This is a genomic window from Phaeobacter sp. QD34_24 (assembly GCF_028890115.1).
Lineage (GTDB): Bacteria > Pseudomonadota > Alphaproteobacteria > Rhodobacterales > Rhodobacteraceae > Phycobacter.
Window position 1 is genome coordinate 54,812 of the sequence record NZ_JARCJD010000012.1, and the last position, 55,908, is coordinate 110,719.

The window sequence follows — 55,908 nt, forward strand, 5'->3', positions numbered from 1 at the left end:
ATGCGGATGAAACACTTCTGTCCCTGGCCAAGATGCTGGAAAACGCCCAGACCCTGGTCGATCAGACCGAAGGTCTGGTCAAGGATTTCGACGCCATGCACACCATCCCGCATAACCTGCGGGTGATTGCTTCCCGGATCGAACCCGCCGGCGGGCCGGTTACCGTCCTGTCGCAGAACTATGGCGCCATGTCGCGCCAGATGTCGGATTGGTTCGCAGCCCATGTGATGGGCGAAAACAGCACCTTTGCGACGATCAAATCCACCGTCAACACCAGCCTGATGGTGCAATGCATCACCCGCATGCTGCTGGAATGCGACGACCAGCTCACCAAGGAACGGCGCGCCATCGAAGGGGTCGATATGGCGCATGAACGTGCGACATTGAAGCAGATCGTGACCGATCAGCTGGAGCGCAAACGCAAGGGCCAGGAAGACGTCAACCAGGAAGCCGACCGCATCATGCATGCCTGCCAGGTCATGCATCGTCAGTTCCTCGGCCTCAGCTCGACCCGGGTTCTGTGCAAGATCGAGAGCGCCCGCCTGCCCGAATCGGGGGAAACCCTGTCGGACATCATCGATCAGCTGGGGGTCTTCCAGCGCCGAATCTCCGAGCGGCTGGAGCAGATCGAAAAACTGTCCGGCGATATCCGCATCCACGACAGGTGATCCGGCACCGGATCGCAACCGATCACAAGGGTAAGTTTACGACATGGGCGCTCTCTTCGGCGGGGAGCGCCCAAATCCGTTGCCAACCGCAGTGGCGCTTGCGATACCAGCCTCATGGAAACGTTTCTTTATCAGGCTTCGATCTACCTCGCTGCCGCTGTCATCGCGGTGCCGATCGCCGCACGGCTGGGCCTGGGATCCGTCCTTGGCTATCTGGCCGCCGGCATTCTGATCGGCCCGGTCTTCGGGCTGGTCGGGTCAGAGACCCAGAACCTGCAGCATTTCGCCGAATTCGGCGTGGTGATGATGCTGTTCCTGATCGGGCTGGAGCTGGAACCGCGCGCGCTTTGGGCGATGCGTCACAAGCTGTTGGGCCTTGGCGGTTTGCAGATCCTGTTCAGCACCCTGGCGCTGATGGGCGCGGCCATGGCCGCCGGGGAACCCTGGCAGGTGAGCCTTGCCGTCGGCCTGGCGCTGTCGCTCTCCTCCACCGCGATCGTGCTGCAAACCCTGTCGGAAAAGGGCCTGATGCAGACCGGCGGCGGGCGGGCGTCCTTCTCGGTGCTGCTGACCCAGGATATCGCGGTGATCCCGATCCTGGCCTTCCTGCCGCTGCTGGCCACCGGCATCGGCCCCCATATCGGCAGCGACGGGTCGATCCAGCGCGGAGAAAGCGCAGGCCATGGCGCCGGCCATGCCTCGCTGTCGCTGGTCGAAGGCATGCCCGGCTGGGCGGTGACCCTGATCACCATCGGCGCGGTCGCCTTCATCATCCTGGCTGGCATCTACCTGACGCGGCCGCTGTTTCGCTTCATCCACGCCTCCAACCTGCGCGAAATGTACACGGCCCTGGCGCTCTTGATCGTGGTCGGGATCTCCTTCCTGATGACGCTGGTGGGTCTCTCGCCCGCGCTTGGGGCCTTTCTCGCGGGGGTGGTCCTGGCCAACTCGGAATTCCGGCACGAGATGGAAAGCGATCTGAACCCCTTCAAGGGGCTGTTACTGGGTCTGTTCTTCATCACCGTCGGCGCCGGCATCAACTACCGTCTGTTCCTGGCAAGCCCCGGCGACCTGATCGGGCTGGCACTGCTTGTCATCGTCGCCAAGGGGCTGGTGCTGTTCTTCGTCGGACGCGCCTTCGGGCTGCGCAAGCGGGCGCAGTGGCTGTTCACCCTGGGACTGGCGCAGGCGGGGGAGTTCGGCTTCGTGCTGCTGGCCTTCTCGACCCAGCTCAATGTGATCCCTCCGGCCCTGTCGGAGAAACTTCTGCTGATCATCGCCCTGTCGATGCTGATCACCCCGCTGCTGTTCATCATCTATGACCTGCTGTCAAAACGCCTGACCGAGGCGCGCGCCGATCACGAGCCGGACGAAATCGACGAAGAAGGTCCGGTGATCATCGCCGGGATCGGCCGGTTCGGCCAGATCGTGAACCGGCTGGTGCGGGCCAGCGGCTTCAAGACGGTGCTGTTGGACAATGACATGGAGGCGGTCCAGTTGATGCGCCGCTTTGGCGTCAAAAGCTTCCTGGGCGATCCCACCCGGCCCGAGCTGCTGAAGGCTGCCGGGATTGCCAAGGCCAAGATCCTGGTGGTTGCCCTCGATGACCCCGAGAACACGGTGAAACTGGTGCAATATGTGCGCCGCAACTACCCGGACATCCACATCATCGCCCGCGCCTATGATCGCCACCACGTCTTTGAACTGTATCAGGCGGGCGCCAATGACATCGTGCGCGAGATGTTCGACAGCTCCCTGCGCGCCGGGCGCTATGTGCTGGAGCGCATCGGGCTCAGCGAATATGAGGCGGCCCAGGCCGAACAGACCTTTTACGCCCATGACCGTCTGACCATCCGCGAGCTGGCCAAGCAATGGATCCCCGGCACCCCCGCCAGCGAGAACCCCGCCTATATCAAACGGGCCCGGGAGCTGGAGAAGGATCTGGAGACCGCCCTGCTGGAGCTGGCAGAGCAGAAGGAGAAGAAATCCTCCTGATCCGGGCGCGGCGCGTTCAGCCCTCTGCCACGCCCGCTTCGGCAAAGGTCGCCATGCCGCTGTGGCAGGCAATGGCGCCCTTCAGGATCTGGATCGCCAGCGCCGCACCGGAACCTTCCCCCAGCCGCAGGCCAAGGGTCAGCAGCGGCTCTTTGCCCAGCTTGTCCAGCAGCGCGAAATGGGCGGCCTCGGCCCCCTTGTGACCCGCCACCGCATGATCCAGCGCTCCCGGCGCCGTCTGCTGCAGACAGGCCGCGGCCGCACAGCAGATAAAGCCATCCAGGATCACCGGAATACGCAGCACCCGGGCAGCGGCAATCGCACCGGCCATGGCGGCGATCTCGCGCCCGCCCAGGCGCATCAGCGCATCCAGCCCATCCTTGATGTCCCCGCCATGGAACGCCACGCCCTGCCCCACCACACGGGCCTTGTTGGCAAGCCCGGCATCATCGACCCCGGTGCCGCGCCCGGTCCACTCTGCGGCCTCGCCCCCGAACAGGGCACAGGCCAGCGCCGCCGCCGCGGTGGTGTTGCCGATGCCCATCTCGCCCACCACCAGAAGATCGGCCTGTGGGTCCACCGCGGTCCAGCCGGTTTGCAGCGCCTGCAGCAGCTCTGCCGCGCTCATCGCCGGGGCCTTGGTGAAATCCTCGGTCGGGCGGTCCAGATCCAGCGCATGCACATCCATCCGCGCGCCAGCAAGCTTGGCAAGCTGGTTGATCGCAGCGCCGCCATGTTCGAAGTTCAGCACCATCTGCGCGGTCACCTCTGCCGGGAAGGCCGAAACCCCCTGCGCCGTCACCCCGTGGTTGCCCGCAAAGATGATCACCTGCGGCGCCTTGATCTCGGGACGGTCGCTGCCGCGCCAGCCCGCGTACCAGATCGCCAGGTCTTCGAGCCGTCCCAAGGCCCCCGGCGGCTTGGTCAACTGGCCATTGCGGTCCTCTGCTCCGGCCCGGGCAGCGCCATCGGCGGCGGGCGCCGCGCTCAACTGGGCGCGAAAGTCATCAAGAGAAGATATCTGGGACAGCATGGATCAGCCTCGTTGCAACGTGTTACGGGACACGGGTAAAGCGGTTGGGTACTGTTTAACCGCTCGCCCCCCTGCTGCAAGCCCCGCAAGAGACCCGCCCATGCGAAAACCCGACATCCGCGCCATAGATCCTGTTCTGGCTCTGGTGCTCTTGACCCGGCTTCCCCTGCCACGCCTGGGCGCGCAGACATTCGATCGGCAATCGGCGGCTGTCTGGGCCTTTGCACTGGCGGGCTGCGCCGCCGCCCTGCCCGCCTGCCTGCTGGCTGTATTGGCTCTGCACCTCGGCCTGCCCGCGCCAATCACCGCCGGGCTGGTCCTCGCGGTACAGATCCTGTTGACCGGCGCCATGCATGAAGACGGGCTGGCCGATACAGCCGACGGGCTTTGGGGCGGCTTTGATCCTGCGCGTCGGCTGGAGATCATGAAGGACAGCCAGATCGGCACCTATGGGGTGTTGGCGCTGATCCTGGCGCTTGGTCTGCGCTGGACCGCAGTGACGGCCCTGTTGGACAGTACGGAGCCCTGGTCGCTCCTGGCGCTGGCAGCACTCAGCCGGGCCATGATGCCACTTCTGATGCACGGCCTGCCCAATGCCCGTCAGACGGGTCTGTCCCATGGTGTCGGGCGTCCGGCGCTGTTTCCGGTCGTTCTCGGGCTTGTCGTGGCGCTTGGCATTGCGGCTGTCCCGCTGGACCTGCCGGTGCTGCTTGCCATCTGTCTTGCCATGATCGCGACGACGGCAGCCATTGGCATAATTGCCCGCGCCAAGATCGGCGGGCAGACCGGAGACATCCTGGGCGCGACCCAACAGCTTTGCGAGATCTCTGGCCTGCTGGTGTTGCTGGTTCTGTGACGATCTAGTCCACGCCGCCGGTCAAAATCTTCAACTGTTCACCACAGTGTTTGCAATGGACCGCATCAATGTCGTGACGCATCAGGCCACAGGTCGGGCAGGTATAGCGCACCTTCTGCGGCTGAAAGATCGCCTGCGCCAGTCGCACGAACAGCGCCACCCCGACGACCATCACGAAGACCGAGAACATCTTGCCGGCAGGCGAGGCCATGGTGATATCGCCAAACCCCGTGGTGGTGAGCGTTGCCACGGTAAAATACAGCGCATCGATATAGGGCGACTGGGTTTGGGTTTCATCGATGAAGAAGATCAGCACCGCCATGGTGGTGGCAAAGATGAAGACGAACAGGTTGATCCCCGCCAGCAGCGCATCCTCGTTGCGCCGGAAAAAGGTGCTGTCACGGCGCAGGTCGCGCAACAGGTGGTAGGAATGGATCAGCCGCAGCGCCCGCAGGATGCGCAAGAAGGCCAGGCTGCCCGCGAACAAGGGGTCCAGCAGCAGGGTGACGATCACCACCAGATCCGCCAGCGTGTAGATCTGCCAGAAGAAGGCCTTGCGGTCCTTGGCGATCCAGAGCCGCGCCGCCAGATCCAACCCGATGATCACCCCCAGGATCTGGCTGATCGTATTCAAGAGCAGGCCATGGGCGACATGGGCGGTGGCTATGAAAAACAGGATGGTCAGCGCATCGAAAAGGATGACGCCATAGCGAAAGCGGACGGCGCCCTTGGATGCGCCCTCGTATAGAAGGGCCGTGCGTTTTTTCAGATCCTGCATGGGATGGCCTTTTGCGGGCAGGCGCAAAGCGCCAAGAAGAAAGGCCGCGCCAAGCGGCACGGCCCATGGTCATTCAATCCAGGCGCAGCCTCAGGCAGCGCGGGAGGTCAGAACCTCGTCAACCTGCTTGGCGGCAGAGATTTCGTCGCCATCGGCCACGGCTGCCACTTCACGGGTCAGGCGTTCCAGCGCGGCTTCATAAAGCTGGCGCTCGGAATAGCTCTGCTCGCGCTGATCATCGGTGCGGTGCAGGTCGCGCACCACTTCGGCGATGGCGATCAGATCGCCCGAGTTGATCTTCTGTTCGTATTCCTGGGCGCGACGCGACCACATGGCGCGCTTGACCTTGGCCTTGCCCTTGAGCGTCTTCATGGCCTGGTTGATCACGTCGGGCGAGCTGAGCGAGCGCATGCCCACCTCAACCGCCTTGTTGGTCGGCACCCGCAGGGTCATCTTGTCCTTTTCAAAGGTGATCACGAAAAGCTCCAGCGCAAAGCCGGCCACTTCCTGCTCCTCGATCGAGATGATCTGTCCAACACCATGGGCCGGATACACCACGTAATCATTGGGGCGGAATTCGAGCTTCTTCGATTTGGTCATACAGGTCTTTCCTTGCACTTCGCCGGACGGCATGTCCGGCACTACAACGACAAAAACACCACAGGCAGATCACGCCTCGCGATCCGCACTTGCGCGTTTGGTCACAGAAAAACTGCCCAAGGTGCACAAGAACGAATCCGGCAGGTCAGGCACATTTCTCTCTTCTGGTATTACGCAGCAATTGTACCACAAAATCCGGAGGGTCGGAAGGAGCCCGCCCAAACAGCAAAAAACCTGTGCAGGCACCAGCAATTTAAGGCATTTCAGCCAATGGCACGCCCTTGGATCAGGTCGTGACGGTCCCCCTTGCCAGCGGCAAAGCGAATCGCATCAGGGCAAAAGCCCGACGGACCTTAGCCGCCTTCGCCGGGCGCTTCGGAGAAGTATTTCTCCAGCTTGCCGGTCTCGCCATCACGCTCTTCGGCGTCCGGAAGCGGGTCTTTCTTGGAGACGATAACCGGCCACATCTCGGAGTATTTGCGGTTGAATTCCACCCATTTGTCCATGTCCGGCTCGGTATCGGGACGGATGGCATCGGCAGGGCATTCGGGTTCGCAAACACCACAGTCGATGCATTCATCCGGATGGATCACCAGGGTGTTCTCGCCCTCGTAGAAACAATCCACCGGGCAGACCTCGACACAATCAGTGTATTTGCAGGCGATGCAGTTGTCCGTAACGACATAGGTCATGAGGCCGGGTTCCGTTTGCTGTTTGACGTCTAGCTAATTCAGCGCGGCGATATCTTCAAGGTGTCAATAGATGTCGTGCCCACGGGTAAGATCAAGCGCCCTGCGGGATTTCTTATCAGGGCGCCCCTTTCCCTCGAAGCGGGGGTTGGCCGGAACACTGTCCTGCTTTTCGGTCATGTCATGGTAAAGCGCCTGGGCCTCGGGCGCGGGGCCGCGGCGCTCGCCGATGGCTTCGACCCGGACGACCCTGATCTGCCGCCCCTGGGGGAAGGTCAGAACATCACCTGGGGTGACGTTCTGAGCCGGTTTCGAGATCTTGCCGGAGTTGAGCCGCACATGACCTGCAGAGACCTGTTTCGCGGCCAGGCTGCGGGTCTTGAAGAACCGCGCATGCCATAGCCACTTGTCGATACGGATCTTGGCGGTGCCGCCCTCCATCGCGGATCAGTCGCCCTGTTTCAGCCCCATCAGCGCCGCGGCGAAGGGGTTGTCGGGATCGATCTGCTTTTCCTTCTTGGGCGGGCGGGCCGAGTAGGTCTTGCTGCCCTGCTGCTGAGGACGTCCGCCCTTCTTGCCGCCGGGCTTGCCGGGGCCGCCCTTGGCACCACGGGGCTTGCCCTTGCCGCCTGCGCCGCCACCTGCACCGCCACGGGCGTCCTGCCCACGGCGCTGGCCACGGTTTCCGCCCTGCTGACGGGCACGACCGCCCCAGGTGAAGGTGTAAAAGACCTCGACCTCGGGGGCATCAACTGCCACATCGGCGGCTTCGCCGGTCGGGGTCTCGTTTTCGGCAACTTCGGCAACGGCTTCTGTGGCTTCGGCTTCGGGAGCCGTTTCGGCAACCGGTGCAACACCTTCGTCCGGGATGGCTGCCGCTTCGGGCACCACATCGGCCGGAGCCGCCTCCCCTTCAGCCGCCGGAGCGGCAGCGGGCGTATTCTCGGCTTCAGCGGCGGCATCCATCACCGGCTGGCCTTCAGCAGGCGTGCCAGTCTCGGCCACGACTGCATCCACCGGCTTCACCTTTTCCCGCTCGCCCTTCTCGGCGCGGTAGCCAAGGCCCTGCATCAGATCGGCAAATTGTTCCAGCGTCATGCCGGTGATCGACAGCATGTCGGGCTTGGCCTCGAAACCACCGCGGCTGTCTTCGGCGCGCAGCATATCGGCCAGGCGCTCCAGCATATCGACGCGGATCATCCGCTCGCCTGCGGCGCGGTAGCCGGACATGGTGTCATAGCCTTCGGGCGCATCCTTGATGGTCGGCACGGTGACCAGACCCGGCGGCGGCGCCTCGGGGAAGTCCTGCAAGCCATTTGCCAGCGACCACAGCACCAGACGCAGGCGCGTCGGGGCGGGTTTCAGCAGCAACGGCATGAAAATGGTGAACTGGCCGAAGCGCAGACCGTGTTTGCGCAGCGCACCGCGCGCGTCCTGGTCCAGGTCCTTGACCTCCTGCGCGACGCTGTGACGCGGCAGAAGACCCAGCGCTTCGACCATGCGGAAGGCGAAACCACGGGCCAGGCCGTTCAGCTCTTCGTCCTTCTGCAGATTGATCAGCGGCTCAAACAGCGCCTGGATCTTGCGGCTGATGAAATGCTGCAGGCGGCGTTCGACCTTCTGCGCGACCTCTGCGCCTGCGGCATCATCCACGAAGACCTGTACACCCGGCGTGAGCGGATCCGCTCCGGCAACCAATTTGCCCACCGCGCTGTCGCCCCACATGAGGCCGCCCTGTTCGGTAAAATCAATTTCGGTATCGGGTGCGTTGTAGAACCGGTCCGCCCGCAGATGAAAATGCGGCACCAGCGCCTGCATGGAGGCGGATTTCAGCGCCTTTGCCTCGGCGCCCTCTGCCCCCTTGTCAGGCGAGAACCGGAATCCTTCGAGCCGTCCGACGAATTCGCCCTCGACGGTCACTTCACCCTTGTCATTCACTTCGGCCAAAAGGGCCTCCTTCTGTTTGAGCCGGCGCAAAAGCACGGATGTGCGCCGGTCCACAAATTTTTCAGTCAGCCGCTCGTGCAGTGCGTCCGACAACCTGTCTTCTACAGCGCGCGTTTGCTCACGCCAATGACTTTCATCATGTAGCCAGCCTTTCCTCTGGGCCACATAGGTCCAAGTGCGGATAAATGCCAATCGTTTTGACAGAACATCGATATTTCCGTCTGTCCGATCGATCCTTTTGATCTGTCGCGCCATCCAATCGTCGGGGACAACGCCGCCGCCATGCAGGTGATCGAAAATCCCCCGCAAAAGTGCGGCATGTTCACTGTGGCTGATGCCGCGGAAGTCGGGGATTCGGCAGACATCCCACAACAGCCGCACCGAGGGCGCATTGGTGGTACGCGCCAGGATCTCGGGATCCTGCGACAGCGCCTTCAGGGCCAACAGGTCGTCCGCCTCGCGCGCCTTGATCAGCACCTCATCCTGCGGGCTGACCTCCAGCGAGCGGACCAGCGCCTCCACCGTGCCGAACTGCAGCGCGGAAGAGCGCCAGTTGAGTTTCTTCAGCGGCGTGAAGCGATGTTCCATGATCGCCTGGGCCGTTCCTTCGTCCAAGGGCCGAGCATCGCCGGTCACCCCGAACGAGCCGTGGCTCATGCCCCGCCCGGCGCGGCCCGCGATCTGGGCCAGCTCGTTTGGCGCCAGCGGGCGCATCCGGCGCCCATCGAATTTGCTGGTGGAGGCGAAGGCCACATGATCGATATCGAGGTTCAGCCCCATGCCGATGGCATCCGTCGCCACCAGATAGTCGACCTCACCGTTCTGATAGAGCTCAACCTGCGCATTGCGCGTGCGCGGGCTGAGCGCCCCCATCACCACGGCGGCTCCGCCCTTCTGGCGGCGGATTAGCTCGGCAATGGCATAGACGTTGTCGACGGAAAAGCCGACGATGGCGGTGCGCGGCGGCATCCGGCTGATCTTCTTCGATCCGGCATAGACCAGATCCGACATCCGTTCGCGGCGCACGAATTCCACCCCCGGCACCAAGGCCTGGATCGGCCCGCGCATGGTATCGGCGCCCAAGAACAGCGTCTCATGGGTGCCGCGCGCGCGCAGCAACCGGTCGGTAAAGACATGGCCCCGTTCAGGGTCAGCACAGAGCTGGATCTCGTCCACGGCCAGGAAATCGCAGCCCATACCTTCGGGCATCGCCTCCACCGTGCAGATCCAGTACTGAGCGCGCGGCGGCACGATACGTTCCTCGCCGGTGACCAGCGCCACCACCGACGGCCCGCGTGCCGCGACAACCTTGTCATAGACCTCGCGCGCAAGCAGCCGCAGCGGAAAGCCCATGATGCCGGTGCGATAGCCCAGCATCCTGTCGATTGCGTAATGGGTTTTGCCTGTGTTGGTTGGACCGAGAACGGCCACCACCCGTGATGCGTTTGCCATTTGAGCCACCCCGGCGGGCCTATAGTTCCTTGCCCTCGACCAGGGGCGCCAATCGGTCGAGCGCCTTGGTTACTTCCTCGTGGTTCGGATGTATAGCCTTGGCGCGCAAATAGGCCTGATAGGCGGTTTCGGGATCGCGAAACTGTTCAAACAGCGTGCCCAGCGCAAAGATCGCATCGTAATCATTGGGATTGAGCGCCAATGCGCGCTCCAGATCGGCCACCGAAGGCCCATATAGCTCTGCCACGAAATAGGCGCGGGCCCGCTCGTACCAGCCGCGCGCAAACCCCGGCGCATGATCGGTGAGCGCGGTCAGATGTTCGATCGCGGCGGCAGTATCGCCCCGCTCCAACGCCTGCACGCCGCGCGCCAGCATCAGATCCATCGCGGGCGAGCCGCTCTTGCGCCAAAGCGCCTGCAACTCACGATCGATGGCGCTGGCATCCACTGGATCGGCATCTGCCAGTTCCATCAGCAAGTCCGCCTCATCCGGCGGCGACTGCACCTGCGCAAATCCGCTGACAGGCAGGGAAAACGTGACTGTCAGCGCCGTTGCCGCCACGATAGCTTTGAGGTTCGGAACATTTGCAATCATGATGCTTCAATGTAACCCAAGGCAGCGTATTTTCCAGTGGCGTAGACGAAAGCTTCACACAAAAATGCGATGCCCCTGCAAATGAGCGAGGAAAGACAGATGAGCGACACCCTGACACAAGCCGCCGAAGCGCTGAACGAAAAGCTGGAAGCAGGCGGATTTGACGGCAGCGCCAAGTTCGCGATCGAGGACATGGGCGCAATCGTGCTGGACAGCGACGGCGTGCGCGTCAGCGACGAAGAGGCCGACGTCACCATGTCGGCAGACGCCGAGACCTTCCAGGCGATCCTCTCGGGTGAATTGAACCCCACCGCCGCCTTCATGTCCGGCAAGCTGACCATTGATGGCGACATGGGCACCGCGATGAAACTGGCCTCGGTCCTGGCCTGACTGCACTAGGAGACCTGCCGATGGAGCTGACCCCCGCCCCCTATTTCCGCGATATTGCCGAGGGACCGGAGGGCGGCGTGGCCCATTGGGTGACTTGCGAAGATGGCCTGCGCATCCGCGTGGGCCATTGGCTGCCGCAAGGACTGCCGTTTGATGCGATCAAGGGCACCGTCCTGATCTTTCCGGGGCGTACGGAATACATCGAGAAATACGGCCCCTCCGCTGTTGACCTGGGCAAACGCGGTTTTGCCGCCCTGGCGGTGGACTGGCGCGGTCAGGGGCTGGCCGACCGCATGCTGGACGACCGGCTGCTCGGTCATGTCGATCACTTCCCCGATTTCCAGCGCGATGTGCGCGCCACGGTGAAGCTGGCCGAAGCGCTGGATCTGCCGCAACCCTGGTTCCTGCTGGCGCATTCCATGGGCGGCGCCATCGGTTTGCGCGCCCTGATCGAAGGGCTGCCGGTCAAGGCCTGCGCCTTTACCGGGCCGATGTGGGGCATCCAGATTCCCGCCGCAATGCGCCCCGTCGCGCGCATTCTGGGCACGCTGGCGCCGATCCTCGGCTTCAGCTCCATGCGCGCGCCCACCACCACCAAGGGCCACTACGTGCAGACCGCGCCCTACGAGGGCAACACGCTCACCAATGATGCGGATATGTACCGTTTCATGCAGGAACAGCTGGAGGCCGAGCCGGACCTGACCCTTGGTGGCCCCACCGTGCATTGGCTCAGCGAAAGCCTGCAGGAATGCGCGCGCCTGGCCGCGCTGCCCTCGCCCGCACTGCCCTGTGTCACCTTCCTCGGCAGTGACGAGCAGATCGTCAACGCAGAAGCCATCCATAACCGCATGCGCCGCTGGCCGGGCGGCGAACTGGATCTGGTTCAGGGTGCCCAGCACGAGGTGGTGATGGAAGGCCCCGCCATCCGCCGACACACATTCGACCGCATGTGCGCCCTGTTTGTACAATACCGTGGCTGATGCGGTACCGCTCGGCTGATCGCTTGTGATCCCGCGCGCCCCTGCTTAGATGTTTGGCAAATGGTGCAGCCCCGCTGCGCCCCTTCTTCTCACATGACCCTTCAAGGAGGCCCCATGTTCCAACTCCCCTTCCCCCTTCGCGATGCCAATGCAGGCTCTGGTCCCGATAGCCTCGGCAATCTGCCCGAGTGGGATCTGAGCGATCTTTACACGGCGGTCGACGCCCCCGAACTGGCCCGCGATCTGGACTGGCTGGAGCAGGAATGCAGCGCATTTGCCGCCGATTACGAAGGCAAGCTGGCGGATCTTGACGCCGCTGGCCTGCTGGACTGCGTGTTGCGCAACGAGAAGATCAACGCCATCGCGGGCCGCGTCATGTCCTATGCGGGCCTGCGTTATTACCAGCTGACCACCGATGCCGAGCGCGCCAAGTTCCTGTCGGACTGCCAGGAAAAGGTCACCGTCTTCACCACGCCGCTGGTCTTCTTCACGCTGGAGATCAACCGGATCGAGGACGACAAGCTGAAGGCGCTTTTTGCCGAAAACGCCGATCTGGCCCGCTATGAACCGGTCTTCCGCCGCATCCGCGCCATGAAGCCCTACCAACTGTCCGATGAGCTGGAGAAGTTCCTGCACGACCTGGGTGTCGTCGGCGATGCCTGGGAAAAGCTGTTCGATGAAACCATCGCAGGCCTCAGCTTCACCGTGGAGGGTGAAGAGCTGAACATCGAAGGCACGCTCAATTTCCTCACCGACCCGGACCGCAGCAAACGCGAAGCCGCCGCGCGCGAACTCGCCCGCGTCTTTGCCGAGAACATCAAGGTCTTTGCCCGCGTGCACAACACCCAGGCCAAGGAAAAGGAAATCGTGGACCGCTGGCGCGGCATGCCCTCGGCGCAGATGGGACGGCACCTATCCAACGACGTAGAGCCCGAGGTGGTCGAGGCGCTGCGCGAAGCCGTGGTCGCCGCCTACCCCAAGCTGTCGCACCGCTATTATGAGCTGAAGCGCAAGTGGCTGGGGCTGGACCGCATGCAGGTCTGGGACCGCAACGCACCCCTGCCGATGGAAGTCACCCGCACCGTCGGCTGGGACGAGGCCCGCGACATCGTGATGGAGGCCTATGGCGCCTTTGATCCGCGCATGGCGGATCTGGCCGATCCCTTCTTCAACAAGGGCTGGATCGACGCTGGCGTGAAACCCGGCAAGGCGCCGGGCGCCTTTGCCCACCCCACCGTTACCGCAGTGCACCCCTACGTGATGCTGAACTACTTGGGCAAACCGCGCGATGTGATGACGCTGGCGCATGAGCTGGGGCACGGCGTCCATCAGGTGCTGGCCGCCGGTCAGGGCGAGATGCTCTCCTCCACCCCGCTGACGCTGGCGGAAACCGCGTCCGTCTTTGGCGAGATGCTGACCTTCCGCAAGATGCTGGAAAAGGCCAAGGACAAGAACGAGCGTCGCGTGCTGCTGGCGGGCAAGGTTGAGGACATGATCAACACGGTCGTGCGCCAGATCGCCTTCTATGATTTCGAGTGCAAGCTGCACGAGGCGCGCCGTGGCGGAGAGCTGACGCCCGATGACATCAATGCGCTCTGGATGTCGGTGCAGGCCGAATCCCTGGGCGAAGCCTTTGATTTCATGGAAGGCTATGAAACCTTCTGGGCCTATATCCCGCATTTCGTCCACTCGCCCTTCTACGTCTACGCCTATGCCTTCGGCGACGGGTTGGTGAACGCGCTCTACTCGGTCTACGAGGAAAACCCCGAAGGCTTCCAGGAGAAGTATTTCGACATGCTGAAGGCCGGCGGTTCAAAACACCACAAGGAGCTTTTGGCGCCCTTTGGCCTTGATGCCTCGGACCCCAAGTTCTGGGACAAGGGCCTGTCGATGATCTCCGGCATGATCGACGAGCTGGAGGCGATGGAGGATTGATCCTTCACCCCCGGCAGGCGCGTCGCCTGCCCCTGTACTGACAGCACTTGCCTGGCCATTCCCCTTTGGCCAGGCTTTTCTTTGCGCCAACATCCGGCGCATGGGCCATCCAGCAAAGCGCTCGGCCGCTGGCGCCCCTTTCGGATGCGGATCTTGGGACGTTTTCCTCCTTCGCCCCCGGCTGGCCACCATCCCGTCCCGATTTCGCGAGAGTGCGTTGTGCGAAACGCCCGGCTGGCTTAAACCTGTGGCAACCAATGACCTCAGGGAGAGAGACAGATGACCGACGCGCCCAGCTACGGTTTTGACACATTGCAGATTCACGCCGGTGCACGGCCCGATCCGGCCACCGGTGCCCGTCAGACCCCGATTTACCAGACCACATCCTATGTATTCCGCGATGCGGATCACGCCGCAGCTTTGTTCAACCTGCAAGAGGTCGGCTTCATCTATTCGCGCCTGACCAACCCCACGGTTGCAGTGCTGCAGGAACGCCTGGCGACGCTGGAAGGCGGCGTTGGTGCGGTCTGCTGTTCTTCGGGCCATGCGGCGCAGATCATGGCGCTGTTCCCGCTGATGGCGCCGGGCTGCAATGTTGTGGCCTCCACCCGTCTTTATGGCGGCACCGTCACCCAGTTCAGCCAGACCATCAAACGCTTTGGCTGGTCGGCCAAGTTCGTCGACACCGACGATCTGGACGCAGTGCGCGATGCCATCGATGAAAACACTCGCGCGGTCTTCTGCGAATCCATCGCCAACCCCGGCGGCTATGTGACCGACATCCGCGCCATGGCCGATGTGGCCGATGCCGCAGGTGTGCCGCTGATCGTGGACAACACCACCGCGACCCCCTACCTGTGCAACCCGATTGCCCAGGGGGCCACACTGGTGGTGCACTCCACCACCAAATACCTCACTGGCAATGGCACCGTAACCGGCGGCGTGGTGATCGATTCGGGCAACTTCGACTGGTCCGCCAGCGACAAGTTCCCGTCCCTGTCCGCGCCCGAGCCTGCCTATCACGGCCTCAAGTTCCACGAGACCTTCGGCTCCCTTGCCTTCACCTTCCACGGCATCGCCATCGGCCTGCGTGACCTCGGCATGACCATGAACCCGCAGGCGGCGCATTATACGCTGATGGGGATCGAAACCCTGTCCCTGCGCATGCAGCGCCACTGCGAGAACGCCACGAAGGTCGCAAGCTGGCTGGAGCAGGACGAGCGGGTGGATTACGTCACCTACGCCGGTCTGCCCTCCTCGCCCTATTACGAGCGGGCGCAGGCCTGCTACCCCAAGGGCACCGGCGGGTTGTTCACCTTTGCGGTCAAGGGCGGCTATGAGGCCTGCATCAAGCTGGTGGACGCGCTGGAGATCTTCTCCCATGTGGCGAACCTTGGCGATACCCGCTCGCTGATCATCCACTCGGCCTCCACCACCCACCGCCAGCTGACGCCCGAGCAGCAGGAAGCCGCTGGCGCGGGCCCCAACGTGGTGCGCATCTCCATCGGGATCGAGGATGCCGACGATCTGATCGCCGACCTGGACCAGGCACTGACCAAGGCCTGCGGCTAAGTCCCGATCGGGAAAAACAACAAAGGCCGGGGCGTTCCCCGGCCTTTTTCATTTTCGGCGCAGGGGTTTGCTACTCTCCCGCTGTCTCCAGCAGGTCAAAGACGACCGACACGCTGTGTTCGAACGACAGGCTGCCCGCCTCCACCGGCACAGATCCCGAACGCGCCATTTCCATTGCCATCATCGGCACCCCGCCGCCACCGCCGTGTTCGCTGATCGAGCGCACCGGGCCAAGGGTCATCTCGGCTGCCTCGGCCAGTTGGCGCGCCTTGCGGATCGCATCCCGGACCGCATCGCCGCGGATCTGGTCCAAGACCGCTGCGCGGTCCGCAACGCCAAAGCTCAGGCCGCGAAACTCATTGGCACCCGCCTGAAGCACGTCGTCCAGGATCTTGCCAAGGTTTTCCAGGTCTCGCACCCGCACGGCCAGCGTGTTGGAGGCCACGAAGCCGGTGATCTCCCGCCTTTCCTGCGAATTGTCATAGCGATCCCCGCTCCAGATCGGATCAACCGAAATCCGCTGCGTCTGCATGTCTTCGCCTGCGATCCCGGCCTCGCGCAGCTGCGCGATCACCTGCGCCATGTCATCGGACACCCGGCGCATCGCCAGGGCGGCCTCCTTTGCGTCGGCGGTGACGCCCAGCGTGATCACCGCCCGATCCGGTGCCACCTCCGTGCGGGCCTCGCCGGTGACCGAGATCTGGCGCGGGGCGATGGCCTGCTCGGCCATGCTGCCGCCGGCAAAGCCGCATAGAATGGCAAGAGAGACCAGAGTTGCCCGGGTGGTCATTGCGGTCAGTGCTGTCTTCATGGCGCTTTCTCCTGTTGCTCCAGACCAAATGAAAGCGCTTCCTTGCCGCAGGCAAGGGCAATTCCCCTCTTTTCCTTTTCCTCGGCAAACTCCTGCTTTAAGGTCTGGTCCCAAGGCCATACGGGCACAAAAGCGGTCCGGGCGACAGGAACTTGGATGGTTTGACCGCACAATGAAACCGGGGTTTGCTCTTTCACTGTCTTCGGAAGGCATCAGCTATCTGCACCGCGCTGCCGGTGGATGGCGCAATATCGGAACCGTGACGCTGGATCATCCCGATCTGTCCGGCGCGCTGGCGCTTCTACGCAGCAAAGGTGATGCGCTGGCCCTGCCGGACCCCGATTGCTGCAAACTCGTGATCCCGAACGAGCAGATCCGCTATCTGACGATTGAAACCGGCGCCATCGATGCACGCCAGCGCCGGGCCCTTGCCGAAGCCGCCCTGGAGGGCGCAACGCCCTATGCTGTAGCGGATCTCGCCTTTGACATCTCCGAAGACGGCCCCCTGACCCATATCGCCGCCGTCGCCCGTGAAACCCTGGAAGAGGCCGAGACATTTGCCCTGGATCACGGGTTTACCCCCGCCAGTTTCGTAGCCATTCCCGGCGATATGGATTTCCTGGGCGAGCCGTTTTTTGGTCAAGCCCGCTCCATTGGCGACAGCCCGATAGAGCCGGACGGAATCGCAGTGGTGGATATCGGCCCGGCACTGCCCGCCCCCGCCGCTCCTGAGGCGGACCCGCAAGCCGATGATCCGGCTCCATCTGAGGAGGAAGCGACAACGCCTGCCGCTGCCGCCAAGCAGGACAGCACGACAAAGGCGCAGGACAGAGTTCAGGATACCGGTCAGGACACGGGCCAGGACACCGGTCAGGACGCAGTCCAGGAGACTGGACGGAAACCGGGCAAGCCCGCGGCAGAGGCCCCGGCGCGGGCCGGGCTGACCCTGACCGCCGCGACAGAGGTCGCCTTGGCCGAAGGCGAAGACCCGACCTCCGACAGCGGCAGCGACACGCAGGACGACGGGCCTGCCCTCGGGTTCAGCAGCCGCAGGCGCAAAACCGCAAAAGCCCCGGCTGCTGCGGGCGCTGCGGTCAAGGCAGCCGTCGATAGAGCGGCCGATACAAAAACCCCGGCGCTGGCCGGAGCAAGCCGCTCCACACCGCAGCCCGCAGCGGATGTGGAGCTGACGGCAGCCAAACCGTCCCCGGCAAAGGCCCCCGCTGCCCGCCAGAAAACGGCAGCCGCAGCGTTGAAGGCCCAGGAGAAGAACCTCGCCTCCGAATTGGCGGCCGCAGCGCTCTCGCAAACCTCTGCCCCTGGGCTGGGCACCGCCGCAGTTTCTCCAGAAAAGGGCGCGAACTGGTCGCGAAGGCTCCCCTCGGGGGCAGGCCTGGCAGCTGCCGCAACCGGGATGCTGCGCAGGCTCGGCAAGAACCAGGCTGCCGAGAAGCCGGAAAAAACCCGCAGTAACATGGGGTTAATCCTGACCGCCCTGCTGCTGATCTTCATGCTGGCCGTGGCCGCATTTGCCTACTTCAGTGGCAGCGGCCCCTTTGCTCGGCTCACCGAGAGAGACCCTGCCGAAGACAGCGCCGTGACGACGCCCGGCGCGCCGGACACCGCGGATCCTGCCGACGCCCCGCAGACCGACAGCACAGAGACCGCACCGCAGGAACCGGCCCCCGAAACGGGCGAGGGCATCGGCCCCGCCTTGCCGCCGCAGCCCCTGGTCTCGACCGAACTGAACGAGCGGCCCATCGCCCCGCAGGTCAGCGCCCTGCCCGGCCAGCCTGACCCGGGCGTGGTCTTCCTGTCCGAGGATCCGACCGCCGCCGGAACAGGCCAACCGGGCATCTTGGAAGACGAGGATCTGGCCCTGCTTGATCCCGATATGCTGCTGCCGCCCGGAAGCCCGGATGACATCCTGTTTGACGACGGCCCCGAGCAGGCCGAGCAAGACGCCCTGGCCATGGCCGCGCAATATGCCGCCACCGGCATCTGGCAGATGGTTCCCGAGATCTCCGAGGTGCCCGCGATCGTGGATCTCGACAATATCTACGTGGCCTCCATCGATCACACCGACCTGTCCCAGGACGCCGTTGCCCTTCCGGCGCAACCGACAGGAGAGCAGGATGAGGCGCCGGATGTTGTCAGCTCACCCGCCGCTGCCGGAAGCAGTATCGCGCTGAACCCCCGGGGTCTGGTCGAAGCCACGCCCGAAGGCACGGTGAACCCGGATGGGGTGATGGTCTACCTTGGCCGCCCGCCGGTGGTGCCGCCCCCCACCCCGCCACGCGCCGATCCTGATGCGCTGGCCGCACAAGAGGCCGAAGCCGCAGAAGCCGCCCGGCTTGCCGCCCTGTCGCGGCTTCGCCCAAGGGCCCGGCCGACGGATCTGGCAGAACAGGTGGAGCGCAGCCAGCTGGGGGGGCGCAGCCGCGCCGAACTGGCGGGCCTGCGCCCGCGTGCACGTCCGCAGACGCTCAAGACCGAAGAAGAGGAAAACCAGCCCGCGACCGAACAGGCCGTGGCAACCTCCGTTTCTCCGCGCGCGCGTCCGGCCAATTTCGCCAATATCGTGGATCGGGCCAGACGCAGCACGCCGGACACCGCGACCGCCGCCGCCGTTCCCGCTGCGGCAAGCGTGGCACCGCGCCTCCCCAGCTCTGCCTCGGTGGCGCGCCAGGCCACGATCACCAACGCGATCAATCTTCGGCACCTGAACCTGATCGGTGTCTACGGCACCGCCGCCAACCGCCGTGCCCTGGTGCGCCTGCCCAGCGGGCGCTATCGCAAGGTCCAGGTCGGCGACCGCCTGGATGGCGGCCAGGTCATCGCCATCGGCGAAACCCAGCTTCAATATCAAAAGAGCGGTCGCAACCAGACGCTGAAAATGCCTGAGTGACCCCCTGGCGCTGGCACCGATATGATCGGCGCCGTCAGCCATAATTCCTCCCCCCAAGAATACCTCTTCCGACCCTATGCCCGCAGCACGCAGGGCTTGCAGCACGGATCTTCATATTAAATGGGCATTCTCCAATGCTGCGGCTGTCAATTCACTTGACCCGGAGACGACCAAGACTGGCCTGATGCTGGCCTGTTCCGTGATTGCCCCGATCATCATCCCTGACAAAACAAGTTAGCTACACATTCCCGACTAAACTACTCAACTATTTGAAATTAAACGTTTTTCTTGACGACCCTCAGGGCACGGGCTATCAAGGGTCCAAGATCTGCAGCACGCCAGAATCACAGGCAGCACGCAGCCAGCTACTCCAGCAAGGACGCCTCAGCGGCTCCCAGCCAGACAGCCAGCACCGCCAGCCACCCGCATTCGAGCCAGCCACTCTTCTGCAAGATCCCGCCAGCGCAGCCTGCCAGCCCGATATTGCCAGCCTTCAGCACGCATTCGCCCGCCAGCTTTGTGCCAGCTCAGCCTGCCAGCCCGACGCAAGCCACTTGTCAGAGCGCCGATCCATGACGGGATCCGGTCGTCACAGCACGCCAGCCATCGCGCCAGCCCCATGCTGTCTTCTGGGTCCCGCGTGCATGACCTGATTGCCCGGCAACCGGGAGGAGGCCGGGCCACGCCCTCTCCGGTGCCACTGAGTTTCCGCAGATCCCCGCAAGATCAGCCCCCTGCCCCGGAAGCCCTGCTCCCGGCCTGCAGGCCACGGGAAGCGTTTAGGTGAACGGACCACTTTGACCCAAGCGCCACCGGCAAACCATCGACACGAGGAAAAGCGGCGCAGGTCAGACACCCGCGCCGCCAAATGCTTGTCCCGAAAAACGGCTCTGCTGACGGTTATTCCACTTCGCCGGTCGGACGTGGGGTACTGGCTGTTTCCGCAGGCAGGACGGGATAGGTGATTTCCGGCAGATCCCCGGTCAGCGACCCCAGGAAGGCCACGATCTTGTCGGCCTCTGCATCACTCAACTCCTCGCCCAGCTGGCTTTCCCCCATGATCTGCACCGCGACCTTCAGATCCCAGACCTTGCCCGAATGGAAATAGGGCGCCGTCTGATCGATATTGCGCAGCGGCGAGGCGCGGAACACATATTCATCATCCACGGTATCGGTCACCGCAAAGCGGCCCTTGTCGCCTTCGGGCAGGATATCCGCGCCCGGCTTTTCGATCAGGCCAAAGGGATAGTAATTGTGCCCGCCCACGTTGACGCCATTGTGGCAGGAGGAGCAACCCTTGTCCATGAACAGCTCGAGCCCGGCCAGCTGATCGGCATTGAGCGCATTGTCATCGCCATTGAGCCAGGCATCAAAGGGTGCCGGTGTGATCAGCGTCGCCTCAAAGGCCTCGATCGCCTTGGCGAAATTGTCAAAGGTGACCGGCTCCTCTTCCTCCGGGAAGGAGGATTTGAACCAGCTCACATATTGCGGCATGGAGTTCAGCGTCGCGATCACGTTGTCTGGCGTATTGGCCATCTCGACACTGGCCTGCACCGGCCCCTTGGCCTGCGCCGCCAGGTCGGGCGCGCGCCCATCCCAGAACTGCGCCTCATTGAACACCGCATTCAGCGCCGTGGGCGAGTTGCGCGGCCCCTTTTGCCAGCCGTGGCCGATCGAGGTCGGCATATTGTCATCGCCCCCCGTCGCCAGATTGTGGCAGGAATTACACGAAAACACACCGGAGGCGGACATGCGCGGATCAAAGAACAGCGCCTTGCCGAGATCGATTTTCTCTGGTGTCACCGGGTTGTTGTCCAAGGCGGGAATGGTGGACGGCAAGGGTTTGAACTCATCCAATGCATTTTCACGCAAATCCGAGGCAATCGCCGCCTGACCAAGTAACACACCAACGGAAGTAGAAATGAACAGTCTTGCTAGTTTCATACTGGCCTCCCAGCCGAAATGGGATCTTGAGCCGCGCGCCCCCTACGGCCCCTTGATAGGGAAGAGTCCAAATGGTGGTCTTTGATCTAGAACAATTCTAAAACACGATCCAAAAAATATTCTGATCCCGGAATGCGTTTCCAGGCCCGCATGGCCGAACACCTTGTCGGCCGGGGGCGGGACCTCGCCCATAAAACGTGACCTCACGCAAAAAAGGGCCGCCCCTGCGGGCAGCCCCTGTGGTTTCGACTATTGGCCCTTTCAGGCGCTGGTCAGCATGCCCTTGGCAGAGGCCAGTTCACGCATCTTGTGCTGCAGCTTTTCGAATGCACGCACTTCGATCTGGCGGATACGTTCGCGGCTGACGTCATATTGCGTGCTCAGCTCTTCCAGCGTTACCGCCTTGTCGGCCAGACGGCGCTGGGTCAGGATGTCCTTTTCCCGGTCATTCAGAACCTCAAGCGCCTGTGCCAGCAGTTCGCGCCGGGCTTCCAGCTCGTCACGGGCCTCGTAGTCGCCAGCCTGGTCGGCGTCCTCGTCCTCCAGCCAGTCCTGCCACTGCATGGTGCCTTCGCCCTCGCTGCCGACCGTGGCATTGAGCGAGGCATCCCCGCCGGACATGCGCCGGTTCATCGAGATCACCTCATCCTCGGTCACGCCAAGATCGGTTGCGATCTTCTTGACGTTGTCGGGATGCAGGTCGCCCTCTTCCAGGGCGCCGATCTTGGCCTTGGCCTTGCGCAGGTTGAAGAAGAGTTTCTTCTGCCCCGAGGTGGTGCCCAGTTTCACTAGGCTCCACGAGCGCAGGATGTATTCCTGGATCGAGGCGCGGATCCACCACATGGCATAGGTTGCCAGGCGAAAGCCTTTTTCCGGGTCAAACCGTTTCACCGCCTGCATCAGGCCCACGTTGGCTTCGGAAATCAACTCGGCCTGGGGCAGGCCGTAGCCGCGGTAGCCCATGGCGATTTTGGCCGCCAGACGCAGGTGAGAGGTGACCATCTTATGCGCCGCCTCGGTATCCTGTTCCTCGACCCAGCGTTTGGCCAGCATGTATTCCTCTTCCGGCTCCAAGAGCGGAAACTTACGGATTTCCTGCATGTAGCGGTTCAGGCCACCTTCCGGAGTCGGTGCAGGCAGGTTCGCATAATTCGCCATTCGGTCTGCCCCCCCCAATGTTTAAGGACTTAACATCAGCGTCGTTGTGGATCGAATATGGGAAGGGTTTCTGCCCTTTTCAACCCCCGCCGATAATCCCACCTTATTCCAAAGGGCAAATGACCGTCTGTAACCTTGATCACAGGGCGCACAAAAGCCGCCGGATCAGGCGCGCGGGCTGCGCAGCGCCTCCAGCAGATCCTGCATGTCCTGCGGCAGGGGCGCCTCGAACCGCATGTCCTCGCCGCTGACCGGGTGGACAAAACCCAGGACCGCCGCATGCAGCGCCTGGCGCGGAAAGGTCTGCACCGCTGCGATGGCTGCCTCGCTCAGGGCCTTCAACGGCAGCTTGCGCTTGCCGCCGTAGGTCGGATCACCAATCAGCCCGTGACCTGCATGGGCCATATGCACCCGGATCTGATGGGTGCGCCCGGTTTCCAGCCAGCATTCGATCAGGGCCGCCACCGGAGGCGCACCGAAGGGTTCGACAATCCGCGCCCGCGTCACCGCGTGGCGCCCGCCATGGAACAGGACCGCTTGGCGCTGACGGTCGGTCTTGTGACGCGCCAGCTGCGTGGTCAGCTTCAGGATATTGCCCGGCTCGAAACTGGCGCCCTTCACCCCGCGCAGACGCGGATCGTTGGCATCCGGCACCCCGTAGCAAACCGCACGGTAATAGCGTTCCACCGTGTGGCGTTCGAACTGCGCCGCCAGCCCCTGATGGGCGGCGTCGGATTTGGCCACCACCAGAAGACCCGAGGTTTCCTTGTCGATCCGGTGCACGATACCGGGGCGCTTCACCCCGCCCACGCCCGAAAGGTTCTCACCGCAGTGATGCATCAGCGCATTGACCAGCGTCCCCGAGGGCGTGCCCGGCGCCGGGTGCACCACCATGCCCGCCGGTTTATTGATGACGATCAGGTCGTCATCCTCATAGATCACCTCCAGCGGGATTTCCTCGGGTCCGATATGGCTGTCGCTGGCTTCCTCGACCGTGACGGCAATCACCGCGCCTTCCTCCACCCGCGCCTTAGGATCGCGTGTCACCACGCCATCCACGGTCAGGGCCCCTTCGTCGATCAGCCGCGCCAGCCGGGTGCGCGACAGGGTCGCCTCCTCTGGCACATCGCGCGAAACCGCTTTATCAAGGCGCTTAGGCGGGTTTTCCGCGATGACGAACTCTATCCGGCGGCGCTCCATGACAGATCCTTCCCAGCCCGAATTGCAAGACGAGCCGCCGCAGCTGAAGTTCCTGCGTCGACTGGTCACCACGCTGACCGTGGTGATGATTGGCGGGCTTGTAGTGGTTATCGCCCTGCTTGTCATCCGCTTGTCTGCCGCCCCCGTCATTCCCGGCCTGCCCGAGCATATCGCCCTGCCCGAGGGCGCCGAACCTCAGGCGGTGACCTTTGGCGATGGCTGGGTCGCGCTGGTCACCACGGACAACCAGATCCTGGTCTTTGATGCGAAAAGCGGCGCCCTGCGTCAGAGCCTAACGCTCGACTGATCTTGGCGACACCGTGCGACCGGCAACAGGATCATAAAGACCGCCCCCCAAGGTCTCATGCCCCCATTGCATGATCTGCAGCAGGACCGGCTCCAGCGCCCGCCCCCGCTCCGTCAGGACATAGCGATAGCGAACCGGGCGCTCCTGATAGGCCTCCTTGGTGACCAGGCCCCAGTCCACCAGGCGTTTCAGCCGCTGTGACAGTTGATTGGAGGGCATCCGCTCCGCACTGGTCTGCAGCTCCTGAAAGGTATGTTTGCCGTGCCACATCAGATCCCGCACGATCAGCAGCGTCCAGCGATCGCCCAAAATCTCCATCGTGCGCGCGATCGAGCAGCGCGACCTGAAGTCATATGTGTCTGATAGACTGCCTGCCGACATCCAAAATCTCCTTGCGCCCCACATAGTGACTTTCGTTTTGAAATTCACTAGCCAATAGTCACTTTCGATTCGAAAGTCATTATCAGGAGTATGATCATGCGCGCCATCGGCAACACCCCCCTTATCAAGCTCAATCACCTCACCACGCCCGATTGCGCCGAGGTCTATGTGAAATGGGAGGGCGCCAACCCCACCGGCAGCATGAAGGACCGCATGGCGCTGTCGATGATCGAAGGGGCCGAGCAGCGGGGGGACCTACGCCCGGGGGGCCGCGTGGTGGAATATACCGGCGGCAGCACCGGCAGCTCGCTCGCCATGGTCTGTGCCACCCGCGGCTACAGGGCGCATTTTGTCTCTTCCAACGGATTTTCCGAGGAAAAACTGCAAACCATGCGGGCCTTTGGCGCCGAGGTCGAGATCATCCACGCCAAGGATGGCATCCTGACGGCCAATGTCATTGACCGCATGATTGCCCGCGCCAGGGAGCTGGCGGGCGAAGAAGGCACCTTCTGGCCCGATCAGGTCAACAACCTCGACAACAAGCGCGGCTATCACGCCATGGCGCGCGAGATACTCGCAGAACTGGACGGGCCGGTGGACGAATTCGTCATGGCTGCGGGCGGCGGTGGCTGCATCTCGGGCAATGCGGAGGTCCTGAAAGACGCCGATCCGAATACGCGAATCATCGCGATAGAGCCGGACCAGGTGCGCAATGTCTCGGGCGGTGACACCTCCGGCACCCACAGGCTGGAAGGGATCGGCCTGTCCTTTGTGCCCAGTATCATGCGCCGGGACCTGATCGATGAGGTGATCCCGGTGACCGACGCTGAAGCCTATCACGGCGCCCGCCAACTGGCTGAAAAGGAAGGGCTGATCGGCGGTGTCACCTCGGGCGCCAATATCCACGCGGCGCTGGAGCGCGCCCGCGCCCTTGGTCCCAGCAAACGCCTTGTCACCGTGGTGATCGACACCGGCCTGCGCTACCTGAACGGCGATCTCTATCGCCAGGACGGCCCAATCGCCTGAACTGGTGGGGCATTTTCACGGAGTTAGGAGAGATGGTACCGCCTCCCTGGCTTGAACAGGGGACCTCTGGATCCACAATCCAGCGCTCTAACCAACTGAGCTAAGGCGGCACTGGGGGGCGATTTAGCCTGTCCGATACCCGAGCGCAAGGGGGTTAAAGCACACATTTCCAGCTTTGTTCGATCAAATCCTGCCCGAAGGAATGCACGGGCTTGCTGTCTGCCAGTTCCCAGCCGAAAGCCGCGTATAGGGCACAGGCCGCCTCGTGGCTTTCATGGGTCCAAAGAGTCATGTCGGTGTAGCCGCAGTCACGCGCGAACTGCATGCAGGTCTGCAGCAGGCGCTTGCCCAGCCCCTTGCCGCGCGCCTCGGGCGTCAGCAGGAACAGGCGCAGCTTGGCGGTGGTGTCACTCACGCGCACGCAGAAGATCGAGCCCAGCCGCTGGCCGTCCTCCTCGGCGATCCAGCCGCGCTCGCAGGTCGGATCATGCGCGGCGCAGAACTCCGCCAGGATCTCTGCCACCAGCGGGCCAAAGGTATCGTCAAAGCCTTCATCCTGCGCGTATAGCGTCTGGTGGCGCTCCACCAGCCACGCACTGTCTTCAGGTTCGAATCGGCGCAAAATCACTTCGGTCATGACCCACCTCACCACGAAGCGCGCTTGCCTTTCAACAGGCAGCGGGCTAGCAGGGATCCCCAGACAGGACTGGCGTCAATAGACCGCACGAAGGAGGCTGCGATGGGTATCAACAGCGAACGCGATATCGAGGCGAACATGCAGATCGGCCCGACCGACCAGGGCATGGTGCGCATCTATATCGAGGCCGATGGCGTCGAGATCCCGATGGATTTCGAACCCGAAGAGGCCGAGGAAATCGCCGACGAGATCCGCGCCGCCGCCCAGGCCGCCCGCAGCGTCGCTGGCTAAGCACGCCCGCACCGCGTCAGCGGTGCCACGCCCAAGGCCGCCAGGGGCGCCCGGCCCTGCCGGGGGCCGCGCGGGCGCGGGAGTGCCCCCGCCCTAGTCTTCGCCCTCCTCGGATCCGGCCAGAATACCCTCTTGGCCAAAGCGCGGATCCCGCAGGGACTGCAACCGCCGTGCCGCATCCATGGCCAGCTTGTGGGTCATCTTCTTGCGCCTGGCTGCGGCCAGCATCTCTTCCGGCCCCATGCGCACGATTTCGCCATAGTAGGCATCGGCAATGATCAGCCCGGTTTCATCGGGCAGGATCTCCACCGGGAACTCGGTATCCACCGCCCAGAAATAGCGGTCGCACCAGTCCAGATAGCCCTGCCACTTGCTGTCGGCCTGGAAATCGGCGCGGCTGGATTTGCACTCCACCACCCAGATCTCTCCCTTCGGCCCCAGCGCCATCAGATCGACGCGCAGGCCCCGTGTTGGCACGAATTCCTCGACCGAGACAAACCCCAGTGAGCGCAAATACCGCGCCACGCCACGGGCCAGCCTTTGCCCCGCCTGAAACCCTGTCAAGTCGTGATCCTCTGCCATGCACCAGATGTGAACAATTCAGGAACAAAATGCAAGTCTGCCTGCCCCCGAAAAACTCTAGCCAGTTGCCCCTTGCTCCGGCCCGCGGGGCACACTACCTAAGGGATCGGCGGGTTCTGCCCTTCTCGTGACAGGTAGCATTCCAGTGGCCTTAAGCAATTCCGAGGGAGCTGGCTCTGTTCGGATCCTGGTCCGTTTACCTGGCGCCCACCTGTACATACAGGTCCTCGGGAATCAAAACCGCACGGTTGCCTGGTGGTCCCGCCACTTTTCCATCTTTGAGCTATTCTTTGAAAACCTGTTAGATAGTGCCGGTCTGTAGGAACGCTTCAACACTGGCAAAACAAACGCTCTTCACACCAATACGCTCTTTGACCCGCTTTGCGAGCGTTGAAATGCCCCGAATACTATCGTCGATTTTGCCCTCATCAGAAAGGTCGATCGACATCGACACCAATGTTCCCTCTATATTGCAGCTGAACTCTTCCAAAGAGCCAGACTGGATCAAGAGTGCATTTCGATCTGACGCCAGGAAGAAATGCCCCAACTCACCAAAAAGCCTGTGTGCAAAGAATAGCCCGTAGCCCGCGTTGTCCCATAATGATTTTTGATGAGATTTCTTTTTCTTGTGCCGCCAAGCTTTCGAGGAAATCCCAGGCATGAGACTGTAGAGCAGCGCTTCGCGACCATCTTCAGGCTTGGTGTACTTGCTTTCTGATAGAGATTTCTCAACTCCGATCCCCCGATCAGCAATGCAAATCTCGACGACATCTCTTCGCTTCCAATACTGAGCGCAAAAGACAGCGGCATCGGCTTCGCCATGCTCAAACGTGTTACGGAAAATCTCACAAAACGAACGCGCCAAAACGGACTGAAGTTCCTCTCCCTTACCTTGCGACACAATTTTAGCAATATCTTCGCAACGTTCCTGGATAGCGTCACCAATTTCAAATCCCATTTCCTCTGACCGAACGCGAAGTTCTTCACGTATCATCGCACTCATAGGGATGTAGGTTTCACCTCCGAATGCTCCTTGAGGGTAGGGTTTTCCTTTGAGGTTTAGGGCATCCGAAAACCCCAAATTGTTTGCGTAATCATGTCGATTAAGCCCGTGATAAACAATTTTCTCAGATGAGTTACTTCGGCCTCTTCGATTGCAGACTTTCGCAAGAGCCACCAACGCAGTTGGTGTAAAAAACCGAACGGGCGAAGTATCAATCTGCAGCCCGTCGGACACCCCGAGAAGTTCAAGTTCCTCCGAAAACTTTGCGAGCGACTGAGGAGTGCACTCCCGAGGGAAAGAAATATCAAATAACATCAGAATGATCCCGAGAAATGCCAAGCAATAGCACCTCGGGACACTCAATCATTCTCAGCAGCCCTGATCAACTATCCATCTTCAGCGCCGAGATGAAGGCTTCCTGCGGGATGTCGACCTTGCCGAACTGGCGCATCTTCTTCTTGCCCGCTTTCTGCTTTTCCAGAAGCTTGCGCTTCCGGGTGGCGTCGCCGCCGTAGCATTTCGCGGTCACGTCCTTGCGCAAGGCCGACAGGGTTTCCCGCGCGATCACCTTGCCGCCGATGGCCGCCTGGATCGGGATCTTGAACATGTGGCGCGGGATCAGGTCTTTGAGCTTTTCGCACATGGCGCGGCCGCGCATTTCAGCGCGGTCCCGGTGCACCATCATCGACAGCGCGTCCACGGGCTCGTCATTCACCAGCACCGACATCTTCACCAGATTGTCCTCGCGGTAGCCGGTCAGGTGATAGTCAAAGGAGGCATAGCCCTTGGTCACCGATTTCAGACGGTCGTAGAAGTCAAAGACCACCTCGTTCAGCGGCAGATCGTAGACCACCATGGCGCGGGTGCCGGCATAGGTCAGATCCTCCTGAATGCCGCGGCGGTCCTGGCAAAGCTTCAGCACATCGCCAAGGTATTCGTCGGGCACAAGGATCGTCGCCTTGATGCGCGGTTCCTCGATATGGTCCACCTTCGACATGTCGGGCATGTCGGCGGGGTTGTGCAGGTCGATCTGCTCGCCGTCTTTCATGTAGACGTGATAGATCACGCTTGGCGCGGTGGTGATCAGCTCGATATTGTATTCGCGTTCGATCCGGTCGCGGATCACCTCCAAGTGCAAGAGGCCGAGGAAGCCACAGCGGAAGCCAAAGCCCAGCGCCGCCGAGGTCTCCATCTCGAAAGAGAAAGACGCATCGTTCAGGGCCAGCTTGTCGATGGCATCGCGCAGGTCTTCGAATTCGGCGCTGTCCACCGGGAAGAGACCACAGAAGACCACCGGCTGCGCCGGTTTGAAGCCCGGCAGAGCGACCTCGCAACCGTTCCGGTCATTGGTGATGGTGTCACCGACGCGGGTATCGCGCACCTGCTTGATCGATGCGGTGAGGAAGCCGATCTCGCCCGGGCCGAGTTCGTCCACCACCTGCATCGCCGGGCGGAAGACGCCGATCCGGTCCACATGGTGCAGGGTGTCATTCGACATGAACTTGACCCGCATGCCTTTTTTCAGCACGCCGTCCATGATGCGCACCAGGACGATCACGCCGAGGTAGGCATCATACCAGCTGTCCACCAGCATCGCCTTCAAGGGCGCATCGCGGGTGCCTTCGGGCGCGGGCAGCAGCTTGACGATGGACTCGAGCGTCTCATGGATGCCCTGCCCTGTCTTCGCCGAGACCTGAATGGCCTCGCTTGCATCGATGCCGATCACATCCTCGATCTGCTCGGCCACGCGATCACAGTCAGAGGCAGGCAGGTCGATCTTGTTCAGCACCGGCACGATCTCGTGATCCGCCTCGATCGCCTGATAGACATTCGCCAGCGTCTGCGCCTCGACCCCTTGCGTGCTATCCACCACCAAGAGCGAGCCCTCAACCGCGCGCATGGAGCGGGAGACTTCATAGGCAAAGTCCACGTGGCCGGGGGTGTCGATGAGATTGAGAACATAGGTCTCCCCATCGTCAGCCTTGTAATCAATGCGGACGGTGTTGGCCTTGATGGTGATGCCGCGCTCGCGCTCGATATCCATCGAGTCCAGGAGCTGCTCTTTCATATCCCGCGACTGCACCGTGCCGGTCTCCTGGATGAGCCGGTCAGCGAGGGTGGATTTGCCATGGTCGATATGGGCGACGATGGAGAAATTGCGGATCTTGGAGAGCTCTGTCATGGTTTGGGGATATGGTTCGGATTTTGAGTTTGGTCAAGCGGGCGCGTGCGGCCGTTGAGCGATATTTTTAAGGACGAGGAGCGGGAGAGGCACAATTGCCGCAGAATGAACGCGGAGAGCGAAGTCTTCGACCTTCCTGGGGGGTATGGCACTTCTCAGCCGCCTTTGGCAAAAGTCAGGATATGGGCGGTTTCCGGCGACGAGTTGAGCGCCCGCGCGCTATGAAAACAGAGGCTCCTGCCCAACATCATCAGCTGCACAAATGACATTCGGACGCGGCTCGTGCGCGAAGGCGCGCCACAGACGCAGGTCGAAACCTCCCTCCACCCACGGACGCGTCCGGGCAAGACCCTATCCGCAGAGCCTGTGGCAGATTCCCGCGCATTCTTCATCTCTGCTTAACCACGATTGAAAGCTTGCGCCCCCTGCGGCATAGTCCCGTGCAGCCGCCTGCCAGCGGTGCTTCATGAAATCAGCGGACAGGACATATCCCATGCGCCTTGTGACCTCTTTCCTATGTGCAGCCGCCCTGTGGGCCGTTAATGTGCCCGCTGTCCAGGCCGGGGCGATTGAACAAGCCTGCCGCAACTCGGAACGCGCCTATCAGAAGGCCGGTCTGTGCAGCTGCATCCAGAAGGTCGCCAACAAGAGCCTGACCCGCGCCGAACGCTCTACCGTGTCGAAATGGTTTGCCAATCCCCACCAGGCACAGGTAGTCCGCCAATCCGACCGGCGCCAGGACGAACAGCTGTGGGAACGTTACAAGGCCTTTGGCGAAACCGCCGCCCGCGCCTGCGGCTAGGGTCAGACAGCCCCCCTTCCGCTGACCTCCCTGCGCCCCGTGATCACATTTTCGTGACTCATGCGGTCTTTGCCCATGTTTCGCGCCATTTTGACTAAACGATACCGTTGAAGGCCAACCCATCGGCGCGTGCTGCTTTTTTCGCCAGGTAAGCTGTTTGACAGGGTACGGGGAAAAACGAAACAATCGCCCCCTTGACCCTGAAGATGCTATTCGGAGAGATAATGGCCATTTCTGGAGCAAATTCATGTTGATGAAGGGCGTTACCCTAAGGGGGCTGGAGGTATTTGAAGCCCTGGCCAAGACCGGATCGGTCGCGCAGGCCGCCGAGATCACCGGCCTCAGCCAGCCAGCCGTGAGCCAACAGCTGCGCAATCTGGAAAAGGCGCTCAGCAGCGATCTGGTGGATCACAGCCGCCGTCCCATGGTGGTCACCCCGGCCGGGCGCACCTTCCTGGCCCGCACCGAGGCGGTGCTGGCAGAACTGCGCCTGGCCCAAAGCGAGCTGACGGTGGTCGATCTCAGCCATCTGCCGGCCCTGTCGATGGGGCTGATCGACGATTTCGACAATGACCTGACGCCGCGCCTGATGACGATCCTTGCCGACAGCCTCACCAAGTGCCGCTTCAAGATGATCACCGCCTCCAGCCATGACATCATCGCCGCCATGGAAGCGCGCGAGCTGCATATCGCCGTTGCCGCCACGACCGGCGCCCTGCGCGACGGCATCGTTGAATATCCGCTGGTGCAGGATCCCTTCATTCTTGTGGCCGCCAAGGGATTTATCCAGGGCTCGACCTCGGCGGCACAGGGGCTTGACCCGGCCCAGCTGAGCGCCCTGCCGTTTCTGCGCTATGCCGGGGATCAATTGATCTCGCAGCAGATCGAGGCGCATCTGGCGCGGCAGCATGTCACCTACGAAAGCCGCTTCGAGATCGGATCGCATCTGGCGCTGATGGCCATGGTGGCGCGGCGGGTCGGCTGGGCGATCACCACACCGCTTGGCTATATGCGGGCGGCCCGGTTCCACGATCAGATCGAAGCCTACGCGCTGCCCTTTGGCACTGCCGCGCGCACCATCTCGCTGTTCACCGGCGCCGACTGGGCCGATCAGGTGCCCCGCGATGTTGCCCAGACCATGCGGCATCTGATCCAGAGCCAGATGATCGACCCCGCACTGGTGCGCCTGCCCTGGCTGGCCGGTGAGTTCAAGGTGATCGAAAACTAGTCGCCATTCCCTGTTGGGCCTGCGGCTAGCGTGCCGACCAGCCCTTGGGCAGCCTGCTCGATGATATCAAGGCAGCCCTCGAAATCCCGCGTGTAATAGGGGTCCGGCACGTGATCATGTCCGCCGTCTTCGATGAATTGCGTGAACAGGACCACGGGCGTTTGATTGCCCTCGGGCCGCTGCTGCTCGATATCCCGCAGATTGTCCTGATCCATGGCAAGGATCAGGTCGAAAGTTTCGAAATCACCGGCATGGAACTGCCGCGCCCGCAGATCTGATAGATCCAACCCCCGCGCCCGTGCTGCCGCCTGCATCGGCCCATAGGGCGGCTCCCCCATGTGATATCCCGCCGTGCCCGCACTGTCTGTAATCATTTCCGGACAGAGATTGCGAAACACCCCTTGCGCCGCCGGGGACCGGCAAATGTTGCCTAGGCAGACGAAGAGAAATCGTTTACGCATCGTTAATACACCTTTTTCGAGCACCCAGTCATTACGAGGTATTGCGGAGATGGGAAAGAGCTCAGACAAGATCGTGATCCTGACCGGGGCCGGAATTTCGGCCGAAAGCGGACTGGGAACCTTCCGCGACGAGGGCGGGCTTTGGGCAGAGCACCGGATCGAGGATGTGGCGACCCCGGAAGGATTTGCCCGCAACCCCGAATTGGTACATCAGTTCTACAATGCCCGCCGCGCACAGGCTGCCACGGCGGAGCCGAACGCCGCCCATATTGCCCTGGCCGACCTGCAAAAGTCCTGGCCCGGCGATGTGGTGATCATCACCCAGAATGTCGACGGGCTGCATGAAAAGGGCGGCGCCTCCAAGGTGCTGCACATGCATGGGGTCCTGGACGGTGCGCTGTGTGCCCGTTGCGAGCACCGCTGGCCTGCACCTCTGGAAATGCATCCCTCCGATACCTGCCCGGCCTGCCAAATGCCCAGCACACGGCCCGATATCGTCTGGTTCGGTGAAATGCCCTACGACATGGAAGAGATCTACGACAACCTGGGCGATGCGGATGTTTTCGCCTCGATCGGCACCTCCGGACAGGTCTATCCGGCAGCCGCCTTCGTTCAGGAGGCCAAGATGGCCGGCGCCCATACGATCGAGTTGAACCTCGAACCCTCTGCCGGGGCCTCCAGCTTTGTAGAGACCCGGCTGGGACCGGCGACCCAGATCGTGCCGCTCTGGACGGCGGAGCTGCTGGCACAGGCCTGAAGCCCATCAAGCCCGAAACCCTTCGGATCTGGAGCCCCGAAAGCAAACGGGCCAGCTCCCAAGGGGAGACTGGCCCGCGGCCGCATCGGTGATGCGCGTGATCAGTTCGATTTCTGGCCGTGTTTCATGCCACCGTGGCCATGGGCAGGCTTGCGCTCCAGGTCCACCGTCACGTCCAGGCTCACCTCTCCGGCCTTTTCGAACACCAGGGTCAGCGGCACCACATCGCCATGATGCAGGGTCTCTTTCAGCCCCAGGAACATCACGTGGTCGCCGCCCCGCTTCAGCATGTGGGTTTCGCCCGCGGGGATGGCAAAGCCTTCCTCCACATGCACCATCTTCATCACGCCATTGGCATCGCCCTGGTGGGTGTGCAGCTCGACCCGTTCCGAAACGTCGGAGCGGGCATCGATCAGGCGATCATCGACGCCGGTGTGGTTCATGATCTGCATGAAGGCCGCGCCGCTGGCGGACATCTTGGTCGAAACGCGCGCATAGGCGTCCTCTACCATCATGCCACCTGCCAGGGCGGCACCTGCCAGGGTCATTGCAGCGGCGGTGGTTGCGGCGAAAACATAGGATTTGAAAGACATCTGAGGTCTCCTCTTGTCGGTATCTGTCTGAATGCTCGACCTTCAAAGGCCGGGATTGGTCGTGGTGAGATCAGACAGAGGCCGGCGGCCCACGCGCAAAGGCACATTGCGCATGTGTAGCAAGGAGCGGCACCGCAACGGGGGGCAGACCGTTCAGGATGGCGACATCGGCGGGCATCGGAGCATCGACGGCAGCACCGGCCGCGAGATCCAGGATATGCATCACGCAGTCGGGGCAGTAGTGCGGCGCCGAGACCGGCTGCCCGTCGCTGTCCACATAGATCGCAACCGGACCGGTGCCGGTACAGATCACCATCTGGCCGGTGGCATCCTGTGCCCCACGCATGGCGGCGGCGCTATGGGCGGTCAGAACCACGGCCAGGGACAGGAAGATCCCGATGTATATGCGCAGGCGTTGCATCATCACATCCCGATATGCCCCTGCGCGGAGCCGACTGCAAGCGACATTCGGACGCGCCCCAGACGGCAAAACGCCGCGCTGGGATCTCCAGCGCGGCGTCTCACGAGATAGCTCTTGAGAGAAGCGGATCAGGCCTCGGCAGCTTGTGCCTTGGCGATCTCTTTCTTCACCTTCAGTGCCGCTGCGGACAGCTCTTCGTCCTTGGCTTTGGCCAGGAAGGCGTCCAGACCACCGCGGTGGTCAACCGAGCGCAGGGCAGCTGCGGAGATGCGCAGCTTGATGCCGCGACCCAGGGTCTCGGACTGCAGGGTGACGTCGTTCAGGTTGGGCAGGAAACGACGCTTGGTTTTGTTGTTGGCGTGGCTGACATTGTTGCCAGTCATCGGGCCTTTTCCGGTCAGTTCGCAACGGCGCGACATGGGTTCTTCCTTCGTATCTGGGGCGGCCTACCGGACGAAATCCCGAATCTGCCGCCAAATCACAAGGGGCGCTGCCATTGGCTGCGCCCGAAAACTGGTTGGATGCGTTTAGGAGGAATCACCGGCAGGGTCAAGACGTATGGCCGGGTTTTATAGCTCCCTTCGCAGGAAAGTGCCGCCTTACTCCAGCCCAAGCCCTTTCAGCATGTCCCGCGCCGCGGCGGCCGGGGTCTGCCGACCCTGCGCCACCGCCTCGGAAAGATCCGCCATCCGCGCCTGCGCCCAGGGGCTTTCAAGCCGCGACAGCAAGGCCTGGCGCACATCTTCGGCAAACCAATAGCGGGCCTGTTCGGCGCGGGTCCGTTCCCAATGTCCGGTCTCGCGCCGCCAATCCGCCAGCGTCTCGATATCGGCCCAAGCGCCCTCAAGCCCCTCTTCGGCGAGGGCCGAAACCATCATCGCCCTGGGAAAGCCCTCGGGATCCTGTGGCCGTTTGCGGAGCAGGCGCAATGCGCCCGCGTAATCGGCGCAGGTACGGGTGGCCGCCGGTTTCAGATCGCCATCGGCCTTGTTCACCAGGATGATATCGGCCATTTCCATGATGCCGCGCTTGACGCCCTGCAATTCGTCGCCCCCGGCAGGCGCCAAGAGCAGCAGGAACAGATCCGACATCTGCGCCACCACGGTTTCCGATTGCCCCACGCCAACGGTTTCGATCAGAACCACGTCAAAACCGGCCGCTTCGCACAGGGACACCGCCTCGCGGGTGCGCCGGGCAACGCCGCCAAGTGTGGTCTGGCTGGGAGAGGGGCGGATAAAGGCGTTCTTCTGGCGGCTGAGATGCTCCATCCGGGTTTTGTCCCCCAGGATCGAGCCGCCCGAGCGCGCCGAACTGGGATCCACCGCCAGCACCGCGACCCGCAGGCCGCGCCCCACCAGCATCATGCCAAAGCTCTCGATGAAGGTGGATTTGCCCACCCCCGGCGTGCCCGACAAGCCGATGCGCAGAGATTGCCGCCCGGATTTGGCCAGCTGCTCGAGCAGGGCAAGCGCCTGTTCCCGGTGATCGGCGCGGCCGCTTTCGACCAGGGTGATCGCCCGCGCCAGCGCCCGCCGATCCCCCTTCAGGATCCTCTCCCCCATCTGCGCGATATCCATGCCGACCCCCTCTGCAAAAGTTTCGCATACTTGACGCAGGCAGGGCCGGATTGTCCAGTGGCATGCAGCCGCAGCACGCGCGACACTGGACCCCGCCCGGCGCTTTGGCGATAAGGCGGACATGACACGCCTGCCCATCGATGACGCCCTGCCCGAGTTGATCGCCGCCCTGAAACAGAGCGGCCGCGCCGTGCTGCAGGCCCCGCCCGGTGCGGGCAAGACCACCAAGGTACCGCTTGCCATGCTGGAAGCCGGGCTGTGCGCGGGCCGCATCGTCATGCTGGAACCGCGCCGCCTTGCCGCCCGCGCCGCTGCCGAGCGCATGGCTGAAACCCTGGGCGAACGCCCCGGTGAAACCGTGGGCTACCGCATCCGGGGCGAGGCCAAGGTCAGCAAGGCGACCCGGATCGAGGTGGTGACCGAGGGCATCCTGACCCGCATGCTGCAATCCGATCCCGACCTGCCCGGCGTCGGCGCGGTGATCTTCGATGAATTCCACGAACGCTCGCTCAATGCCGATCTGGGCGTGGCGCTTTGCCTCGAGGTCGCGGGCGCCCTGCGCGACGATCTGATCCTGCTGGCGATGTCGGCCACCCTAGACGCCGAACCGGTCAGCACGCTGATGGAGACGCCGCTCGTCACCTCCGAAGGGCGCAGCTACCCGGTTGAAACCCGCTGGCTGGAGCGCCCCCTGCCCGCAAATGCGCGGCGCATTGATGCGCTGGTCGATCTGGTGGTCCGGGCCGAGGCCGAGACGCGCAAGGAGGGCGGTGGCATTCTGGTGTTCCTGCCGGGCGAGGGCGAAATCCGCCGCGCGGCCGCCGCCCTGGAGAGCCGTCTGCCCGGCAGCTGCTCGGTTCATCCGCTGTTCGGCGCCCTGCCCTTTGCCCAGCAGCGCGCCGCCATCCAGCCCGCCCAATCGGGCCGCAAGGTGGTGCTGGCCACATCGATCGCGGAAACCTCGCTGACAATTCAGGATGTGCGGGTGGTCGTCGACATGGGGCAATCGCGCCGGGCCCGGTTTGATCCCGGATCCGGCATGTCGCGGCTGGTGACAGACCGCGTCACCCGCGCCGAGGCCACCCAGCGACAGGGCCGTGCGGGTCGTGTCTCGGAAGGGGTGTGCTATCGGCTCTGGAGCAAGGGCGAGGAAGGCGCGCTGGCCGCCTTCCCCCCGCCCGAAATCGCCTCTGCCGATCTGGCTGGCCTGGCGCTGGAACTGGCGCTATGGGGCGCCGCCGAGAATGATCTCGCCTTCCTCACCCCACCGCCAGACGGCGCTTTGCAAGAGGCCCGGAGCCTTTTGACCTTCCTCGGGGCTCTCGATAATCAGGGGCGTATCACCCCTCACGGAAAGGCGCTGTCGGCCCTGCCCCTGCATCCGCGTCTTGCGCATATGCTGCTGCAGGCCAGTGCAACGCAACGCGCCGAGGCCGCGACGCTGGCCGCTCTTCTGGCCGAACGGGACCCGTTGCGCGGTGCCCCGTCCGATCTGATGCTGCGACTTGAGGCGCTGAAGGATCCCAAGGCGTTCCAGCGCAAACGCCCCTATCAGGTTACGCTGCCGGTAATCGACCGAATCCGCGCCGAGGCCCGCAGGCTGGAGCAAAGCCTGCGCAAGGCCAAAGTGGCAGAGGGCGCCCGCCTGTCCCCTGCCGGGCTGGCCGCCCTCGCCTATCCCGACCGCATCGGCCAGCGCCGCAAGGGCGATGCGCCCCGCTACGTTCTGTCGGGCGGCAAGGGCGCCGTGCTGCCGCCAGAGGATACGCTTGCCGCCGCCCCCTTCCTGGTGGCGCTGGACACTGACGGCAATCCGCGCGAGGCAAAGATCCGCATGGCCGCGCAGATTACCCTCGGCGAAATCCGCGAGCTCTTTGCCGATCAGATCGTCTGGGTCGACAGCTGCACCTGGTCCAAGCGCGAGCGCCGGGTGGTCGCGCGTCAGCAGCAGCGCCTGGGCGCCATCGTCCTGGAGGATCGGATCTGGAAGGATGTCCCTCCCGATGCGGTGGCAGAGGCGATGCTGGACGGGGTGCGCGACCTGGGCCTGCGCCTGGATGGCGCCGCCGCACGCCTTGTCGCCCGCGTCAAGCTGGTGCGGTCCGAGGGGCACGATCTACCGGACTTTTCAAACGACGGACTGATGGCGACGCTAAAAGACTGGCTGCTGCCGATGCTGACCGGCGTGAAGTCGGCGCAGGGCTGGAAGCAGTTCGACCTCCTGCCCGCCCTGCGCGCCGCGCTCAGTTGGGAGCAGACGCAGGTGCTCGACCGCGAGGCGCCCGGCAGTTTCATCACGCCCCTCGGGCGCAAGATACCGATCGACTACGCACAGGAGGCGCCGGAGATTTCCGTGCGCCTGCAAGAGATGTTTGGCGTCACGCGCCACCCCACCGTCGCGGGGGTGCCGCTGAAGGTGACGCTCCTGTCCCCGGCTCAACGTCCGATCCAGATCACCCGCGATCTGCCCGGCTTCTGGGCAGGCTCTTATGCCGATGTGCGCAAGGACATGCGCGCCCAATACCCCAAACATCCATGGCCCGAAGACCCGACCGAGGCCGATCCGACCTTGCGGGCAAACCGGCGCAAGTCCTGAAACCGGCACGGCCGCGATGGCGCGCCAGTGCAGCGCGCATCTGCGCGCTGCCATGCCCAACGGCGGATGCGGCATCTTCGATGCAGCGCTCCGCGGGTGGGAGCCGCCCCGGTGCAGAGGTTAGTCTCGGGTCTTTGCCTCATCCGCACGAAGCGCAGGCAGGCCGATGCCCGTCGCCTCAAACCCGCCATCGGCGGCCAAGATCTGCCCGGTGATGAAGCTTGCCTTGTCCGACAACAGGAAATTGATCGCCGCTGCGATCTCCTCTTCCTTGCCATAACGGTTCAGCGGCAGCGCATCGTGGTAGGCCGCGATGATCTCGGGACTGTGCACCGCCATCGCCAGCTTGGTCGCCACCGGACCCGGCGCCACCGCATTGACGCGGATCCCGATCTCGCCCAGTTCCGCCGCCTGCTGCAGGGTGAGCTGCGCCAGCGCTGCCTTCGAGGTGCCATAGGCCACCCGCAGGGTGCTGGCCCGCAGCCCCGAGATCGAGGTGATATTGACCACCGCCCCGCCGCCATCCGCCGCCAGAAGATCGGTGAAGGCCTGCGTCATCAGGAAGGGACCGTCCAGGTTGGTCTCCATCACCCGGCGCCAGCGTTCGAATGTCGTCTCCCGGATGGGGCCGAAATCCGCAACACCCGCATTGTTCACCAGCCCGTCGAGCCGCCCGAAGGCCCCGGTCACCTCCTTAACCGCGCGCGCCACATCTTCGGGGCGTGAAACATCCGCATCGATGAGAACAAGACCCGATACCTCGCGCCCCGCTGCCTGCAGCGCCTCGCTGTCGCGGTCGAGAATGGCCACCTGCCAGCCCTCATCCAGCAACCCCTTCGCGGTCGCAAGCCCGATACCCCGCGCGCCCCCTGTCACCAATGCCGCTTTCATCTGCCTGTCCTCCCCAAACATTTTGACATCCCGGATTTTGCGCCCCCCCCCTTTGAGGAGGGCAAGCCGGATCCAGATGCCGCGAAAAACTCACACTTCCCGCACAAACTCAAGCAGGGATTGAAAAATGCATCTTATCCACATATCTATATTAACCAACAGCGGCAGCACGGGTCCGAACCGGCACGGGCCAAGCCGCATCAGACGGCAAAAAGACGACCAACGAAAAGACGACCGAAAGCAGTTCAGGCATGACATCGATCCTTGCACAGGCATGGGAAGAGCTTCTCCGCCCCATGATCTTCCGCCCCAAACGGGTGCAGGTTGCAGCGCTGTGCTGCCGCAAGACCGGCTCGGGCACCGATGTGCTGATGATCACCAGCCGGGGCACCGGGCGTTGGATCATTCCCAAGGGCTGGCCCATCCGGGGCAAGAACGGCGCCGAATCCGCCCTGCAGGAAGCCTGGGAAGAGGCCGGTGTCGTCGATGCCCGTATCGAGGGCGCGCCCTTCGGGAGTTACGGCTATCGCAAGGAACGCAGCAACGGCACGATCGAGGCGGTGGAAACCCTGGTCTATCTGGCCGAGGTCTGCCGAATGAAGGACGACTACCCCGAAGCCCATCAGCGCAAACGCGTCTGGATGCCCGCCAAGAAGGCCGCGAACCTGGTGCGGGAACCGGAGCTGCAGGATCTTCTGCGGCAATTGTAACAGCTTTGTAAATATTTTGTGACGCCACTCTTGCGCGAATGCCGCAGGGCGTCTACCGCAGGCCCATCGTTGATATGGGGACTGACGACATGGGCGAAAATGGCCAGAGCGGCGAAAAAATCGACAGCAAGCACTGGGAAACCCTGGACCGGGACCTGAACCGGATTTCGCAGCTGGAGCTGGCGACGGCCTATGTCTCCCGCCCCCTGGTCGGCCCGGGCATCGCGCTGGCCTTCATCGTTTTGGCGGGGGCCGCAGCTGCGGTGTTCCTGGGCAGCTCGCCGGTCAATTTCGTGGTAATCGCCGCAGCGGTCTTTGGCGCCTATATGGCGCTCAACATCGGCGCCAATGATGTGGCCAACAACATGGGGCCGGCGGTGGGCGCCAACGCGCTGACCATGGGCGGCGCCATCGTGATCGCCGCCATCGCCGAAAGTGCCGGTGCGCTGCTGGCCGGGGGCGATGTGGTTTCAACCATTTCCAAGGGGATCATCGACCCCGAAGCCGTTGCCACCACCAATGTCTTCATCTGGGCGATGATGGCGGCGCTGGTCTCCTCCGCGCTCTGGGTGAACCTGGCGACCTGGATCGGCGCGCCGGTCTCCACCACCCATTCGGTGGTGGGCGGCGTCATGGGCGCAGGCATCGCGGCAGCGGGCCTGTCGGCGGTCAACTGGGCCACCATGAGCAAGATCGCCGCCAGCTGGGTCATCTCGCCGGTGCTGGGCGGTGTCATCGCAGCTCTGTTCCTGGCCGTGATCAAGGCCAAGGTCATCTACCAGGAGGACAAGATCGCCGCCGCCCGCAAATGGGTGCCGATCCTGGTTGGTATCATGGCGGGGGCCTTTGCCTCCTACCTGGCGCTGAAGGGCCTGAAGAAGATCATCAAGATCGACCTGCAGACCGCACTTCTGATCGGCCTGGGCTTCGCGGTGCTGAGCTGGCTGATCACCAAGCCGATGATCGCCCGCCAGTCCCAGGGCCTGGAAAACCGCAACAAATCGCTCAAGATCCTGTTCCGCATTCCGCTGGTGATTTCGGCCGCCCTCCTGTCCTTTGCCCATGGCGCCAATGATGTCGCCAATGCGGTGGGACCGCTCGCCGCCATCGTCCATGCCTCGGAGTTCGGGGATTTTGCCGCCAAGGTGGCAATCCCGACCTGGGTGATGGTGATCGGCGCCTTCGGCATTTCCTTCGGCCTGTTCCTGTTCGGACCCAAGCTGATCCGCATGGTGGGCAGCCAGATCACCAAGCTGAACCCGATGCGCGCCTATTGCGTGTCGCTGTCGGCTGCCATCACCGTGATCGTCGCCAGCTGGCTGGGCCTGCCGGTGTCCTCGACCCATATCGCGGTTGGCGCGGTCTTCGGCGTCGGGTTCTTCCGCGAATGGCACGCCGAGAACCGCCTGCGCAAATTCTCGCTGCAGCGCCCCGAGGAGCTGCGCATCGCCCCCGAGGAACGCCGCCGCCGCAAGCTGGTGCGCCGCAGCCACTTCATGACCATCGTCGCCGCCTGGGTGATCACCGTTCCCGCCGCGGCCCTCTTGTCCGGCGTGACCTTCTGGGCGCTGACGACGATCATCGGCTGACACAACAGACCGAAGACGCAAAAGAAAACCCCTCGCGGCAGGCATGGCGCGAGGGGTTTGTCGTTTTCAGGCAGGGCTGGGCCGGGCCCGCCCGATCCGGCTCATCGGATCAGACGCCGAGGCACCAGCGCATCACCGCCTTCTGCGCGTGCAGGCGGTTTTCGGCCTCGTCAAAGATCACCGATTGCGGACCGTCCATTACCGAAGAGGTCACCTCTTCCTCGCGGTGGGCGGGCAGGCAATGCATGAACAGGGCGTCCTCCTTGGCGTGGGCCATCAGCGCATCGTTCACCTGATAGGGGCGCAGCATGTTGTGGCGCCGCTCTTTCGAGGACTGGCTGTCATGCATGCTGACCCAGGTATCGGCCACCACCAGATCGGCGCCTTCCACGGCCTTCACGGGATCGCGTTCGATCACCACCTTCGACCCTGCCTTGCGCGCCAGGCCGACGAATTCATCCTCTGGGTCCAGCTGCGAGGGGCCGGTGAAGGTCAGGTCAAATCCGAACTGCGCCGCCGCATGCAGGAAGGAGGCGCAGACGTTGTTGCCGTCCCCCGTCCAGACCACCTTCTTGCCCTTGATCGAGCCGCGATGCTCTTCATAGGTCAGGATATCGGCCATGATCTGGCACGGGTGTGTGCGGTCAGTCAGACCGTTGATCACCGGCACATCGGCATATTCCGCCATTTCCATCAGCACGGATTCATCAAAGGTCCGGATCATGATCATGTCCACGTAGCGCGACAGCACGCGGGCGGTATCGGCAATGGTCTCACCATGGCCAAGCTGCATGTCGTTGCCCGACAGCACCATGGTCTGCCCGCCCATCTGGCGCACCCCCACATCAAAGGACACGCGCGTCCGAGTCGAGGGTTTCTCGAAGATCAGCGCCACCATGCGATCCGCCAGCGGCTGTTCGTCATCGGGGGCGCCCTTGGGGCGGCCGAGGCGCGCCTGTTTCATGGCGCCCGCGTGATCGATGATGCCCCGCAGGGCATCGGCATCGGTTTTGTGGATGTCGAGGAAATGGTTCATATCATGTCACTTCTTGTCGTCTGGAAGGCCGGGGGGAGCCGACCCTCCACATTGGAATTCTAAGATCGCTCAGGCGGCGCCGACTTGGCTCGCGGCCTTGTCGAGACGGGTGCAGGCCTCGGCGATGTCCTCGTCCGTCAGGTTCAACGGCGGCAACAGGCGAATCACATTGTCGGCGGCGGGCACGGTGATCACCTCGTTGTCATAGCCAGCCTTGACCACATCCAGGTTCGCGGCCTTGCACTTGAGGCCCAGCATCAAGCCAGAGCCGCGCACCTCTTCGAAAACCTGGGGGTGGTTGGCGACCAGCCCCTCCAGTTTCTGCCGCAACAGACCCGCCTTGCGGTTCACCTCGGCCAGGAATTCGGGATCGGTGACCACGTCCATCACCGCGCAGCCCACGGCACAGCCCAGGGGGTTGCCGCCATAGGTGGAGCCATGGGTGCCTGCGGTCATGCCGCTGGCGGCCTCTTCCGTCGCAAGCACCGCGCCCAGCGGGAAGCCACCGCCGATGCCCTTGGCCACCATCATGATGTCCGGCGTGATGCCCGCCCATTCATGGGCAAACAGCTTGCCGGTGCGGCCCACGCCGCATTGCACCTCGTCCAGGATCAACAGGATACCCTGTTCATCGCAAAGGGCGCGCAGCGCCTTCAGATCGGCGTCGGGCAGCGGGCGGATGCCGCCTTCGCCCTGCACCGGCTCGATCAGGACCGCTGCGGTCTTCTCGGTGATCGCCGCCGCGACCGCCTCCAGATCGTTCCAGGGCAGATGCACAAACCCCGGCAGCAGCGGACCGAAGCCCTTGGTCATCTTCTCAGACCCCGCCGCCGCGATCCCGGCAGAGGAACGCCCGTGGAAAGAACCTTCGAAGGTGATGATCTCAACCCGGTCGGGCTGGCCCTTGTCGTAGAAATACTTGCGCGCCATCTTCACCGCCAGCTCGCAGCTTTCGGTGCCCGAATTGGTGAAGAACACCGTATCGGCAAAGCTGTTCTCCACCAGCTTGTCGGCCAGCGCCTGCTGCTGCGGGATCTGGTAGAGGTTGGAGACATGCCAGAGGTTCTGCGCCTGGGAGGTCAGCGCCTCGACCAGGGCCGGGTGGGCATGACCCAGCGCATTGACCGCGATCCCGGCGCCCAGGTCCAGGAAACGTCGCCCGTCAGCCTCGATCAGCCAGGCACCTTCGCCTTTGACGAACTGAAGCGGAGCACGATTGTAGGTCGGCAGAACGGACGGGATCATCAGGATCATCCTTTTCAAACATGGAGGCCAAAGCCATGCATAAGCCAGGCCGGAGGGTCAATACTATTGAGGGGTGTCTGTGCCATCATCCAGGCACGAAAGATCAAAGAAGCCGCTTACGCAAAAATGCGTCGGCGTCGGAGCGCGGGTGTATGTGCACGTTTGATCATAAAACGGGTCCATAAGGAAGCTTTGAGGAAAAAGAAACCCCTTTTGTGCAGCGCTCATGTGCAAAACGTCATGAGACCCGGCGCGGCGCGTCCAAACTGAAAGCCCTGCTTTCGGCGCCCGGCGAAGGGTTTGGTCTTGCACTTTGCGCGCAACAGGCGCACCGGTTGGTGCATGACGGCTCCCGCTTCCCAGACCCCGACTCCCCAGAACCCGATGCTGGCCGCCGCGCTGATCCTCGCGGCGACCGCCTTCATTGCGGGCACCACCCTGATGGCGAAGATGCTGGGCAGCGACGCGCTGGGGCCCCGGCTGCACCCGATGCAGATCTCCCATGGGCGGTTTCTTTTTGCCTTCCTGGCGATTTCCTCGGTGGTCGCCGCGCTGCGCCCCCGGCTGAGCCGCCCGCATTGGGGCCTTCACATCGGGCGCACCTCCTTTGGCTGGGGCGGTGTCACGCTGATGTTTGCCGCCGTGGCCTATATCCCGCTGGCCGATGCCACGGCGATCACCTTCCTCAATCCGGTGTTCTGCATGCTGCTGGCGATTCCGCTTCTGGGCGAACGCGTCGGCCCTTGGCGCTGGGGCGCGGCGGGGATCGCCCTGATCGGCGCCATGATCCTGCTGCGGCCGACCCCGGAAAGCTTTCAACCCGCGGCCCTGCTGGCGCTTGGCGCGGCGGTGGTGATGGGGATGGAGCTGATCTTCATCAAGAAGCTCTCGGGCCGCGAGGCGCCCTTGCAGATCCTATGGGTCAACAATTCGCTGGGCGTGCTGATTGCCAGCCTGGCGGTGCTGCCGGTCTGGCAGATGCCGAGCCTGGAACAATGGGCGGCGCTGGCATGTCTGGGCGTGCTGATGGCCTGTGCGCAGGCCTGTTTCGTCAACGGCATGGCGCGGGGCGATGCCTCCTTCGTGGCGCCCTTCAGCTATGCCACGCTGATCTTTGCCGCGCTCTATGATTTCCTCGGATATGGCGCGGTGCCGGATGCCATCACCCTGCTCGGCGCGGGCGTGATCCTGGCCGGGGCCGCCATCCTGGCCTGGCGCGAGGGACGCCAGAGAAAGCCGGACTAAGGGTCGATTAGGCCTTGAGCCGATAGCCCTTGCGCAGCATCACCCAGGCCAGAAGACAGACCGCAAACGTCGCGCCAAGGCAGACGACAAACCCCAGCACGGGCGAGCTGTCCGAGGTGCCGATCACCCCGTAGCGCACCCCGTCGATCAGGTAAAAGACCGGATTGGCGTGGGAAATCCCCCGCAGAACCGGCGGCAGTGCCTCGACCGAGTAGAAAGTGCCCGAAAGAAAGGCCAACGGGGTCACGATGAAATTGGTGATCGCCGCCATCTGGTCGAACTTGTCGGCAAAGACGCCTGCGACAATGCCCAGCCCGCCCAGGAAGGCTGCACCCAGCACCACGAAAACAAGCGCGATCAGCGGATGCGTCGGCACGATCTGCAAGACCAGCATCAGCCCGAGGCCGATCGCCAGCGCCACGATCACGCCGCGCGCGACAGCACCCGCCAGGTAGCCCAGAAGCAGCTCCAGCCCGGACAGGGGCGGCATCAGCGTATCGACGATATTGCCCTGCACCTTGGAAATCACGATGGAGGACGAGGTATTGGCAAAGGCGTTCTGGATCACCGTCATCATCATGATCCCCGGCGCCAGGAAGGTCAGGAAAGGTACCCCCATCACATCGCCCCGCTTGGGGCCGATGGCGATATTGAAGATCATCAGGAACAGCGCCGCCGTCATCAAGGGGGCCAGCAGGGTCTGGGTCCAGACCACGGAAAACCGCTTAATCTCGCGTCCTGCAAGGGTCTGCAGGCCCAGCCAGTTTACCGAGCCAAAGCGGCGCTCTCCCATTCCGACCCGATATGCCTGATCCGTTTCGCTCATGGGGTTTGCTCCTTCGTTCTCTGTTCCCAGCGCGGCCAGAGGGCGTTCGATCCACGCTCCCTTTGCATAGCTGCTGCGCCCACAGGCGCAAGACGCCTTGTAACTCGGGCGTCAGTGATTAAAATAGGCCCTCGTATCGGAACTCGATGGCGGCCGCAGGATTCTGGGGCCGCTTTCAGCTTGGAAAGGCAACATATGTCCTGGACAGACGAGCGCGTCGAACTGCTCAAGAAAATGTGGGGCGAGGGCCAATCGGCCAGCCAGATCGCCAAGGAGCTGGGCGGGGTCACCCGCAATGCGGTGATCGGCAAGGTGCATCGCCTCGGCCTGTCCAACCGGGCCACCGGTGGCGCAAAATCCGCCGAACCCAAGGAAAAGCCCGCAGCAGCAGCAGCGCCCAAACCGGCCGCCAAGCCGAAACCCCAGCCAAAGGCAGAGCCGAAGACGGAACCGGCCCGCGCCGCCGCTCCGGCCGCGTCAGCAGCGGCCCCCGAAACCAAGGCCGCCATTCCGGCCCGCAAGCAGATCATCCCGGCCGGCCAGCCGCTGCCGCCGCAGCCCTCGGCCAATGAGATCAGCCCCGAGGCGCTGGCCAAGGTCAACGAGGTCGAAAAGAAGGCGAAGAAACTATCGCTGATGGAGCTGACCGAGCGGACCTGCAAATGGCCCGTGGGCGACCCCGCGACCGAGGATTTCTGGTTCTGCGGCCTGCCGGTTCAACAGGGCAAACCCTATTGCGAGGCCCATGTTGGCGTTGCCTTCCAGCCGATGAGTTCGCGCCGCGACCGCAAGCGGTAAGAGAGCCTCCAAAAGTCAGAACACCGAAAAAGACCCCGCACGCCTTGTGCCGGGGTCTTTTCTCTATTCAAGCACACGCTCTTTGCTGTGCGAAAGAACCTCACCCCCCTGTGGGTGCGGAGGACTGGAAACTCGGGATCACACGGTCAGAGGCAGCCGCCCCTTCGATACCGGGCCAATTGCCTTCGGCCTTGTTGATATTTCCAGAGATATCCGCTTCCCAAAACCCCACCACGACCGGCGTGATGTTCAGGTAAAGCTTGTCATCGACAATCCGCCACAGGTTCGGATTACCGGGCACCTTGCCGCCCTTGGAAACCCCAAAGGCGCAATGGCCATCGTATTGCGGTGCATAGTAAGCGGGATTGGCCAGGAAGCGGTCCCGGTTTTCCGCGCTGGCAAAGGCAAAGCGGGCGCCGTTGTAGTCGGCGGTGATGTCCGCCCGGCCCGGAACGGCTGCGGGCTGCGCCCCGCCCACGGGGGTCTGGGCCAGGTTGCGATAGGCCACCACATCATAGCCGGAGACGGCAAATCCCGTGCTGTCGATATATTGCTCCCCCGCCAATGCGGATGTTGACAGGATCATCGCCGCAAGGGCGCCCAGTGCAAAACGTTTCATTCCTCATCCTCTTCACTATACACGCGCGGCCGATGCGCAGCGGCATTCTCATGACCCAGCATATCGCTCTGACGCCCGTTGCGAAGCGGACCTCACGCGGCTGTGTCCCTGCGTGAGTGCAGGCCACGCCCTGCGCGCTTGCACGAAAAACATTGCACCCACAGCTTCCAGTCACTGGAGTTTTTGGAGAGTATCTCTCCTTGAAAGACGTTATCAGACCCGTACCGCGCTGTGCCGCAGCGGGAGTACCAAAACAGGAACAGGGCCATTCACATGAGCGATACCAGCTATACCCCACCAAAAGTCTGGACATGGGAGCAGGAAAGCGGTGGGCGTTTTGCCTCCATCAACCGTCCCATCTCGGGCGCGACCCACGACAAGGAGCTGCCCGCGGGCAAGCATCCCTTCCAGCTGTATTCCCTGGCAACCCCCAACGGGGTCAAGGTCACGGTGATGTTCGAAGAGCTTCTGGCCAAGGGGCACGAAGGCGCCGAATATGACGCCTGGCTGATCAACATCGGCGAAGGTGATCAGTTCGGCTCGGGCTTTGTCGATATCAATCCGAACTCGAAAATCCCTGCCCTGCTGGATCGCAGCGGTGACACCCCGGTGCGGGTCTTCGAATCGGGATCGATCCTGGTGCATCTGGCCGAGAAATTCGGGGAGTTCCTGCCCGCCTCGGGCCCCGTGCGGACCGAGGTGATGAACTGGCTGTTCTGGCAGATGGGCAGCGCGCCCTACCTGGGCGGCGGCTTTGGCCATTTCTACGCCTATGCACCGGAAAAGTGGCAGTATCCCATCGACCGTTTCGCCATGGAAACCAAGCGCCAGCTTGATGTGCTGGACCGGCAGCTGGCCGAGCACGACTTCATCGCAGGCAAGGATTACACCATCGCCGATATCGCGATCTGGCCCTGGTATGGCCAGCTGGTTCTGGGTCGTCTCTACGATGCGGCGGAGTTCCTGGACGTGGAAAGCTACAAGAATGTCATGCGTTGGGCCAAGGCGATCGACGCCCGCCCCGCCGTCAGCCGCGGCCGCATGGTCAACCGCGCCTTTGGCGAATTGCACACGCAACTGCGTGAACGCCATGATGCCAGCGATTTCGACACCCGCACCCAGGACAAGCTGGAAGCGGGCGACAGCTGACAGGCGCAGAGGGCAAGCCGGGGCACTCCCGCGCCCGCAGTCTCGCCCCGGCCTTTCGGCCGGATCAAGCCTTGGCGGCCTTGGGCCCCGCGCCGCAGCAAGCTGCGGCGCGGGGCCGCCCGGACAGCGGCCCTCTTGCGAAGCGGCAGCGCGCGCTGAAGCGTTTTCCGGTTGATTGGTTTGGCCCTGTGGAGACGACCGCGATCACAGGTCATAATTCGCCTGTTGCTGCCATAAAACATCCCAACGGGACGCGGCAGAAACACCTGAAAAAAGAGCCGTAAACCCTTCTGGACAATGACCCATCGGATCGTGTGCCAGGGAAACGCTTTGGCAAACCCCGGGCTGCCAACAGTGCAGCAGTCCAATCAGGTGGCAGGGCACAGTGTAATTTCGTTTGATGTGGTGGCGGGGAGACAGGGATTCGAACCCTGGGAACGCTCTCACGTTCAACGGTTTTCAAGACCGCCGCATTCGACCACTCTGCCACCTCCCCGGTCCGCAGGCGGTTTAGGCTGCACGCGACCTACGTGCAAGGAAAATCGCGCCCCCGGAAAGCCGCAGAGATGCGAAGCCGCGCAAAAACATGCCAATCACGATGCTTTTGATCCATGGCATCGGCGACAGGGTTTTCATGGCCCCGGACGCAGGCTATCATCACCAAAAAAGCACAACCGCGACCGGCAAACCCGGCACAGGCAGAACGCCAAGATGAGCACAGGCAGGGGAACATCATGACACAGGCCAAGAAAACACGGGCCAAGATGACACGGGCCAAAACGGTTGAAGACACGATCGCTCAGGCCAGGATGACGCGGGCCAAGCCGATCAGCGCCACACCATACCGCGCGGCAGGTGCACGGGCCTGCGTTGCAGCCGTAAGCCTGCTGTTGCTCGCCGCCTGCGAAGACGGCGCGGGCCTGCCCTTCCTGCAGGCAAAGGACAGTTCCGCCGCTGCGGTTCCCGCCTCGAACCGCACCAAGCTGGTGGAACGCGACGTGGAAACTCCCGATGTCTTCCAGGTGACCGAAGCCGGGCTTTGGGATGGCCGCCCCTCGCTTGGCGGTGTCTGGGTGGCGCATCCCGATGCGCAGGATCCCGAGCGGGTGATCATCCGCAACAGCGCCAACGGGAAATTCGTGATCGGCGCCCTGTTCCGGCGCGAGCGCGAGATCCCCGGACCACGCATCCAGGCCTCATCCGACGCGGCCGCCGCCTTGGGCATGCTGGCCGGCGCCCCGGTCGAATTGAACGTTACCGCCCTGCGCCGCGAGGCCGCGCCGGAAGAGGGTGCTCCAGACGCGGTGGACGTGGCCGAGACCGATACGCAAGAGGCCCCGCCCGCGCCCAGTGCCGTTTCGGAAACAGCCCTTGATCCCATTGCAGGCGCAGCGGCGGCAATCGAAGCCTCGGCGCCGCCCCCCGCGCCCCAGGCCACCGCTGCAGCGGCCCCCACCAAGCCGACGAAACAGCGCGTCTCGCCGCTCGACAAACCCTTTATCCAGATCGGCATCTTCAGCGTCGAGGCAAATGCCGAACGCACCGCAGGACAGATGCGCAACGCGGGCATGATTCCGACCGTCTATGAGCAATCCTCCAACGGCAAGCCCTTCTGGCGTGTGCTGGTCGGCCCCGCCTACAGCAAGAGCGAGCGCAGCCAATTGCTGAAAAGCGTCAAGGCCACCGGTTTCTCGGATGCCTACGCTGTGACCAATTGAGCCTGGCAAAGGCCCGGATTGAACTCTGACCCACAAGGATGACACAGCCGTGATCGATCTTGTCAAAACCGCTCTGAAATGCACCGTTTCGGCCGGGGTTTTCCTGGCCCTCGGCACCGTCTCGGCGGCGGCTTTCGATACCAAGGCGCGCGCCGCCTATGTGCTGGACCAGGGCACCGACACGGTGCTTCTGGCCAAGAACGCGGACCAACCGCTACCACCGGCCTCCATGTCCAAGCTGATGACACTTTATGTGGCCTTTGAGGCCCTGCGCGATGGGCGTCTGACCCTGGATGAACGCCTGCCGGTCAGCGAACACGCGATGAGCTACGGCGGCTCCACCATGTTCCTGGACACCACCGACCGGGTGCGGGTCGAGGATCTGATCCGCGGCATCATCGTCCTGTCCGGCAACGATGCCTGCGCGGTGATCGCAGAAGCGCTGAGCCCCGATGGCACCGAGGCCGGTTTTGCCCGCTACATGACCAAACGCGCCGCCGAACTGGGGATGGTGAACGCCAGCTTTGCCAATTCCAACGGCTGGCCAGCAGCAGGCCACCGGATGTCGATGCGCGACCTCGGCATACTCGCCGAACGGCTGATCGAGGATTTCCCGCAGTATTATCCCCTGTTTTCCGAACGGTCCTTTGAGTTCGACGGGCGCGCGCCCTCCAATACGCGCAACCGCAACCCGCTTTTGTCGCTGGGCATCGGCGCCGACGGCTTGAAGACCGGCCACACCAGCGAAGCAGGCTACGGCCTGGTCGGCTCTGCCAAACAGGGCGAGCGGCGGGTGATCTTCGTGATCACCGGGTTGGACAGCACCAAGGCCCGCGCAGAGGAGGCCGAGGCCCTGGTTAACTGGTCGTTTCGCCAATTTACCCAAAAAACCATCGCCAAGGCCGGTGTCCCGGTTGCCGAAGCCGAGGTCTGGCGTGGAGCTGAACGATCGGTAGGCCTGGTGCCCGCCGAAGACCTGACGATCCTGCTCCCGGCCCTGACCGGCAAGGACGTCAACGCCGAGATCGTCTACACCGGCCCGATTGACGCCCCGATCGAGAAAGGCCAAAAGCTGGCGGAACTTGTGCTGCAGCCGGACGAGCTGCCCGAGGTGCGCCTGCCGCTGGTGGCAGAGCGGGACGTTGCCGCAGGCGGCTTTCCGGTGCGGGTGAAAACCGCCGCACAGGTGCTGATCAAACGCTTCTTGAGCGGCCCCGAGGAGGCGATGTGACAACCGATACGACCGCTGGCCTGTTCATCACCTTCGAAGGCATCGACGGGTCGGGCAAATCCACGCAATGCAGGCTCCTGGCCGAAGCCTTGCAATCCGCCGGGCATGAGGTGGTGCTGACGCGAGAGCCGGGCGGCTCTGCCGGTGCCGAGGAGATCCGCCGCATGGTGCTGGAGGGCGATCCCGACAAATGGTCCGCCGAGACGGAGATCCTGTTGTTCACCGCCGCCCGCCGCGATCACCTGGAGCGCACCATCGAACCGGCGCTCGCTGCCCGGAAGATCGTGATCTGCGACCGCTTTGCCGACAGCACCCGCATGTATCAGGGCCTGTCGCGCGGTGATCTGCGCGACACCGTGGACCGCTTGCACACCATGATGATCGGCCGCGAACCGGATCTGACCTTTCTGATCGACATGGACCCGGCCAAGGGCCTTGCCCGTGCCAAGGGCCGCCAGGGCACCGAGGAGCGGTTCGAGGATTTCGGCCTCGCGCTACAGGAAAAGATGCGCGCCGGTTTCCTCAGCCTCGCGGAAGAATTCGCAGACCGCTTCTGCGTTCTGGACGGTGATCGCCCGGTGGATGATGTCGCCGCCGATGTGCTGGCCTGCGCGCAAAAACGCCTGTCTCCGGCAGAGGCCCGCGCATGAGCGGCGAAGACGAGCTGCCCCGCGCCGATCAGGCCGCAGGCGCGCCGCATCCGCGCGAGACCCTGCGGATCTTTGGCCAGGAGAAGGCCGAAACGGATTTCCTCACCGCCTTCAATTCCGACCGGCTCCACCATGGCTGGCTGTTGACCGGCCCGCAGGGCGTGGGCAAGGCAACGCTGGCCTGGCGCATTGCGCGCTTCCTGCTGGCAACCCCGCCAGCCGAGGGCGGGCTGTTCGGAGCGCCGCCGCCCGCGACCTCGCTGGACATCAGCCCCGATCATCCGGTCTCCCACCGCATTCACGCGCTGGCAGAGCCGGGCCTGGCGGCGATCACCCGTAGCTACAATGACAAGGGCAAGCTGCGCGATCAGATCGTCGTCGATGACATTCGTGCGCTCAACCGGTTCTTTGGCCTTTCGGCCACCGATGGCGGGCGGCGCGTGGTGATCGTGGATGCGGCGGATGAAATGAACCCGAGTGCCGCCAATGCGCTGTTGAAGATGCTGGAAGAGCCGCCCGCGCGCACCACCATGTTCCTGATCTCGCACCAGCCCTCGCGGCTGTTGCCGACGATCCGCTCGCGCTGCCGCACCCTGCGCCTGGGCCCGCTTTCGGCAGAGGACATGCAGGCCGCACTGGTGCAATCCGGAGCCGATCTGCCGGAAAACCCCGATCACCTTGCGGCGCTGGCTGCGGGATCGGTTGGCGCCGCGCTGCGTCTATTGAACCTCGGCGGTCTCAAGACCTATGGCGAGTTGGTGCAGATCCTCGACTCCCTGCCCCGGCTTGACCGCCAACGCGCCCTTGCCTTGGCGGAAACCGCCGCACAGCGCGGCGGAGCCGAAAAATTCGAACTGCTCCTGACCTTGGTGGAATTTGCCATGGCGCGTCTTGCCCGCACCGGCGCCACCGGCCAGCCCCCCCATCCCGAAGCCGCAACAGGCGAAGCGGCGATGCTGACCAGGCTGGCACCCGATCCGCTGAAAGGGCGAGCCTGGGCGGATCTGTCGGCCGAGGCAACCGCGCGGGCGCGCCACGGGCAGGCGGTGAACCTTGACCCCGCCGCCCTAGTTCTAGATACGGTTTTCAAGATGCAGGATACCGCGTCGCGCTGACCCACCGTTTTGACGGGCTTTACCGGGGGCTGCGGCGCAAGAAGGCGACGAGAGACAGCATGAGCAGCAGCACCCTCCCCCAGATCACCGATAGCCACTGCCATCTGGATTTCCTGGATTTCGACGGAGAGTTGGACCAGGTGATCGCCCGCGCCGCCGAGGCCGGTGTCACCCGCATGGTCACCATATGCACCAAGCTGAAGAACGAACCCGCGGTGCGCGCCATCGCCGAGGCGCATGATCCGGTCTTCTATGCCGCGGGCACCCACCCGATGAGCGCGGCGGATGAGCCGCTGGTCAGTGTTGAAGACTTGGTCGCCCTCGCCAAACACCCGAAATTTGTGGGCATCGGCGAGACAGGTCTTGATTATCACTACACCGCCGACAGTGCCGAGATTCAGCAGACCTCCCTGCGCACCCATATCGCGGCCGCGCGCGAAACCGGCCTGCCGCTGATCATCCATGCCCGCGCCGCCGATGACGATATGGCACGCATCCTGGCGGAAGAGATGCAAAACGGCAGCTATTCTTGCGTCATGCATTGCTTCTCTTCCTCGGCAGAGCTGGCACGGGCCGCGCTGGACCTGGGGTTTTACCTGTCTATGTCTGGCATCGCTGCCTTCCCCAAAAGCCAGGAGCTGCGCGATATCTTTGCCGCCGCCCCCGTGGACCGCATCCTGGTCGAGACCGATGCCCCCTATCTGGCGCCGCCGCCGCACCGGGGCAAGCGCAACGAGCCCGCCTATACGGCCCATACCGCCAGGGTCGGCGCCGAGGCCTTTGGCCTGGACTACGCCGATTTTGCCGCCCGCACCCAGGAGAACTTTGACCGGCTGTTCTGGAAGGTCGCACAACATAAGGCGGCCGCGTGATGGCAGAGCTGCGTTACACAATCCTCGGCAGCGGATCCTCGGGCGGGGTGCCGCGCCTTGGCGGTCATTGGGGTGATTGCGACCCGGACAATCCGCGCAACACAAGGCGGCGCTGCTCGATGCTGGTCGAACGGGATGGCCCCGATGGCACCACGACGGTGCTGATCGACACCTCCCCCGATATGCGCAGCCAGCTGCTGGATGCAAATGTCGGGCGGCTGGATGCCGTGGTCTACACCCATTCCCACGCGGACCACGTGCATGGCATCGACGATCTGCGGATGATCGTCTTCAACATGCGCGCGCGCATCCCTGTCTATGCGGATGGCGATACGCAGAACGCGCTCCTGTCGCGGTTTGGCTATGCCTTCGTGCAGCCCGAAGGCTCCCCCTACCCGCCGATCCTGGATCTGCACAGCATCAATGGTCCGTTCAGCATCAATGGCCCCGGCGGCGAGATCCCCTTCCGCCCCTTCGAGGTCGGTCATGGCTCGATAGACGCGCTTGGCTTTCGGATCGGCGGCCTGGCCTATCTGCCCGATGTGATCGAGATCCCCGACGCCGCCCTGCCAGAGCTTACCGATCTGGACTGCTGGGTTCTGGATGCGCTGCGCCGCACGCCCCACCCCACCCATTTCAGCATGGGCCAGGCGCTGGAGTGGATCGACCGCATGCAGCCTCGCCGCGCGGTTCTGACCAATATGCATATCGACATGGATTACGCCACGGTCGAGGCCGAAACTCCGGATCACATCACCCCTGCCTATGATGGCATGGTGATCCGCGTCCCCCTCTAGGGCCGCCCGCCAGCGCCGCCAAAGGATCCATAGATGCTGCAAAGCCTGATCGACGTCATCCTGCCCGTTTTCCTGGTCGTCGCGGCAGGCTATGCCGCCACGCGCAAAGGCTATTTCACCCAAAGCCACATCGAAGGCCTGATGAAGTTCACCCAGAGCTTTGCCATTCCCTGCCTTCTGTTCCGCGCCATTGCCAATCTGGACCTGAGCAGCAGTTTCGACCCGATCCTGCTGATCAGTTTCTACACCGGCGCCGGCATCTGCTTCCTGATCGGGCTGTTCGGCGCGCGGCTGATCTTCAAACGCGACTGGGAAGACTGCGTCGCCATCGGGTTTTGCTGTCTCTTTTCCAACTCGGTTCTCCTGGGGCTGCCCATCACCGAGCGCGCCTTTGGCCCGGACAACCTGGTTGGCAACTACGCGATCATCGCCTTTCATGCGCCGTTTTGCTACGGCATCGGCATCACGGTGATGGAGATCGTCAAGAACCGCGGCCGGGGCAATGTGCAGATGGCGCGATCTGTCCTGAAAGCCATGTTCAACAACGTGCTGATCCTGGGCATTGCCCTGGGGTTCATCTTCAACCTTGCAGGGCTGACCATCCCCGGCACGATCGATGACGCCCTGCAACTGCTGATCCGCGCCGCCCTCCCGGCCGCCCTGTTTGCCCTTGGCGGCGTGCTGGTGCAATACCGCCCCGAAGGCGATTTGCGCACCATCGCCTTTGTCTGCGTCACCGCCCTGATGGTGCATCCGGCCATTGTCTGGACCCTGGGCAGCACCCTGGGCCTGAAACAGGACCTGTTCCGTTCAGGCGTTCTGAATGCCGCCATGGCGCCGGGGTTCAACGCCTATATCTTTGCCAATATGTACGGGCGGGCCCGCCGCGTTGCGGCCTCTTCGGTGCTGATTGCCACCGGGGCGTCGATCCTGACCGTCTGGTTCTGGCTTGAAGTGCTGATGTAGAGACACCGCCATGCCGGCACCCACCTGTCTGTGCAGGGACGCCCCGTGCCGCAAAGGGGCTTTCGGGACGTCACTGGGATGGGAGTATTGGCGCCT

At 63.2% G+C, this 55,908-nt stretch carries 53 protein-coding genes and 2 tRNA genes (1 of these 55 running past the window's edge); 27 read left to right on the plus strand and 28 right to left on the minus strand.

The window, feature by feature from the left end:
* A protein-coding gene (locus PXK07_RS11330) for a PAS domain-containing protein (protein ID WP_274848375.1) crosses the window boundary here: on the plus strand, positions 1 to 668 show its 3' portion. The gene continues 553 nt to the left of window position 1, outside the view; the window shows 668 of its 1,221 coding nt (coding positions 554-1,221); its start codon lies beyond the left edge, outside the window; the stop codon is at positions 666 to 668.
* Positions 669 to 782: 114 nt separating this feature from the next.
* Positions 783 to 2,663: a monovalent cation:proton antiporter-2 (CPA2) family protein gene (locus PXK07_RS11335; protein WP_274848376.1), complete on the plus strand. Its 1,881-nt coding sequence runs from the start codon at positions 783 to 785 to the stop codon at positions 2,661 to 2,663.
* Positions 2,664 to 2,679: 16 nt separating this feature from the next.
* Here PXK07_RS11335 and cobT read toward each other — a convergent pair whose 3' ends face one another.
* Complete coding sequence (gene cobT / locus PXK07_RS11340; RefSeq protein ID WP_274848377.1) at positions 2,680 to 3,696, minus strand: nicotinate-nucleotide--dimethylbenzimidazole phosphoribosyltransferase; 1,017 nt, start codon at positions 3,694 to 3,696, stop codon at positions 2,680 to 2,682.
* A gap of 100 nt (positions 3,697 to 3,796) precedes the next feature.
* On the opposite strand from cobT, the gene PXK07_RS11345 reads away from it, so the two are divergent.
* The gene (locus tag PXK07_RS11345; protein ID WP_274848378.1) at positions 3,797 to 4,552 is read left to right on the plus strand and encodes an adenosylcobinamide-GDP ribazoletransferase; all 756 of its coding nucleotides are present in this window, start codon (positions 3,797 to 3,799) and stop codon (positions 4,550 to 4,552) included.
* Positions 4,553 to 4,556: 4 nt separating this feature from the next.
* Here the strand turns inward: PXK07_RS11345 and PXK07_RS11350 are convergent, their stop codons facing one another.
* The 6 genes from PXK07_RS11350 to PXK07_RS11375 all read right to left on the minus strand — a co-directional run bounded on the left by PXK07_RS11350 (position 4,557) and on the right by PXK07_RS11375 (position 10,613).
* Complete coding sequence (locus PXK07_RS11350; RefSeq protein WP_274848379.1) at positions 4,557 to 5,330, minus strand: potassium channel family protein; 774 nt, start codon at positions 5,328 to 5,330, stop codon at positions 4,557 to 4,559.
* A 90-nt stretch (positions 5,331 to 5,420) separates the two neighbouring features.
* Positions 5,421 to 5,930, minus strand: coding sequence for a CarD family transcriptional regulator (locus PXK07_RS11355; RefSeq protein ID WP_274848380.1), 510 nt, complete (start codon positions 5,928 to 5,930; stop codon positions 5,421 to 5,423).
* Positions 5,931 to 6,283: 353 nt separating this feature from the next.
* Positions 6,284 to 6,622 carry a ferredoxin FdxA gene (gene fdxA, locus PXK07_RS11360; protein WP_274848381.1) on the minus strand — a complete coding sequence of 113 codons (339 nt, stop codon included), beginning with the start codon at positions 6,620 to 6,622 and terminating at the stop codon, positions 6,284 to 6,286.
* A gap of 63 nt (positions 6,623 to 6,685) precedes the next feature.
* Entirely contained in the window at positions 6,686 to 7,060 is a 375-nt protein-coding gene (locus tag PXK07_RS11365; RefSeq protein ID WP_274848382.1) for an RNA-binding S4 domain-containing protein, read from the minus strand.
* Positions 7,061 to 7,066: 6 nt separating this feature from the next.
* Positions 7,067 to 10,018 (minus strand): helicase-related protein, encoded by a 2,952-nt coding sequence (locus tag PXK07_RS11370; protein ID WP_274848384.1) that lies wholly within the window; start codon positions 10,016 to 10,018, stop codon positions 7,067 to 7,069.
* A gap of 19 nt (positions 10,019 to 10,037) precedes the next feature.
* Positions 10,038 to 10,613: a tetratricopeptide repeat protein gene (locus PXK07_RS11375; RefSeq protein ID WP_274848386.1), complete on the minus strand. Its 576-nt coding sequence runs from the start codon at positions 10,611 to 10,613 to the stop codon at positions 10,038 to 10,040.
* 99 nt (positions 10,614 to 10,712) lie between these two features.
* Here PXK07_RS11375 and PXK07_RS11380 point away from each other — a divergent pair, with 99 nt between their 5' ends.
* The 4 genes from PXK07_RS11380 (at position 10,713) to PXK07_RS11395 (ending at position 15,490) form a co-directional block, all read left to right on the plus strand.
* The gene (locus PXK07_RS11380; protein WP_274848387.1) at positions 10,713 to 11,003 is read left to right on the plus strand and encodes an SCP2 sterol-binding domain-containing protein; all 291 of its coding nucleotides are present in this window, start codon (positions 10,713 to 10,715) and stop codon (positions 11,001 to 11,003) included.
* 20 nt (positions 11,004 to 11,023) lie between these two features.
* Positions 11,024 to 11,983 (plus strand): alpha/beta fold hydrolase, encoded by a 960-nt coding sequence (locus PXK07_RS11385; protein ID WP_274848389.1) that lies wholly within the window; start codon positions 11,024 to 11,026, stop codon positions 11,981 to 11,983.
* Positions 11,984 to 12,097: 114 nt separating this feature from the next.
* Positions 12,098 to 13,918 (plus strand): M3 family oligoendopeptidase, encoded by a 1,821-nt coding sequence (locus PXK07_RS11390; protein WP_274848391.1) that lies wholly within the window; start codon positions 12,098 to 12,100, stop codon positions 13,916 to 13,918.
* A 279-nt stretch (positions 13,919 to 14,197) separates the two neighbouring features.
* A complete protein-coding gene (locus PXK07_RS11395; protein ID WP_274848393.1) occupies positions 14,198 to 15,490 on the plus strand; it encodes an O-acetylhomoserine aminocarboxypropyltransferase/cysteine synthase family protein in 1,293 nt (430 codons plus the stop codon).
* A 70-nt stretch (positions 15,491 to 15,560) separates the two neighbouring features.
* Here PXK07_RS11395 and PXK07_RS11400 read toward each other — a convergent pair whose 3' ends face one another.
* Positions 15,561 to 16,301, minus strand: a complete 741-nt coding sequence (locus PXK07_RS11400) for an SIMPL domain-containing protein (RefSeq protein WP_342455869.1) — start codon at positions 16,299 to 16,301, stop codon at positions 15,561 to 15,563.
* Positions 16,302 to 16,473: 172 nt separating this feature from the next.
* Here PXK07_RS11400 and PXK07_RS11405 point away from each other — a divergent pair, with 172 nt between their 5' ends.
* Positions 16,474 to 19,209 (plus strand): hypothetical protein, encoded by a 2,736-nt coding sequence (locus PXK07_RS11405; protein WP_274848395.1) that lies wholly within the window; start codon positions 16,474 to 16,476, stop codon positions 19,207 to 19,209.
* A 900-nt stretch (positions 19,210 to 20,109) separates the two neighbouring features.
* On the opposite strand, the gene PXK07_RS11410 is transcribed toward PXK07_RS11405, so the two are convergent.
* From PXK07_RS11410 to PXK07_RS11420, 3 genes are all read right to left on the minus strand, one after another.
* On the minus strand, positions 20,110 to 21,153 hold the full coding sequence (locus PXK07_RS11410) for a cytochrome-c peroxidase (protein ID WP_274848396.1): 1,044 nt from the start codon (positions 21,151 to 21,153) through the stop codon (positions 20,110 to 20,112).
* 261 nt (positions 21,154 to 21,414) lie between these two features.
* Positions 21,415 to 22,311: an RNA polymerase sigma factor RpoH gene (rpoH, locus tag PXK07_RS11415; protein ID WP_274848397.1), complete on the minus strand. Its 897-nt coding sequence runs from the start codon at positions 22,309 to 22,311 to the stop codon at positions 21,415 to 21,417.
* A 165-nt stretch (positions 22,312 to 22,476) separates the two neighbouring features.
* On the minus strand, positions 22,477 to 23,511 hold the full coding sequence (locus PXK07_RS11420) for an RluA family pseudouridine synthase (RefSeq protein ID WP_274848398.1): 1,035 nt from the start codon (positions 23,509 to 23,511) through the stop codon (positions 22,477 to 22,479).
* Here PXK07_RS11420 and PXK07_RS11425 point away from each other — a divergent pair.
* Positions 23,510 to 23,818 carry a DUF6476 family protein gene (locus PXK07_RS11425; RefSeq protein WP_274848399.1) on the plus strand — a complete coding sequence of 103 codons (309 nt, stop codon included), beginning with the start codon at positions 23,510 to 23,512 and terminating at the stop codon, positions 23,816 to 23,818. The two genes, PXK07_RS11420 and PXK07_RS11425, sit on opposite strands and share 2 nt — an antisense overlap.
* Here the strand turns inward: PXK07_RS11425 and PXK07_RS11430 are convergent.
* The gene (locus tag PXK07_RS11430) at positions 23,804 to 24,199 is read right to left on the minus strand and encodes a winged helix-turn-helix transcriptional regulator (RefSeq protein ID WP_274848401.1); all 396 of its coding nucleotides are present in this window, start codon (positions 24,197 to 24,199) and stop codon (positions 23,804 to 23,806) included. The two genes, PXK07_RS11425 and PXK07_RS11430, sit on opposite strands and share 15 nt — an antisense overlap.
* 96 nt (positions 24,200 to 24,295) lie before the next feature.
* Here PXK07_RS11430 and PXK07_RS11435 point away from each other — a divergent pair, with 96 nt between their 5' ends.
* The gene (locus PXK07_RS11435; protein ID WP_274848403.1) at positions 24,296 to 25,225 is read left to right on the plus strand and encodes a PLP-dependent cysteine synthase family protein; all 930 of its coding nucleotides are present in this window, start codon (positions 24,296 to 24,298) and stop codon (positions 25,223 to 25,225) included.
* 33 nt (positions 25,226 to 25,258) lie between these two features.
* Here the strand turns inward: PXK07_RS11435 and PXK07_RS11440 are convergent.
* Together PXK07_RS11440 and PXK07_RS11445 are read right to left on the minus strand one after the other, a co-directional pair.
* A tRNA-His gene (locus PXK07_RS11440) sits at positions 25,259 to 25,335 on the minus strand.
* Between the two features lie 44 nt (positions 25,336 to 25,379).
* Entirely contained in the window at positions 25,380 to 25,862 is a 483-nt protein-coding gene (locus tag PXK07_RS11445; protein WP_274848405.1) for a GNAT family N-acetyltransferase, read from the minus strand.
* A gap of 102 nt (positions 25,863 to 25,964) precedes the next feature.
* Here PXK07_RS11445 and PXK07_RS11450 point away from each other — a divergent pair, with 102 nt between their 5' ends.
* Positions 25,965 to 26,153 (plus strand): DUF6324 family protein, encoded by a 189-nt coding sequence (locus PXK07_RS11450; protein WP_274848407.1) that lies wholly within the window; start codon positions 25,965 to 25,967, stop codon positions 26,151 to 26,153.
* A gap of 93 nt (positions 26,154 to 26,246) precedes the next feature.
* On the opposite strand, the gene PXK07_RS11455 is transcribed toward PXK07_RS11450, so the two are convergent.
* From PXK07_RS11455 to lepA, 3 genes are all read right to left on the minus strand, one after another.
* Positions 26,247 to 26,735, minus strand: a complete 489-nt coding sequence (locus PXK07_RS11455) for an MmcB family DNA repair protein (RefSeq protein WP_274848408.1) — start codon at positions 26,733 to 26,735, stop codon at positions 26,247 to 26,249.
* 301 nt (positions 26,736 to 27,036) lie between these two features.
* Complete coding sequence (locus PXK07_RS11460) at positions 27,037 to 28,053, minus strand: hypothetical protein (protein ID WP_274848409.1); 1,017 nt, start codon at positions 28,051 to 28,053, stop codon at positions 27,037 to 27,039.
* 67 nt (positions 28,054 to 28,120) lie between these two features.
* Positions 28,121 to 29,920: a translation elongation factor 4 gene (lepA, locus tag PXK07_RS11465; RefSeq protein ID WP_274848410.1), complete on the minus strand. Its 1,800-nt coding sequence runs from the start codon at positions 29,918 to 29,920 to the stop codon at positions 28,121 to 28,123.
* 493 nt (positions 29,921 to 30,413) lie between these two features.
* Here lepA and PXK07_RS11470 point away from each other — a divergent pair, with 493 nt between their 5' ends.
* Together PXK07_RS11470 and PXK07_RS11475 are read left to right on the plus strand one after the other, a co-directional pair.
* Positions 30,414 to 30,722: a hypothetical protein gene (locus tag PXK07_RS11470; RefSeq protein ID WP_274848411.1), complete on the plus strand. Its 309-nt coding sequence runs from the start codon at positions 30,414 to 30,416 to the stop codon at positions 30,720 to 30,722.
* Between the two features lie 247 nt (positions 30,723 to 30,969).
* Positions 30,970 to 31,950, plus strand: coding sequence for a LysR family transcriptional regulator (locus PXK07_RS11475; protein ID WP_274848412.1), 981 nt, complete (start codon positions 30,970 to 30,972; stop codon positions 31,948 to 31,950).
* On the opposite strand, the gene PXK07_RS11480 is transcribed toward PXK07_RS11475, so the two are convergent.
* On the minus strand, positions 31,947 to 32,411 hold the full coding sequence (locus PXK07_RS11480; protein WP_274848474.1) for a low molecular weight protein-tyrosine-phosphatase: 465 nt from the start codon (positions 32,409 to 32,411) through the stop codon (positions 31,947 to 31,949). The genes PXK07_RS11475 and PXK07_RS11480 overlap by 4 nt on opposite strands.
* 49 nt (positions 32,412 to 32,460) lie before the next feature.
* Between PXK07_RS11480 and PXK07_RS11485 the strand changes: the two genes are divergently transcribed.
* Entirely contained in the window at positions 32,461 to 33,168 is a 708-nt protein-coding gene (locus PXK07_RS11485; protein WP_274848413.1) for an NAD-dependent deacylase, read from the plus strand.
* Between the two features lie 101 nt (positions 33,169 to 33,269).
* Here PXK07_RS11485 and PXK07_RS11490 read toward each other — a convergent pair whose 3' ends face one another.
* From PXK07_RS11490 to meaB, 4 genes are all read right to left on the minus strand, one after another.
* Complete coding sequence (locus PXK07_RS11490; RefSeq protein WP_274848414.1) at positions 33,270 to 33,761, minus strand: copper chaperone PCu(A)C; 492 nt, start codon at positions 33,759 to 33,761, stop codon at positions 33,270 to 33,272.
* Positions 33,762 to 33,831: 70 nt separating this feature from the next.
* Positions 33,832 to 34,182: a hypothetical protein gene (locus PXK07_RS11495; RefSeq protein ID WP_274848416.1), complete on the minus strand. Its 351-nt coding sequence runs from the start codon at positions 34,180 to 34,182 to the stop codon at positions 33,832 to 33,834.
* Positions 34,183 to 34,310: 128 nt separating this feature from the next.
* The gene (gene rpmB, locus PXK07_RS11500; RefSeq protein ID WP_274848417.1) at positions 34,311 to 34,601 is read right to left on the minus strand and encodes a 50S ribosomal protein L28; all 291 of its coding nucleotides are present in this window, start codon (positions 34,599 to 34,601) and stop codon (positions 34,311 to 34,313) included.
* 180 nt (positions 34,602 to 34,781) lie between these two features.
* Positions 34,782 to 35,759: a methylmalonyl Co-A mutase-associated GTPase MeaB gene (gene meaB, locus PXK07_RS11505; RefSeq protein ID WP_274848419.1), complete on the minus strand. Its 978-nt coding sequence runs from the start codon at positions 35,757 to 35,759 to the stop codon at positions 34,782 to 34,784.
* 121 nt (positions 35,760 to 35,880) lie between these two features.
* On the opposite strand from meaB, the gene hrpB reads away from it, so the two are divergent.
* Positions 35,881 to 38,355 (plus strand): ATP-dependent helicase HrpB, encoded by a 2,475-nt coding sequence (hrpB, locus tag PXK07_RS11510; protein WP_274848420.1) that lies wholly within the window; start codon positions 35,881 to 35,883, stop codon positions 38,353 to 38,355.
* A 120-nt stretch (positions 38,356 to 38,475) separates the two neighbouring features.
* Here hrpB and PXK07_RS11515 read toward each other — a convergent pair whose 3' ends face one another.
* Positions 38,476 to 39,246, minus strand: coding sequence for an SDR family NAD(P)-dependent oxidoreductase (locus PXK07_RS11515; protein ID WP_274848421.1), 771 nt, complete (start codon positions 39,244 to 39,246; stop codon positions 38,476 to 38,478).
* Between the two features lie 251 nt (positions 39,247 to 39,497).
* Between PXK07_RS11515 and PXK07_RS11520 the strand changes: the two genes are divergently transcribed.
* On the plus strand, positions 39,498 to 39,956 hold the full coding sequence (locus PXK07_RS11520; protein WP_274848422.1) for an NUDIX hydrolase: 459 nt from the start codon (positions 39,498 to 39,500) through the stop codon (positions 39,954 to 39,956).
* 89 nt (positions 39,957 to 40,045) lie between these two features.
* Positions 40,046 to 41,545: an inorganic phosphate transporter gene (locus tag PXK07_RS11525; RefSeq protein WP_274848423.1), complete on the plus strand. Its 1,500-nt coding sequence runs from the start codon at positions 40,046 to 40,048 to the stop codon at positions 41,543 to 41,545.
* 109 nt (positions 41,546 to 41,654) lie between these two features.
* Here the strand turns inward: PXK07_RS11525 and argF are convergent, their stop codons facing one another.
* Positions 41,655 to 42,581, minus strand: a complete 927-nt coding sequence (gene argF, locus PXK07_RS11530; RefSeq protein WP_274848425.1) for an ornithine carbamoyltransferase — start codon at positions 42,579 to 42,581, stop codon at positions 41,655 to 41,657.
* A 69-nt stretch (positions 42,582 to 42,650) separates the two neighbouring features.
* On the minus strand, positions 42,651 to 43,826 hold the full coding sequence (locus PXK07_RS11535) for an aspartate aminotransferase family protein (RefSeq protein WP_274848426.1): 1,176 nt from the start codon (positions 43,824 to 43,826) through the stop codon (positions 42,651 to 42,653).
* A 342-nt stretch (positions 43,827 to 44,168) separates the two neighbouring features.
* Here PXK07_RS11535 and PXK07_RS11540 point away from each other — a divergent pair, with 342 nt between their 5' ends.
* Complete coding sequence (locus PXK07_RS11540) at positions 44,169 to 45,071, plus strand: DMT family transporter (RefSeq protein ID WP_274848428.1); 903 nt, start codon at positions 44,169 to 44,171, stop codon at positions 45,069 to 45,071.
* 7 nt (positions 45,072 to 45,078) lie between these two features.
* Here the strand turns inward: PXK07_RS11540 and PXK07_RS11545 are convergent, their stop codons facing one another.
* Positions 45,079 to 45,897, minus strand: coding sequence for an ABC transporter permease (locus tag PXK07_RS11545; protein WP_274848429.1), 819 nt, complete (start codon positions 45,895 to 45,897; stop codon positions 45,079 to 45,081).
* 195 nt (positions 45,898 to 46,092) lie between these two features.
* On the opposite strand from PXK07_RS11545, the gene PXK07_RS11550 reads away from it, so the two are divergent.
* On the plus strand, positions 46,093 to 46,695 hold the full coding sequence (locus PXK07_RS11550) for a GcrA family cell cycle regulator (protein ID WP_274848430.1): 603 nt from the start codon (positions 46,093 to 46,095) through the stop codon (positions 46,693 to 46,695).
* A 100-nt stretch (positions 46,696 to 46,795) separates the two neighbouring features.
* Here PXK07_RS11550 and PXK07_RS11555 read toward each other — a convergent pair whose 3' ends face one another.
* Complete coding sequence (locus PXK07_RS11555; RefSeq protein WP_274848431.1) at positions 46,796 to 47,314, minus strand: YHS domain-containing (seleno)protein; 519 nt, start codon at positions 47,312 to 47,314, stop codon at positions 46,796 to 46,798.
* 273 nt (positions 47,315 to 47,587) lie between these two features.
* Here PXK07_RS11555 and yghU point away from each other — a divergent pair, with 273 nt between their 5' ends.
* On the plus strand, positions 47,588 to 48,463 hold the full coding sequence (gene yghU, locus PXK07_RS11560) for a glutathione-dependent disulfide-bond oxidoreductase (RefSeq protein ID WP_274848432.1): 876 nt from the start codon (positions 47,588 to 47,590) through the stop codon (positions 48,461 to 48,463).
* Between the two features lie 406 nt (positions 48,464 to 48,869).
* Here yghU and PXK07_RS11565 read toward each other — a convergent pair.
* Positions 48,870 to 48,959 (minus strand) — tRNA-Ser (locus PXK07_RS11565).
* Between the two features lie 313 nt (positions 48,960 to 49,272).
* Here PXK07_RS11565 and PXK07_RS11570 point away from each other — a divergent pair.
* From PXK07_RS11570 to PXK07_RS11600, 7 genes are all read left to right on the plus strand, one after another.
* Complete coding sequence (locus PXK07_RS11570) at positions 49,273 to 50,181, plus strand: SPOR domain-containing protein (RefSeq protein ID WP_446728376.1); 909 nt, start codon at positions 49,273 to 49,275, stop codon at positions 50,179 to 50,181.
* A 73-nt stretch (positions 50,182 to 50,254) separates the two neighbouring features.
* Complete coding sequence (locus PXK07_RS11575; protein WP_446728375.1) at positions 50,255 to 51,412, plus strand: D-alanyl-D-alanine carboxypeptidase family protein; 1,158 nt, start codon at positions 50,255 to 50,257, stop codon at positions 51,410 to 51,412.
* On the plus strand, positions 51,409 to 52,062 hold the full coding sequence (tmk, locus tag PXK07_RS11580) for a dTMP kinase (RefSeq protein ID WP_274848436.1): 654 nt from the start codon (positions 51,409 to 51,411) through the stop codon (positions 52,060 to 52,062). Before PXK07_RS11575 ends, tmk begins: the two co-directional genes overlap by 4 nt.
* Positions 52,059 to 53,177, plus strand: coding sequence for a DNA polymerase III subunit delta' (locus tag PXK07_RS11585; protein ID WP_274848438.1), 1,119 nt, complete (start codon positions 52,059 to 52,061; stop codon positions 53,175 to 53,177). The genes tmk and PXK07_RS11585 overlap by 4 nt, the downstream gene beginning before the upstream one ends.
* Positions 53,178 to 53,236: 59 nt before the next feature.
* Complete coding sequence (locus tag PXK07_RS11590; protein WP_274848439.1) at positions 53,237 to 54,049, plus strand: TatD family hydrolase; 813 nt, start codon at positions 53,237 to 53,239, stop codon at positions 54,047 to 54,049.
* Positions 54,049 to 54,846, plus strand: a complete 798-nt coding sequence (locus tag PXK07_RS11595; RefSeq protein ID WP_274848442.1) for an MBL fold metallo-hydrolase — start codon at positions 54,049 to 54,051, stop codon at positions 54,844 to 54,846. Before PXK07_RS11590 ends, PXK07_RS11595 begins: the two co-directional genes overlap by 1 nt.
* A gap of 33 nt (positions 54,847 to 54,879) precedes the next feature.
* A complete protein-coding gene (locus PXK07_RS11600) occupies positions 54,880 to 55,812 on the plus strand; it encodes an AEC family transporter (RefSeq protein WP_274848444.1) in 933 nt (310 codons plus the stop codon).
* The last annotated feature ends 96 nt before the right edge of the window (positions 55,813 to 55,908 follow it).

Coding starts and splice junctions, on each gene's coding strand:
- PXK07_RS11515 (WP_274848421.1), bottom strand. CDS start 39,246: ATGAAAGCGGCATTGGTGACAGGGGGCGCGCGGGGTATCGGGCTTGCG.
- PXK07_RS11540 (WP_274848428.1), top strand. CDS start 44,169: ATGACGGCTCCCGCTTCCCAGACCCCGACTCCCCAGAACCCGATGCTG.
- PXK07_RS11485 (WP_274848413.1), top strand. CDS start 32,461: ATGGGAAAGAGCTCAGACAAGATCGTGATCCTGACCGGGGCCGGAATT.
- argF (WP_274848425.1), bottom strand. CDS start 42,581: ATGAACCATTTCCTCGACATCCACAAAACCGATGCCGATGCCCTGCGG.
- PXK07_RS11345 (WP_274848378.1), top strand. CDS start 3,797: ATGCGAAAACCCGACATCCGCGCCATAGATCCTGTTCTGGCTCTGGTG.
- PXK07_RS11375 (WP_274848386.1), bottom strand. CDS start 10,613: ATGATTGCAAATGTTCCGAACCTCAAAGCTATCGTGGCGGCAACGGCG.
- PXK07_RS11585 (WP_274848438.1), top strand. CDS start 52,059: ATGAGCGGCGAAGACGAGCTGCCCCGCGCCGATCAGGCCGCAGGCGCG.
- PXK07_RS11445 (WP_274848405.1), bottom strand. CDS start 25,862: ATGACCGAAGTGATTTTGCGCCGATTCGAACCTGAAGACAGTGCGTGG.
- PXK07_RS11545 (WP_274848429.1), bottom strand. CDS start 45,897: ATGAGCGAAACGGATCAGGCATATCGGGTCGGAATGGGAGAGCGCCGC.
- meaB (WP_274848419.1), bottom strand. CDS start 35,759: ATGGATATCGCGCAGATGGGGGAGAGGATCCTGAAGGGGGATCGGCGG.
- PXK07_RS11410 (WP_274848396.1), bottom strand. CDS start 21,153: ATGAAACTAGCAAGACTGTTCATTTCTACTTCCGTTGGTGTGTTACTT.
- PXK07_RS11590 (WP_274848439.1), top strand. CDS start 53,237: ATGAGCAGCAGCACCCTCCCCCAGATCACCGATAGCCACTGCCATCTG.
- PXK07_RS11535 (WP_274848426.1), bottom strand. CDS start 43,826: ATGATCCCGTCCGTTCTGCCGACCTACAATCGTGCTCCGCTTCAGTTC.
- PXK07_RS11555 (WP_274848431.1), bottom strand. CDS start 47,314: ATGAAACGTTTTGCACTGGGCGCCCTTGCGGCGATGATCCTGTCAACA.
- yghU (WP_274848432.1), top strand. CDS start 47,588: ATGAGCGATACCAGCTATACCCCACCAAAAGTCTGGACATGGGAGCAG.
- PXK07_RS11595 (WP_274848442.1), top strand. CDS start 54,049: ATGGCAGAGCTGCGTTACACAATCCTCGGCAGCGGATCCTCGGGCGGG.
- PXK07_RS11385 (WP_274848389.1), top strand. CDS start 11,024: ATGGAGCTGACCCCCGCCCCCTATTTCCGCGATATTGCCGAGGGACCG.
- PXK07_RS11480 (WP_274848474.1), bottom strand. CDS start 32,411: ATGCGTAAACGATTTCTCTTCGTCTGCCTAGGCAACATTTGCCGGTCC.
- PXK07_RS11455 (WP_274848408.1), bottom strand. CDS start 26,735: ATGGCAGAGGATCACGACTTGACAGGGTTTCAGGCGGGGCAAAGGCTG.
- PXK07_RS11525 (WP_274848423.1), top strand. CDS start 40,046: ATGGGCGAAAATGGCCAGAGCGGCGAAAAAATCGACAGCAAGCACTGG.
- PXK07_RS11475 (WP_274848412.1), top strand. CDS start 30,970: ATGTTGATGAAGGGCGTTACCCTAAGGGGGCTGGAGGTATTTGAAGCC.
- cobT (WP_274848377.1), bottom strand. CDS start 3,696: ATGCTGTCCCAGATATCTTCTCTTGATGACTTTCGCGCCCAGTTGAGC.
- PXK07_RS11450 (WP_274848407.1), top strand. CDS start 25,965: ATGGGTATCAACAGCGAACGCGATATCGAGGCGAACATGCAGATCGGC.
- PXK07_RS11470 (WP_274848411.1), top strand. CDS start 30,414: ATGCGCCTTGTGACCTCTTTCCTATGTGCAGCCGCCCTGTGGGCCGTT.
- PXK07_RS11570 (WP_446728376.1), top strand. CDS start 49,273: ATGACGCGGGCCAAGCCGATCAGCGCCACACCATACCGCGCGGCAGGT.
- PXK07_RS11370 (WP_274848384.1), bottom strand. CDS start 10,018: ATGGCAAACGCATCACGGGTGGTGGCCGTTCTCGGTCCAACCAACACA.
- PXK07_RS11365 (WP_274848382.1), bottom strand. CDS start 7,060: ATGGAGGGCGGCACCGCCAAGATCCGTATCGACAAGTGGCTATGGCAT.
- PXK07_RS11490 (WP_274848414.1), bottom strand. CDS start 33,761: ATGTCTTTCAAATCCTATGTTTTCGCCGCAACCACCGCCGCTGCAATG.
- lepA (WP_274848410.1), bottom strand. CDS start 29,920: ATGACAGAGCTCTCCAAGATCCGCAATTTCTCCATCGTCGCCCATATC.
- PXK07_RS11425 (WP_274848399.1), top strand. CDS start 23,510: ATGACAGATCCTTCCCAGCCCGAATTGCAAGACGAGCCGCCGCAGCTG.
- rpmB (WP_274848417.1), bottom strand. CDS start 34,601: ATGTCGCGCCGTTGCGAACTGACCGGAAAAGGCCCGATGACTGGCAAC.
- PXK07_RS11420 (WP_274848398.1), bottom strand. CDS start 23,511: ATGGAGCGCCGCCGGATAGAGTTCGTCATCGCGGAAAACCCGCCTAAG.
- PXK07_RS11355 (WP_274848380.1), bottom strand. CDS start 5,930: ATGACCAAATCGAAGAAGCTCGAATTCCGCCCCAATGATTACGTGGTG.
- PXK07_RS11400 (WP_342455869.1), bottom strand. CDS start 16,301: ATGAAGACAGCACTGACCGCAATGACCACCCGGGCAACTCTGGTCTCT.
- rpoH (WP_274848397.1), bottom strand. CDS start 22,311: ATGGCGAATTATGCGAACCTGCCTGCACCGACTCCGGAAGGTGGCCTG.
- PXK07_RS11380 (WP_274848387.1), top strand. CDS start 10,713: ATGAGCGACACCCTGACACAAGCCGCCGAAGCGCTGAACGAAAAGCTG.
- PXK07_RS11435 (WP_274848403.1), top strand. CDS start 24,296: ATGCGCGCCATCGGCAACACCCCCCTTATCAAGCTCAATCACCTCACC.
- PXK07_RS11520 (WP_274848422.1), top strand. CDS start 39,498: ATGACATCGATCCTTGCACAGGCATGGGAAGAGCTTCTCCGCCCCATG.
- PXK07_RS11405 (WP_274848395.1), top strand. CDS start 16,474: ATGAAACCGGGGTTTGCTCTTTCACTGTCTTCGGAAGGCATCAGCTAT.
- hrpB (WP_274848420.1), top strand. CDS start 35,881: ATGACACGCCTGCCCATCGATGACGCCCTGCCCGAGTTGATCGCCGCC.
- PXK07_RS11460 (WP_274848409.1), bottom strand. CDS start 28,053: ATGTTATTTGATATTTCTTTCCCTCGGGAGTGCACTCCTCAGTCGCTC.
- PXK07_RS11350 (WP_274848379.1), bottom strand. CDS start 5,330: ATGCAGGATCTGAAAAAACGCACGGCCCTTCTATACGAGGGCGCATCC.
- PXK07_RS11335 (WP_274848376.1), top strand. CDS start 783: ATGGAAACGTTTCTTTATCAGGCTTCGATCTACCTCGCTGCCGCTGTC.
- fdxA (WP_274848381.1), bottom strand. CDS start 6,622: ATGACCTATGTCGTTACGGACAACTGCATCGCCTGCAAATACACTGAT.
- PXK07_RS11395 (WP_274848393.1), top strand. CDS start 14,198: ATGACCGACGCGCCCAGCTACGGTTTTGACACATTGCAGATTCACGCC.
- PXK07_RS11600 (WP_274848444.1), top strand. CDS start 54,880: ATGCTGCAAAGCCTGATCGACGTCATCCTGCCCGTTTTCCTGGTCGTC.
- PXK07_RS11390 (WP_274848391.1), top strand. CDS start 12,098: ATGTTCCAACTCCCCTTCCCCCTTCGCGATGCCAATGCAGGCTCTGGT.
- PXK07_RS11430 (WP_274848401.1), bottom strand. CDS start 24,199: ATGTCGGCAGGCAGTCTATCAGACACATATGACTTCAGGTCGCGCTGC.
- PXK07_RS11495 (WP_274848416.1), bottom strand. CDS start 34,182: ATGCAACGCCTGCGCATATACATCGGGATCTTCCTGTCCCTGGCCGTG.
- PXK07_RS11550 (WP_274848430.1), top strand. CDS start 46,093: ATGTCCTGGACAGACGAGCGCGTCGAACTGCTCAAGAAAATGTGGGGC.